The following is a 57,671-nucleotide window of genomic DNA, read 5'->3' as shown; positions in this document are numbered from 1 at the left end:
CCGCAGCGGAAAAAGATACCAAATACAAATCACAAATATAATAACCATTAAACCCAAATCTGTCATTAGACCGCATTTGTTTAGATTTGCCATTGCCGTTACGCTTCCCAAGTGCTTTATCCCGCTTGCTGCCATCTGCGCAGCCATTACATCCCGACGCAGCCCGCCACGCCTTCGATGAAACGGTTGCACATCCGCTCAACAATCGAACAAAATCGGTTGAGGGTTCTAATGACCGATTTGGGTTAAACGAATATTCGCATCTGCTGTTCTGTCCGTCGCCGAATCCATAATGTCGATGGGCAGAACAAGCAGATTAAAAACAGACTCACGAACACAACGAGCATCTCAACGACATTGTATATAAAAACTCCTTTTCGTGGCACGCATGACAATTCGGTGGTGAATTGCATGTTCCGTATTATGCGTTTGTTATAATTTCCAAGATTTCTTCGCCGTATGTCTCGGCAGATTTCTTTCCGAAAAAGGGAATCGAAATTAGTTGTCCGATTGTTTGCGGACGACTGTTGGCTATCCCGATGAGTGCTTTTTGCCGAATGATGGCGTAAGGCGGAAGTCCTTTCTCTACGCTCTTGTTCTGTCGCCATTCACGGAGTTGTTCAAACAGAGCCTTGTCCTGCACGTCTTCTGTGTTCACATTGCTCTTTGCCTTCTCTTTTTTGTTGCGCTTTGTGCGTTTTTTCGGTATTTCTTCTCTGTCGTCTGTCACGCCGAGTGTCACTCGTTGTTTAATGCGCATGAACGTTACGGGGTCGAATCCGTTCAATGCCACCTCTTTCAGTATGGCTGTCTTTATATCGTAAATCATGCCGGTGTCTGCAATGGCATCGAGAAATCGTTTTTGTACATGCCTGCTGTCACTTTCTGCCGAGGTGGCCGGCAGAAGGTCGCCGAGGATGTCGGTCACGGTGTCAAGGAAATAAGTTGCGCTGCGTTTGACACGTTCGGCGAATTGAGTATTGTTCAGTTCGCCACCGTTCATTGCCATGAAAATTGCCGTCCATTTGCGTGCCACCTCCACAACCTTGTCTTTTATGTCGCTGCGTGCTTGTCTGTGTGCTGCCGCGAGCCTTGGGTGTGTGCCGGCGAAATGCTCTTCAATTACTCGTGCAAGTTGATTTTCGCTGCGCTGCAAGTCGTTGAAATCGAACAGTTGTCGCAGTTGCTCGATGTGGTATTGCTCCTTCAGTGCGGGCAGCATGCTTATGCTGCGTTGCGCCGCCTCGCCCTGCATGGCGATATAGTTTCCCACGCCTCGGTCGTTCATTATGTTTGACTGTTGCACGGGTTTTGCCAAAACCAGTCCGTCAAGCGACTTACACCGGCTAAGTGCCACATACACTTGTCCGGCGGCGAACGAGAAAGCGGCATCTATGATGGCATGTTCGAAAGTAAGTCCCTGACTCTTGTGTATCGTTATTGCCCATGCGAGACGCAGCGGCAGTTGCCTGAATATGCCCTGCACTGTGGTCTCTATTTCTTTTGTCTGTGCGTTCAGTTCGTATTTCGCGTTCTCCCATTCCGTCGCTTCCACCTCAATTTCGCAGTCATCGCCGGGACATGTCACGCATACGTGCCCCTGGTCTATGCTTGTTATCCGTCCTATTCGCCCGTTGTAGAATTTTCCGGCAGGGTCGTTTTTAACGAACATTACTTGCGCCCCCTCTTTAAGAGTCAGTTCCCCGTCGGTGGGGTAGGAGTATTCGGGGAACGTCCCCTCTATGTCTGCTTTGAAACGGTATGCCTTGCCGCTAATGTTGGCGAGGCGATTTTCGTTGTACGAGTCGGCAATATGATTGTGTGTGGTAAGCCGTATGTATCCTTCATCGGCTTTCGGACAGAAATCCGGCAGGCAGCATCGGTTCAGTCGGTCGATGTCCTGCGGTGTTACGCGTCCCTCGCGTATATGATTGAGAATATCGATGAACACCGGATCTTGCTGCCGATACACATGTTGTAGTTCGAGTGTTACATACGGAGTTTGCTGCAAAACTTTCGAACCGAAGAAATATGGCGTGTCGTAATGTTCTTGAAGCAAGGCTTGGTCGGCTGCCGTCACCACCGGCGTTAGTTGTTGCAGGTCGCCTATCATCAGCAGTTGTGCACCTCCGAACGGTCGTCTCGGGTCTCTGAAACGTCGCATCACGTTGTCTATGGCATCGAGCAGATCGCTCCTTACCATTGATATTTCGTCTATTACGAGCAGGTCGAGAGTGCGCAGCAGTTTCTTCTTTTCTTTCGAGAAATCGAACCGTTCCTTGTAATGCGTTTGCGGGACGTATGGCGACAGCGGCAGTTGGAAGAAAGAATGTATTGTCTGTCCGCCGGCATTTATTGCGGCAACTCCCGTTGGTGCCACCACCACCATTCGTTTCGGCGAGCGACGTTTAATCTCGCGCAGGAATGTTGTCTTGCCCGTCCCCGCCTTTCCCGTTAGAAATATGCTCACACCGGTATTCTCGACAAACTCCCATGCCAGTTGCAATTCTCTGTTCTCTTTCATTGTTTCTTTTACTTGTAGCTTTGTCTCGCCTTGCGCGACGGTGGCAGTCAGAATGTCTGCAGATGTGTTAATGTTTGGCAAAGATAACGATTTATTTCCTTACGGCAAAGGGAATGTTCCATAAAAGAATGCCCGAATTACGGTACTCCGGTTTATTGTTGTCTGTCAAATACGGAAACAATGCGGGAGACCGCATGCAGTCTCCCGACATATATTGTCTGTTGTCAATGTGCACGGGGATACATCTCACCGCCCCGCACGTCATGTTCGTATCAGTTCTTCACCTTTTTCTTACCGTCAACCACATACACACCCTTCGGCAAATTCTCCCATTCGCCGTCCGTCTTCATTCCGTTTATGTTGTATATGCCTTTCCTTGCGACGGTCTTATCATCGGTTGTCACCGTCTCTATTCCCGTGGCAATACCTTTTATTATCCTGATGTTGTCAAGAAGAATGTAGTTGTTGTCTTTGCTGTTGCAGTGTCTGAACGCCACATGTTTTGTTCCGGCGGGCAACGGCAGCGTGCGCTCGTACCATATTGATTGGGTATCACTTCCTCCGATTTTAACCAATCCTTCCGGTTTCTCGTCTATAAGCACTTTCGTGAAATCGGCAACATCATTACCCGTTGTCGAGGCGAGTACCTGATAATGATCAGGATATTTTGTATTCATGGCAAACCGGTAATTTAACTCTGCTGCATCCGAAAGCAACGGAGAGATTAAATAGTTGTTCGGGTCTAATTCTTTGTTGTTCCATGACCAACTACCGATTACTTTGTCACCTGACAAAGGAAACAACCAATAAAGTTCTGTTCCATTTATTATTTTCCATGTCTCTCCGTCATTGTCCTCATCCTCCGTTGTCCATCCTTCGGGCATGGCATCTTCCTCGAAACTTTCGAAGAGAGAAATGAACTCGGGGTCGTACATTCCCGCCGGTGCCATCTTTGCCAATCCTCCCGCATTATTTATTGCATCGACAAAATCCTTTGCATCATACATCGTGGTCAACTTTTTCAATATACATGGTGCACTCTCCACAAAATCCTTGGCCTCTTTCAATCCTATGCCCAACTTTTCTCTTAACACCTTGATGACGGGCAGTTTGTTATCCTTGCAACTCTCCAGCACCACATCGTATGCAGGCTTGATGTTGCTCACCGTTACGTTGTCGATGAGCCAAGTGTATTCAAGTCCGGTTCCGTTACCGTCGTATGCACGCCATGATATGTTTACGTTTTTTCCTGCGTATGCACCGAGGTCTACCGTTATAGCATTCTCATACTTGTTTTCTTCGGTAACATTCCACAACTTTGTCCATGTCTCTCCGTTGTCAGTGGATATTTCCACATTGTAACGCGAACCTTTTTCCGCATCGTAATCGGGAATGAAATTCCAAAAGGTAAGAGTGGCGTTGCTTCCGAGTTTGATTGCAGGCGAAACGAGTCTTTCGTCTTGCTTGTTCCACGACCATCCCAGCCACATCTGCTTCTCTCCATCGTGGGGAACCACAGTTACATCATTAAATTTCTTTGTACCCCACTGCACCCATGTCTGTGAGTTATTTGTTGTCTCCACTCTCCATCCGTCTGCAATCACGTCTCCCTCGAAACTGTACTTGTACTCCGTCTGCGCGTTCGCATCGGTAGTCCATAATGCCGCCATTGCGGCCAGTCCTGCTAAAAGTAAATTTTTCTTTTTCATGTTGTTGTTGCCTCTCTCCTTTACCCCTTTCTGGGAATGCTTACAGAGGCTCGGGCATTTGTGTTAGTGTTAAAGTTTTGTCAAATCATGTCTTGGTTGCTTGTATCTGCCATTTGTTTTCTCTGTTTTGGCATTTGGTTTATACAAATATAATAATATTTTTCCAAAGGATTTTGTTTATGCGTTCTTTTTTTAACATAAATTGTAAAAACGAGACGCTTGATTAATAAAAAAGTTATTTTTAACTTTATCTTTTTCCGATATTCATGTGCTGTGTGTCAATCATTATTGGTGTATGCCATAAGTCTGTTTCGGCAATCGGTGTAAATTAAACCCAAATCGGTCATTAGACCGCATTTGCTTAGATTTGCCATTGCCGTTACGCTTCCCAACCGATTTAGCCCGCTTGCTGCCATCTGCGCAGCCATTACATCTCGACGCAGCCCGCTACGCCTTCGATGAAAACGGTTGACATCTGCTCGACAATCGAACAAAATCGGTTGAGGGTTCTAATGACCGATTTGGGTTAAAACGGCAGAGTTTTATCTCCCGTTCTTTCCTTCCGAATATGTAAAACAGGCGGAATTGCTTTTCAATTTGGGCGAAATTGCAAAGCAAAACAGTCGCTTTTGCGAGGGCAAAGCACAGTTGTCGCTTTTCGACACAATTATCTTCATAAAATCAAATAAATCTAACGGAATATTATAACTCGGATATTTCTGCAAGACTATTGTGCCAAGAGTTTTGCAGAGGTCTGAAAATATTAGTATCTTTGTACCGTTTTGAAACATAGAAATAACATAAACCTAACAACAGAATGAGAAAGTTTATCGCATTGTCGGCACTCGCGCTGACAGCAACAACAATGACTGCGCAAAACATTGTCTATCCGCAGGCACCGAAAGACGGCACCGTGGACACATATTTCGGCGTGAAAGTGCCTGACCCTTATCGTCCCTTGGAGGCAGACCGGAGCCAAGAAACCACGGCATGGGTAGAGGCTGAAAACAAAGTGACCAACGCTTACTTGGCGAAAATACCCTTCCGTGCCAAACTCTTGAAACGTTTGAAGGAAGTAGCGGACTTCGAAAAGGTTAGCACACCGTTCAAGAAGAACGACAAATGGTATGTATATAAAAACAACGGACTGCAGAACCAAAGCGTGCTATACCAAATGGACGAGTTGGGAGGAACGCTCCGCGAGTTTCTCGACCCTAACAAACTGAGCGACGACGGCACCGTGGCATTGCAAAATGCAACCTTTTCGAAGGACGGAAAATATATGGCTTACGTCATTTCGCGCAGTGGAAGCGATTGGCAGGAAATTTACGTGAAAGACGTGGCAACGGGCGAACTGCTGACCGACCACATAGAATGGGCGAAGTTTGGTGGCGCACAATGGTGCGGCAACGGCTTCTATTACAGTGCATACGATGCCCCCGAAAAGGGCAAGGAGTTCAGTTCCAAGAACGAGGTGCACAAGGTTTACTACCACAAAATAGGCACGAAACAGAGCGACGATGTGTTGTTCTACCGGAATCCTGTTCACCCGCTGCGCTTCTATTCGGTTTGGGTGAACAAGGACGAAACCATGATGTTCCTTTATGAAAGCGGTGCGGGTTCGGGTGTGAATCTATATGTACGCGACCTTCGTGTGCCAAACTCGCAGTTCATACAGATGACTTCCAACATGGACTTGCAGTACAGCCCCATCGAAACCATCGGCGATGACATCTATCTGCTCACCAACGATGGTGCGCCACGTGGCCGCGTAATGGTTGCCAACATACACAAGCCTGGCTTTAAAGATTGGAAAGAACTCATCGGCGAAAGCAAAAACGTGCTCGAGGACGTGCAGTTTGCCGATGACAAACTCGTGCTTACTTACAACCAAGATGCTTCTACCCACCTTTATGTTTACTCGACAGACGGCAGGAAACTCAACGAAATAAAACTCCCTACCGTGGGACGCGCTTACTTTAACGGCAAACGCGGACAGAAAGAATGTTTTTACGGCTTCTCTTCGTTCACCGTTCCTAATACCATCTACCGGTACGACATTGCAGAAAACAAGAGCACTTTATACGCCGCACCGAAGATTAAGTTCGACCGCGATAAATATATCACCCGGCAAGTTTTCGTCACAAGTAAGGACGGAACGCGCGTCCCGATGTTCCTAACCTGCAAAAAGGGGCTGAAACAAAACGGAAAGAACCCTGTACTCATATATGGATATGGTGGGTTCAACGTGTCGTTGCCTCCAAGTTTCTCGTCAATGCGCATACCGTTCCTCGAAAATGGAGGCATCTATGCACAGGTAAACCTGCGTGGTGGTAGCGAATATGGTGAAGAATGGCACGTGGCAGGCACAAAAATGCAGAAGCAAAACGTGTTCGATGACTTTATTTCGTCTGCCGAATGGCTCATTGCCAACAATTTCACGAGCAAAGACCACATCGCCATTATGGGCGGCAGCAACGGCGGACTCCTCGTTGGCGCATGTATGACGCAACGCCCCGACCTGTTCAAAGTCTGCATTCCGCAAGTGGGCGTAATGGATATGTTGCGCTACCACAAGTTCACCATCGGCTGGAACTGGGCGCCTGATTACGGCACAAGCGAAGACAGCAAGGAAATGTTCGAATATCTGTATGCCTATTCGCCCCTGCATAATTTGAAGAAAGGCGTCAGCTACCCTGCCACACTCGTAACAACAGCCGACCACGACGACCGCGTAGTGCCCGCACACTCGTTCAAATTTGCAGCAACCTTGCAAGATTGCCAAGCCGGCACGGCACCCGTACTCATTCGTATTGACAGCAAAGCGGGACACGGCAGCGGCAAACCATTGGCAAAACAATTGGAAGAACAAGCCGACATCTACGGCTTTATTATGAAACACTTGGGTATGAAGTTTAAATAGAATGGGATACGGACGGAAAACACATATAGGCGAAACATCGTAAACACAGACTCGAAGCGTTGGGGGGGAATTATAATCCCCCCGACACCGGACAAACGCCTCTCCCTTGGTTGTTATCGGCTTTTATGCCGGGTGTTAGGAGTGTGGTAAGCCCAAATCGGTCATTAGAGCCCTCAACTGATTTTGTTCGATTGTTGGGCAGATGTGCAGCCGTTTCATCGAAGGCGTAGCGGGCTGCGTCGAGATGAAACGGCTGCGCAGATGTCAGCAAGCGGGCTAAAGCGGTTGGGAAGCGTAACGGCAATGGCAAATCTGAGCAAATGCGGTCTAATGACCGATTTGGGATAAATCCGACCTTACGTTGCCGAACCGCATTTATGGTGTTTTTAACAGATATATAAAAAGAGGATGTGCCTGTGTTGACACATCCTCTTCGCATTTATGTTACATGTCAGAAGTTCACGCCGAAAGTGAGCATCACGGCACTGTTGTGGCACTCGTCGAAATCGTCATGCCCGATGTTGGCAAGTCCGAGATCGTAGGTAAGGTCGGCATAGAACAAGTCGATGCCTACGCCCACACCCATTCGCAATCCGGCATCAAGGCGTTCGAAAGAACTGTCCGAATCGCTGTCGAACGAACTATATGCCTTGCGATTCTTGAAATTCTTTATCTTTCCGGACACTCCGCATGCGAAATATCCGCCGAAGAACGGCTGTATGGAGAAAGTCTCGTCGATGTTGTAGGCATATTTAAGCACGAACGGCAATTCCACGTATCCAAGGTTGTAGGTAAAATCGAGTGGACCATTCTTGTTCTTGCCGCCTTTTTCCGTATAGTAAAGACCGGACTCGAAGTAGAGCGGTGCACGGTCTGTTAGTCCCATGCCGACTGCGAAGCCCACGTTTAGTCCCGTCATGGTTTTTCCGCCATCGAGCAACGGGTTGTCGGAGTTTACCGTTGTAAATGCCGGACCCACGCGGAAACCGTAATAAACATCGCGGTTGTCGTAACTGCCGTGCCTCCTGTTGTTGTAATCAAGGTGTCGCTTGTTGCGGTTATAATACTTACTTCGCTTGTAATTCTGTGCGAATGACGGCATTAAAACAAATGCTGCCAATGCGATTGTGGCGATAATCTTTTTCATGTCAAAAACGTTTTTCAGGTTAAAACTATGCCGCAAAGATACTCTTTTCCTTGCAAACGGCAAAGAGATTACCCCTATTTGTATTAGGTTTTTCCCTATTCTTGACATAATTTTGTCACTTTCGCTTGAACAACACCATTGCCACTATTGGTGCTCCGACGAGCGCAGTTACGGAGTTTATCGGCAATGCGCCCTCGAAGCCGGGCATGCGCGCGATGATGCAACACGCAAGGGCAAGGGCAGAACCGGTGAGCATGGCGGCAGGCATCAGTACGCGATGGTCTGCAGTGCGCCATATCGAGCGACAGAGATGAGGCACGGCAAGCCCGAGAAACATTATCGGACCGCAGTAGGCGGTGACGATTGCCACGAGAACGCCGCTGCAACCAATGACCGAAAGTCGCGCGCGGCGTATGTTAAGACCGAGGTTTCGCGCATAGTCTTCACCCAGCAAGAGCAGGTTCATGGTTTTGACAAGGAGCATGGAAAGCGGTATGAGTACAGCCATTAGCGCGACGAAGAGCCACACCTGACCTGCCGAGACGCGAGAGAAACTGCCCAATCCCCACACAACGTATGCCCTGATGTCTTCTTCGGCGGCAAAATATTTCAGCACGCCTATTATTGCCGTGGCGACGTAGCCTATCATCACGCCGATGATGAGCAGAGTGACATTGCCCTTTACCCGTTGTGCAACATATACTATTAGCGACATTACGGACAGCGAGCCGATTATGGCACCTATCGACAATGCCGCGTTACCCGCTATGCCGAGACTGCTCATGGCAACGCCGCCGATGCTGCCGGAGGCGAGAACCATGAATCCCACGCCGAGCGAGGCACCATTGCTGATGCCCAGTACGGACGGGCCTGCGAGCGGGTTGTGGAACACAGTCTGCATCTGTAGTCCGCCTATGGCAAGACCTGCGCCTGCAACCATGGCGGTGAGAGCCTGCGGCAGTCGCGATTTCAGTATGATGTTCTGCCATACCACGGGTTCTCCTTCATCGCCGGCAAGGATTCGCCATACATCGGAAACAGGTATGTGTACCGTGCCGAGCAGCAGGTTGAGGAAGAATAATGCGGCAATGACGAGTGTCATCAGCACGAAATATGGCAGGCTCTTGTTTTTCATTCCGTCAGTTTATAGTATTTTGGGGTATAGTCTTTCAGCACTTCCGGGTGGAAAGCCTTTATGAAATCCTTGAGCAGTATGTCCGGTTCCATGGCAGATAATTCGTTCAGAGGCGTGCGGTTCATGTCGCAGCACACCACCTTTTTGTTTCTGCATGCACTGAAATCGGCATATCGCGGGTCGTCGGCAACGAGCATCGTATATGAAAAACTATCCTTTTCTTTGTTCTGTATTATCCAGAAATCGGCATTGCCCGCATCGGAATACACCTTTTCGAAATCGATATTCACTCCTCCCGTATTGTTGTCTGCACACATGAAATACTGCCCTGCGGCATCGTTCACTATCGTTGCCACGAAACTCTTGCCGCCCATGGCATACCAATTGTCGCCGTGCATTTTTCCGTATAGCACCGACGGCATTGTCTCATATTTGGGAAGCATCGCCTTGGCATCGTTGTAGTTGCGTTCCACCTTGCTGAAAATGTCATTTGCTTTGGCGGTGTTTCCCGTGAGCAGTCCTACGAACTTTATCCATTCTGCCTGTGCCAGAGGCGACACTTCCTCGTATCCCATGTACGGTATCAGCGGTACGCCGGCATCTTGCAGTTTGTCGAATCCTCCTCGTTTCGATAGCGATATGAGTATCACGTCCGGCTGCGAGGCGAGTATCATTTCCTCGTTGAAGTTTCCCTCCTTGCCTATTTTCACCATGCGCCGGTCTTGTATGCGCTGTTTCAGTTCCTTGTCGAAAAGTCGTTTTGCGCTCGCTATTCCTGTAACGAAATCGAGTGCTCCGAGTTTTATGAACCCTCCGAGTTGCTGTGTGGTCATGCAGATAACGCTCTTTACCGGTGTCTCTATCACGGTGCAGCCCTCCGGAATGTTGTCGGGCGTTGTCCCCCGTGGCACGAGTGCGAATCGGTATGCCGCATTGCCGTCGGTTTCTTGCGGATTTCTTATCTCGAGCAGGCGGTATCCTTGTTCTTCTTTCACGCTGAAGCCCCGGGCATATTTCGTCGTCACTGTTGCCGTGTCGTTGCCCTCGCCGCTGTTTCCGCGGCTGTTGCCTGCCGTTTGCCGGCATGCCGTGAGCAATGCCGCGAGGCATGCAAATATGATAAATTTCTTCATTTCGTTATGTTTTCGGATATTAATGTTATGTCAATCTTGCCATCGGGCAGCAGCGGGTCGCAGTGTTCGTGGCAGTGTTCTATTATTGTTTTTTCCAAACGTTGCATCTCTTCCGGGGTAAGTATCGACCACAGTTGGCGTGCCATGTTTATGCCGCCTATGTCTTTCTTCACTCCCGATTCGTTCAGCATCTCCTGCACGAAAGCGATGTTCATCGTCGTTTTGTGACTATGGGTGTCGAGTCTTCCCTCCGCAAGTTTCACCGCCTTTCCTATCATTACGCCCATTGCCAGTTTCGTAACACCCAGTTCTTTGGCTATCGTTATCGTTTCGCCGATGAAGTTGCCGTAGTGTATGAATGCCTGTTCGGGCAGTTTCGGGTACAGTTTGCGCATGAAATGTTCGCTCTTTGCGCCGCTGTTTATCACTATTTGAATTTCTTGTTTTGAACTTTCTGCTTTCGAAGCCTGCAATCCTACCGACATTTCTTTGCGTATCGAGTTTATCCAAGCCTCCGAAGAGAAAGGTTTCACGATGCCGCTTGTGCCTATGATGCTTATTCCGCCCACCACCCCTATGCGCGGGTTGAATGTCCGTGTGCCCGTTTCCCGTCCTTGTGGAACGCTTATCGTTACCGTTGCCGACATTCCTTTCGGCAACAGCGGCAGCACGTTTCGGCGTATCATTTGCTGCGGAGTCTCGTTTATTGCGGCACTCCCAATGGGCAACCCGAGTCCCGGCAGAGTCACGGTTCCGACACCTTCGCCGCCTTCTATGTCGATATATGATTGTCGAGTGCCGTTCTGTCTTTCTCCTTTTTGTTCATTGTCAGCCGGGTATGTTTCCACTTTTGCCACTATGTCGAGTCCGTCGGTAATGTCCGGATCGTCGCCTGCCGTCTTTGTTACCGTTGCAGAGTTTTTGCCGAGTGCGGATATGCGTACCTCGATGTCCTCTCCGTCCGGAATGCGCACGCTTACCACATTCTGCCTTGTCAGTGCTGCCACGGCTGCCGCCGTGGCGCATGTGCCTGTGGTTATTCCGGTTTTCAGTTCGTAGAAGTCGGGTAGTATCTCTTGCGTTTTCAGTCGCATGCCGTGCGGTCCGTTCACTTTTACGAGATTCACTTGTTCGGCATCGATTGTCGGTCGCTGTACCACGAAGACGGATATGCCTGCTTTTCGTGCCGCTTCCACTTTCTCCGTGAATCCTCCGCTCGTTCCGCTTTCTTTTGTTATTATGGCATCGGGTTGCAGCTTTTTTATCATCTCGGCTGTGGGTTCGTCATCGTAGAAAGTCAGGTTCTCTTTCGGGAAACCGTGTCTTTGTGCCATTTCCACCGACGAGTCGCGGTGAAGAATGCGGAACCAAGTGTGGTGTCGAAGCCAGAAAGACTTAAGACTGCCTATTGTCTGCACCCCCGTGAGTGCGAGAAGTCGTTCCACACCGTGCATTTCCATCTGTTCTGCCGCATCGGCATAGTCTTTGCACCACACCAAGTCGTTGTCATGCGGAGGATACTGCCTTTCGTATCTTATCACGGGCAGTGCAATTCTGCGTGCCGCCTCCACAATATTCTTATGCAGGTTTTTGGCAAAAGGGTGCGCCGCATCAATTATCAGTGCCACACCTTTCTTGTTGCAGAAATCGACAATGGCGTCGGCATCCATTTCCCCCGTGGTGCGAATACCGTGCACGAGGTCTATTTCCTGCCCGTTTCCGCGGGTGGAATAGTAGAAAGTTTTGCCTGCCTCTTCGAGTGCCGCGGCTGCTTTCCGTCCTTCTGTGGTGCCTCCGAATATAAGAATCATTCCTTTTTCTTTCTCTCTTGTAGTTAAGAGTGTGAGGATTAAGAGTTCCGGAGTTAAAACAATACCTTAATTATCGGTGTCGCCGGTCAACCGTGAAGAACTGTTTTATTCGCTCCTCAACTTTTTAACTCTTGAAATGTCTCTTTTCAACTCCTGAACAAATGACTGAAACCCTTGTCGTATAGTAGCGATTTGTTAGAGCGGTTGTCTATTGCTTCGCCCACAACTATCATGGTGGTGAGCGTGAGATCGTGTCCCTTTACGATTGCTGCGAGATCTTTCAATTTGCCTCGATATATCGCCTGATCTTTCCAAGTGAGGTGATAGCAGGCTGCCACCGGCGTGTCTTCGGGATATTCGGTGAGCAGTTGCTCCTGCACGTCATCAACTATCGATGCGCTAAGGAAGATGCACATCGTACTCTGCGAACGAGCCAGAAGGTGCAGTTTCTCGCGTTCCGGCATGGGTGTGCGCCCCTCGCCGCGGGTAAGTATTATTGTCTGACATCGTTCGGGAATCGTGAATTGCGAGCGCAGTTCTGCCGCGGCGGCAAGGAACGACGATATTCCCGGTGTGATGTGATAGTTCATTCCATGCTCGTCGAAAAACGCCATCTGCTCTTGTATTGCCCCGAATATGCACGGGTCGCCGGTATGAAGGCGCACTATGAATGCTCCGCGGTCGTAGAAATGTTTCATCAGCGAGCACTGTTCGTCGAGGTTCATGTCGGCCGACGAGCGCACCGTGGCACCCTCTTTGGCACACAAAGTAAGTTCCTTTGGCACAAGTGAGCCTGCATATAATATGAGGTCGGCACGTTCGAGCATTCTCTTTCCGCGCACCGAGACGAGATCCGGGTCGCCGGGACCGGCTCCCACTATCTCTATGTGTCCGCGTCGCAGCCACTTTCTTTCAATTGCAGCGGCAACGGTAAAATTGTCTCCTTTCTGTTTCTTCATAAGTATTTCACCACCATCGGCAGCCAGCAGTGCGGCAGCCTCGCTCACGCTTGGTGTGCCGACATGCCTTGCCACCACATCGCTCGGTGTCGGGACGTTGACTTCCGCGAGTTGCGATGCAGTGAAAAACGTAAAATCGTCGCCGTCTGCAATCATCTGTTTTACCACCGGTTCGTTGCTCTTTATGTCTATCGTGGCAAAGCGGCACGCCTCTCTCATAATGCCGTTGTCGGCAATTAACGTGTCGATGGCGGAAATAATCCCGGCTGCCGGCTCTGCCTCGTGTGCAAGACCGATTCCCACTACCACTGCACGAGGAACGAAACGCAGGCACATCATTCCTTCCGGTATCTCGTGGCGGAACGGTGATACGATGATGCACAGTGAGAAATCTCTCTGTAACAGTTCCTCCATGTTTCTCACGATTATGGCATGCGGAGGCAGTGTTTCCTGCAAGTGGTCGGTTCCGCGGTCGTGTGTCTCGAGCCATAGTGCCGTGGGGCGTTTCGCAACGAAAGCCGCAATGATGTCGTTCATGTCGTTTTCGGCAACGGCTGTCCACCCGAAATCGTCCGCAATGGTGTCGAGTGCCCACAGTCCTTGGTTGTCGCTCTGCGTGGTGATTACCGGCATTGCCCCTATTGTCGCTGCCACCTCTCTCGTAAGTTGGTTTGCCCCGCCGACGTGTCCCGAGAGCACCGATATGACATTGCGCCCCGTGCTGTCGATGCATATTACCGCAGGGTCGGTGTGTTTGTCTTCTATCAGCGGTGCTATTGTTCGCACGCAAATGCCCATTGCGCCGATAAATATAAATGCGTCACGGTCTGCAAAGAGTCCGGGAACATCGTTGCGGTCTGCCGTATCGATGTCTCCTGCAAGCGTATTTTTCAGTATCTCGGCGATGTTCGCGCCCTCCCTTGTTACGGTTATGATTGATATTTTCATTTCTTCCTTGCTTTAAGAATGTTTATCGGGTGATAAGAGTTGATGGCGACCCGCAACGGCTGTTCCACTGTCATTCCCGCTTCGACTGCCGACCGGTGGAAAATCTCCATGCTGTCGGTGGGAATGCGCGGGTCGGAAGTTGTCTCGACAGCCACGCAGTTGTACGTCATTACGCCGCCGCCGGTCATTGCCTGTGCCGCTTTCGACACAATCTCGCGCAAATGTCCGCCGTGTCCGCCAATGAATACGGCATCGGGCGGGCGGCATGCAGATGTGTCGGCGGCGAGGAAATCGCCCATTGCCACTTCAATGCCGGGAGTTCCCAAACGGTGTGCGTTAGCCTTTATTATTTCCTCGCACTCGCTCCTTGTCTCGAATGCCGTGACGTGCAGGTGCGGGAATTGCTGCCGTGCCTCGATGGATACCGAACCGGTGCAGAAACCGATGTCCCACATCGACTGTCTCTGTTGCAGTTCGAGAGAGGCAAGTGTGATGTGGCGTATGGCAGCCTTTGTTATCATCAGCGGTCTTCCGGGGAGTGTGAGAAAAGCCTCGTCGGGGACAGGTATCGTTATCTTGCGTTTTTCCCTTGCCGTTACGATTACGCAGTTAGGCATTGCAGCCTCGTAACCGGCGGCATCGTCGAGTGTCATAGTGACAACCCTCTCGCCATTGTCATTGCCGAGCAGTTGACCTATGTGCATGTCATAATTGTCGTATCCGTATTCCAGCATTCGTTGTGCAATGGTTGCCGGAGTGTGGTTGCGGTCGGTCAGAATGCCGATTTTCGATGCCCTCCTTATCAGTGCCGCATCCAGTTCGTGCCACGGTCTTCCCGTGAGTGTTACCGTCTGCATGTCGTGGTAAGGCATAAGCAGTCGGTGGGCGAGTGTTTGCAGGGAGTTGAGTGCAGGCATCGTTTTTATTCTTGCCGTAGGAATGCGTTTTAGTATTGTTGCAGCAAACCCGAAGAAGAGCGGGTCGCCCGATGCAAATATCACTATTGTGTCGTCTGTATCGGCATATTCTGCGAACACGTTGTCGAGCGGCACCGTTATGTCTATCCACCGCGAGTCTTTCGGGAGCATGCCGGCAACGATGTCGTGATGACGTTTTCCTCCCGAGAAAACTCGTCCGGAGGCAATCGCTTTCCGTGCTTCATTTGTCAGCGATGGTTCGCGACTGTCGTCTATGCCTATTATGATATAGTCTGTACGGTTTTCTTTCATACGTCTCTTCCGGGCATTAACTGTTGTGCGTCGTCCCATGCCAATATGCTGTTGACGAGCGTTGCAGCGAGGTTGCTTCCCCCTTTTCTGCCTTCTATTATTATTTTCGGTATGTTGCGAAACACTTTTACGGCATGTTTCGACTCGCACACATGTACGAAACCCACCGGTGCGGCAATTATGCCTGCAGGTTTTGCCTTGCCGTGTAGCATAAGTTCGCACAGTTCCATGAGTGCCGTCGGTGCATTGCCGAACACGAACAGTGCGTCGGGGTGTTCTTCCGCGGCAAGACGTATGCCTGCCTGCGAACGTGTGATTCCTTTCTCCTTTGCCATTTCTGTGGCACGTTGGTCGGCGAGATAGCATTTCACTTCTATTCCCATGCGCATGCAAGCCGCTTTCCGTATGCCTGCCGATGCCATAGTAACATCGGTAATTATGGTTTTCAGTCGTCCCTCTTTCATCTCGCCGAATATCTTTGGCACTGCTTCGTCGGTGGTGTATAGAATTTCTTCCATTGAGAAATCGGCAGTGGTGTGTATTGCATGCAGCAACGGCCACAGGCGGAAGAGCGGTATGTCGGGGTCGCTTATCTCCGAGCGAATGGTGCGGAAACTCTTCATCATTATTTCCTGTCCGATGCCCTTTGCTCCGCTCTCGCTCCCTTTTTCGTCATTCTCTTCGCGATAATATCCGCGTGGCGTTATTATCGAACCTTCCCACTCGTAACTCTGACTGTTGCCTATTATGATAACCGTGAACATATCTGTCTGTTCCGGGTCGAACTCTGCGAGAGTTGTTTGGTGCACATCTTGTTCGGGGCGGCCGGCTTGTCGCACATAACCCACCGGTGTATCGGGCGACCGGTGCATTAGAAATATTTCTTTCAAGCGGTGTAGTTGCCAGTATCGACCGTTGCTTTTGGGGTTATATACGGCGGTAACGAAATCGGCAGTGGCTGCCGCCGCGATGCGTTTCTCTATCGTTGCCCACGGTGTCATCAGGTCGCTGAGCGATATTACGCAGAAATCGTGTCCCATGGGAGCACCAAGCAGCGATGCCGCTTTCTGGAATGCCGAGATGCCGGGCAGTGATGCCACCTCCATGTCGGCATCGGCATACTGCCGTTTCATCTCGTATATCAGCGGTGTCATACCGTAGACGGCAGCATCTCCGCTGCTTATAACCACCACGTTATGCCCTTGCACGGCCATGTCGAATGCCTGTTTTGCGCGTTCGCGTTCGCGTTTCATTCCCGTGTCTATGCACTTGCAGCCTTCTTTTACATATTTTTCTATGAACCGGAAGTAGTATTTGTATCCCACCACCACGTCTGCCTCGCCGATTGCTTTTATCACAGCCGGCGTTATGTCTGCCTCGCTGCCCGGACCTATACCTGCCACCGTAATCTTTGCCTTGCCCATTTTTTCTTTTTGTTTTATATGAATGCAAATGTACTAAAAAAAGTCAAAGCTTTTCATAACAAATGAAAGGTTTACACCATTTTAACAATTTAAAACTGCTGCAATCAGTGCCATGACAATTATTGCAACCGCCTCGACACGTCGATTGATGCGTATTGCCCGGTGCATGTCGGCAGATGTCAGCCGGCGTTCGTGTTCGCCGATATACGGTTTTTCAATTGTCTCTCCGAAATATGTGTGTGTGCCGCCGAAACGACAGTTCAAAATGCCTGCCAATGCGGCTTCGGGCCAGCCGCTGTTGGGACTGGCATGCCGCGAACCGTAACGCCATACGAAGCGTAAAAGGCTTGGTCTGCCGGCAACAAATATCATCAACAGTGCGGTAATTCGTGCCGGGAGGTAGTTTGCCACATCGTCGATTACCGCCGCCGCGGTTCCGAACAGTCGGTAGCGTTCGGTGCGGTAGCCTATCATGGAGTCGAGAGTGTTTATCATCTTATAGGTCATCATACCCGGCAAACCGAGTATGCCGAGCCAAAACAGCGGTGCTATGACTCCGTCGCTGAGGTTCTCGGCGAGAGTTTCGAGCGATGCCTTGCGCACTTCTTGGTCGGTAAGGCACGAGGTGTCGCGCCCCACGATGCGTCCCACCTGACGTCGCCCGGCGTCGAGCGAGCGGTCGGCGGCTCGGAACACCATCTCCACTTCGCGTGCCAATGTTGTTCCAGCGAGACAGAAGAAGATTATAATCACCGAGAAACCCACAACCGGAAGCGGTCTTGCAACGGGTATGGGCAACAGCAGATGGATAATGCCGTATGTGGCGGCGAATGTTGTCGCGATGAGTGTTACCGCCAGTGCGACACCTTTGGCACGGCGGTGTCTGCCCTTGTTCAGCCGCCTTTCTCCAATGGAAATTGCCTTCCCGAAAAGCACTATGGGGTGAGGCAGCCATGTCGGGTCGCCCAACAATTTGTCGGCAAGCCACCCGAGGAGAAGTGCTATTGCAGAATACATTTCTTTATGGCTTTTAAAAGTTGTTCGTTAGAGCGGTGTTCCTGTGTCGCAATGCGCAGGTAGTGTTCATCGAGAAAGTGGAAATTGCAGGCGTTGCGCACGAGTATTCCCTCGCCGGCAAGCCGTTCTTTCATAAGAGTAGAGCAGGGATTGTCCAATCGTGCGAGGAAGAATGTGGTGTCGGAGGGCAGTGCTTCGATGCCTTCGATGTCGTTTATCCTGTCTTGCAGCCACCGACATTCCTCTATAAACGGAGTTATGTCTGTCGGTAGGGCATTCCGGCACAGCCACACACCGGCTTCAACTGCAAGTGCGTTTACAGACCACGGCTGTTTCCATTTCTGCAAATGTCTTACGATATGCTCTGCCGCGGTAACGAATCCGAGTCTTAATCCGGGAATGGCAAACCGCTTTGTCATGGAGTGAATAAGTATTATGTTTCCCGCTTCGACGGCTTCGGCGGCAGATATGCAGTATCCCTTTGTCGAGTGTTCATACGACTGGTCTATCACGAGCAACTTATTTTTGTGAGTGTAGGCATGATCGAGCAATCTTTCTTTGTCGATAAGTCTGCCCGTGGGGTTGTTGGGATTGCACAGCCACACCATGTCGGCATCGTTTCCGGCATCTGTCAGACTGCGTATCCGTTGCAGCGAATGACCGCAGATACGACACGCATCGGCATATTCACTGAAAGTCGGCTCCACAATTGCCGATGTAGTTCCGCCGTATGCAGCCGCCACGAGATATATAGCCTCTGTCGCTCCGTTGGTTGGCAACACCTCGTCATCGAGAATGCTCTTTCTCTGTGCAAGTTCCGCAGCAAGCTGCTCGGCGGCAGGTTGCGGGTAATGTCCCACGAGAGCGATGCTCTTTTGCAGGTGTTCGAGCAGTCCTTCCGGCTGCATTGCCGCAATTACGTTCGAACTGAAATCGTGAATTATCGTCCCGCCGTATGCGAAACCGTCATCACCGTGTCCTTTTATCATGCTGCAAAATTACTTTTTTTTCCTCAATGTCAAAACATTTGCATCGCAAAATAAACATCTTGCCCTGTCGGATTTATTTAAAATGTTTGACATAAAGTGCAATTTTGTTAGGAGTTAAAGTAGTGTTAGGTACATTTGTTGACAGAAAATAATTTGAAGAGGTACATTATAGCCATGGAACTCCATAATTGGTATTTATTTCTTCTGAAACAAAAGAGTTGTCGGGCGGTAGAATAATTTTAGTTTTGGCAAGTCGTTCTATATATTCATTATATTTATTACGATTCTCTATCTCCTCACGTCTCGCTTTACTCATTGTCAGGAAATCATCATTCATTTCCAACCCGAGATAACGACTACCTACTACCAAAAGAGAAAGAAACACAAACTATTTTGTAAACGAGCAGGCATAGAACCAACGATTGGACATCTTAAAAGTGATTACAGACTATCTCGCAACTTTTATAAAGGTGTGAAAGGAGATGCTGTCAATGTCTTATTAGCTGCTGCGGCAAATAACTTCAAAAGAGCAATGAGAGTTCTTTTGTGGTTTATAAAAAAATCAGCGTGAACTTCGCTTTTACAAACTTCACGCTGAAATATAGTTTTTAAGGAACGACTAGTATAGTCACGAGATCCCAGTAAGGCAATATAGCATATCTGCGGATAATTATTCTGTTTCAGAATGTAACGCAACAATAATCAACGAGGTTCGAAAAACACTTTTGTTTTTACGACAAATATTCTATCGCTTTCTTAACCAATTTTTCAATGGTGGTTTTACAGGAAACAGTCGCACCCCATGTTAACGCCTTGAATGATTTCTTCAAGAAAGAACTGTTAGGCTGAGGTTTTGATAGTTCCGTCCGAATATCGATCAACTCTCTAACAATGTCGTCAAATTCTTCGTCTGCATCTTTAGCCACCCTTTCTATTTCATCAGTTAACGAAGTCAGTCTTGCAATCACATCAGCTGAAGGCGATTGCTCAATAATGGCCGCTATCGTAGCATTGCTTGCCTCTATTGTGCCAGATCCTGTATGAACAATACCTGCGGTGATATTATGGGTAATTACCTGATGTATCTCTTCTTTTGCAGAGTTTGACTTTAAATCCAACTCTCCATAGAAGACCCGCTCGTTCAAATCCATAAACATATCTATGATACGGCCTTGTACATTATCAATGATAGTCTGGAAGGTAGAAGGCGAAAGTACTTTATGGACATTCTGGATATGGGCTTCGCCCAATACTTTCTGAACAAGTGCCTGCTCATAAGGGCTTAGCGACATTACCACTTTTTTAGGGTGCTTCGAATACTCAATGATGGCTGATATGGTATCACAGAAGCGAACTGTCATAATCTCTTTGTACTTCTCAAGCCCCAAGTTAGCAATCGGTACACTCTGACCGCTCAACTTCCATGCGCCGAACCCTTGTGGCATTATATAGTCTGCCTTTATTTCTACGGCACGCGATATACGATAATCTGGAAGTTCCTGATCCTTGTAACCAGTTACGAACTCACAGGTATACCAAGATTTCAACTTCTCGTCTCCTAATAACCTAACAATAATCTGTATTTTACTGGAAACATCTGTCAGACTCTTATTATCGCCAAGGTCTAATAGTACCTCTTCAATGAGTTTTTTTGTATCCATATCTTAAATGTATTCGTGTCAATTAGTAAGATTCGTGCTCCCTATAGCCAACAATAGCCACTTCCACACTGGCACCACGGTTATACCCTCTTCCGCTCTCTCCTCATCATACGTAATCAGCAGGCACTCCCAGTCCTCGTGCGCCTTGGCATACTTCACCAGTGGTGGCACCTCCCTATTGTAAGTGGTCTCATTCTTGATGCTGTATGATACCTGTATGGCCAGCTTCTCGTCAGGGACAATGAAGTCTATCTCCTTCTCCGCGTTCAGGAAATACACATTCTTCTTGCCAAACCGCCTGCACAGTTCCACCGCCACCATGTTCTCCAGTAGCGATGTCTCTGAGTTCAGCAAGAACAGGTTCAGCAGCCCATTGTCAACGAAATAGTATTTCTTCTGCATCTCCTTCTCAGTCAGTTTCCCCACCTCATTTTCCATGGGTAGTATAAGCCAACTGTCAGAGGCATAATCCGCATAGTCTATCGTAGTAGGCACACTGATGGGTGCCCCTGTTGCCACTATCACGTTCCTCAGTCTGTTATATGACAACGGCTGTTTCACGCTCTCCGCCATCTTCTTGATTAGGATGTTCAACACCCTGTCATTCTTAATGTTATTTCGGGCGCAGATGTCCCCTAGATATATCTTCTGATACAGACTCGACAACATCGCCCGCTTGTTCTTAAACGACAGAATCTCTGGCAGACCGCCGTAATAGAAGTACTCATTCAGATGTCGCTTCACCTCGCTTCTCTGAATCGTGTCATACTCCCAATGCTCCTTCAGTTCCACCTGCTGCGCTGCCAGATACTCTTTGAACGAATATGGGTACGCATCATGGATAAAGAACCGTCCACCCAACGTAGTTGCCACCTCCTTGCTCAGCATCTTCGCATTGCTGCCAGTCACATACACCTTGTATTTAGCATCAGTCAGCCTCCGCACAAACTTATCCCAGTGCGGAATGTTCTGCACCTCGTCCAAAAACACCACCGGCTTCTTACCATACAGTTCCAAATGGGCCTCCAGCAGACTGTTGAAGTCTTCTGTCTGGAATTCCGCCAAACGCTCATCCTCAAAGTCCACAAACAGAATCTCGTCCCATCCCATTCCTGCTGCCTGTAGCTGACGCACGCGCTGATACAGCAGGTACGACTTACCTGCATGTCTCACACCAACTATCACATAATTGCCATTCTCTTCAAAGTCTATGGGACGGTTCACAATCACCGCCTCATCCACCTCGCGCTGCTTACTAATCAGGCACTGCTTTATGACGTCTTTACTAATACTCATATAAATTACATTTAATAAGAATCAAGTGATTTTATTAAGTCCGGTTTGCAAATTTAGGTATTTTCTATAAAACAGAATTAATAAACTCCGATTTTTTGCAATATTTTCGCACTTTTTTATCGCAAATTCATGAATTTTACCTCCAAAGTTAATTATCTCCATATTATCCTTGTCAAAAAATAGCTGCATTATTCTTTTTTCTCTGAAAATATCTGCCAGTCCCGTATTCTCTAAATATTCCATTACTCCATCCACACTTTGGAAAAGTTGATCCAACGTTATACATTTTCCTTCGGAATTGAGAATCATTTTCTTTCCTTCACTACGTACTGCAATAAGTATATCCATAACGCGAAATGCCGACTTGTCACGATTCCAAATAGTTTCTACACTTTTTATGTAAATCAGTACTACCTATCATACTGTTAAGCATACATAGGCTAAGTTTTATATTTTCAACGTTTTTATATATCTTGTCAAAGTTACAAAAGAAATCCAAAGTTTGATTAGTCTCTTGAAGTTGAGACATAAACTTGTTAAAGTCTTTATTCATAATTTTCTCTACTGAAATAAAACTGTTTGCGTTTATATAATATATTAATATTTTAATTGTGCCTAAATAATTTACCTGACATATTTTCCAATTATTTATTTCCAATCATGACCAATTCTTTTGTTGCTTCATTACGATTTTTCCGATAGAGGAAAAATGAGCCGATTAGTATTCTTTGTTTCGTGATAATTGTGTACAAGTATTTCGGTCAACTTACCCCGTTTATCTGGATTTGAATTAATACTGCGTGATGCCCATACACGTTTTATTTGATAATTTTCATAAAGTATATCGAAGAAATTGTCATCATTGTTTTTACCTTTGCAGTCAGAGTTACTTAGCATAAACATATAGCCTGCATCATGGATTTTGTCACAGTATTTTTTTAATCGAATCTGCTCATCATCATTAAAGATTTCTTTGGCATAATCGTTAAAACAGGAAGTCTCACTGAGTGGTCGATAAGGAGGATCAAAATAAAAGAGAGTATTATCATGTGCATACTCGAATGTCTTTTCAAAGTCTCCATTAAGAATTTCTACACGTTGTAATAACTCGCTATCTTTCCTTATTGTCTCCGTATCACAAATTGTCGGATTCGAGTATTTCCCAAAAGGCACGTTGAAAAGCCCTTTCTTATTTACTCGATATAAGCCATTAAAACATGTTCTGTTGAGAAAGAAAAAAAGTGTCGTATTCTCAATCGGGTCGAGATTTTTTCATTGTATCGTTTGCGTGCCGTCATAAAGAATTCTTTTCTTTCTTCTTCGGTTTGAAGAGCTAAATAAGTATTCTCTATATATTGTAAGGACTCAATAAGTAGTTCTGGGAAATCTCTGATTGTGTGATAACAAATGGTCAAATCCGGGTTAATATCATTGATTATGGCATGATGGATATTTGGATAACGTTGAAGCATATAAAAGAGCATTGCCCCACCACCCACAAAAGGTTCTATGTACGTTGCATTATCCCAGTTATCAAAGTCGGCAGGAAGCAGGGCATCCAATTGTTCTATGAGTTGGCTTTTACCGCCAACCCACTTGATAAAAGGTTTTGCTTTTGTCATAGTAATGTTTTTTTATAATTATCTTAAAGAGTAAACCAACAAATGCAATATTACGAATAATATTTGTAAAACTCCTTTTTTGGTGTGGAAATTTTAAAAATTATCTTGATTTTTTGTTTATTTTGTTTATATGCTCTTAATCATCTTGTCGGTTACGGTTTTTAATGTCAGTTGTTTTTGTAATGTATTTCTTTACGAGCTTATTGTTATTCTTCAAAGTTCGTTTTGACGGTATTTCACACCATGCAGAACGGCGAAACACTTTTCTTTTGTCTGCCGAAACGTTAAGAAGTCTCGGCAGTTTGCATCGCAAATCGGGTATTGTCAGAATGTTATTCCTGCCGAGGCATGCAGTACATGGCCATGATTGTTTCCTCCGACATCGTTTTTTCTGTATCCGGCACGTATTCCGGCAAAGAGTCCCATGTTTCCCATGAATTGCGGATGCCATTCCGCATGCACTCCCAACAATAGTTGGGTGTATGATGCCATTGCGGATGCGGTATATCTCTCTGTCATCTTGCGCTTTGCCTCGGCGACATCTTCCTTTGTCGGCACGGTGTATGAGTCGCTGCTTGTTGTTGTGAACTCACCGGAAACATTATTGTCGTAACGGAATGTCATGTCTGCCGTTAAAAGCCATCGTCTGCCCAATGTCTGCCATTGCAGTGTTCCGCCCACATAATTCTTGCAGAAATCGAGACGGCTGTGAGGAAAAGCATACGAAGAGGAATACTTATGTCTGCCCGCCAAAATCTTTAACGTGGTTGTGTTGCCTCTGCCCAACCGCACGCTTGCCATTGTCCCGGCATGAATGTCGATGGTACGACTGTCGTACATCGTCAGATAACCGCGCACCGCAAACTCGTCGGCGGTAGATTCTCCGCCTATAATCTCGTCTCCCCGGCGTTTTTCTCCGTTCATGCTTATCCATGCCATGAAACTGCCATTACCTTTGGCATTTGTTACCGTTTTGCTCCTCCATCCCAACAGCGTTTGCCATCGGGTCACATACAGTCGGTTTATCGGCAGTGCGTTGAGGTTCGACAATATCCGTTTGTACGGCACATACTCGTAACTCGCCGTGAGAATCACTCCTCTGCCGTCTGCGTGTGGTTGAATGCCGAGGTCTATTCCGCCTCCTGCCGCCTTATAGTATGCGTTGTTGTTGGTACCTGAGAAACGCTCATACCAATTTCCGAGACCCGACATCTGGTACTCCGGAACTTTGCCTTCCTCGCGGTAGAACTCAACAGAGTTGGTTTGCTTGTACAATTTCAGCGTTCCACCGAGTGCCGTTCGGTGTTTCAGAATGCTGCAACCGATGGCGGTGCGAATTTTCAGATCGGTTACAATTCCGCGCATTCGCGGGTCTCGGGTAGACCATTCGTGCTCGGCGCGGAAAGTAAGTTCTTCGCCAACGGTCAATCCTCCGAAGCGTGTTGCGCAACCGCCTTGGAAAGTATATCTCTCGGTGTTGCGGTTGCCTCCTATCGTATCGGCGAGAACGTAAGGGTATATTGTCTTCCAATCCGACGAGGCATTCCATTCCACATTCTTGCGTTTCCCGTTCCGGTACGATGCCTCTCCCCAAACCACCGTCATTGACCGGTGCTCCGAATTTTTCGCTTTGCCGTTACTGCCGAGTCTTCTGTAAGTCGTTGCTTTTATGCCCGTGTTGTGTAGCCCGTTTCCTTCCTGCATTACGAAAGCCTCCTTCTCGCGGCGTGTGTCGGCATATATCCCAAGTTGTCCGTATGTGCCGGCATACGCATCGAAGAAGAGTGCAGGATTTTGCATCCATGAGTTCAGCGTGTTAAGGAACAGGTTGTGGTGCCCGGCGGCATTCGCGATACGGCAGGCAACGCTGTCTGCCGCTTCGTGTTCACGTTCGGTTGCCGTGGCGTTGTTTGTTACCGGCATGGTTGTGGCGAGCAACGCGATGCAGATATGTCGTATTGTCATTTCACTAATTGTATGTCGAGTTTTATTTCCGGCGGGTGTTTCATCACTTCCACATAACTGTTTGCGGCACGAAAGCGATACACCTTGCGCCGTCCTCCGTTTATGCTTACCGCCACTTTGCCGTCGGCCGTTATGTTGTATGGTCCGCGCATTACCTCGGGGAATGCCACTCTTACGCTGTCCCACTCCGATGCCGTCCATGTTATTTTGTTCGTAAGACATTGCATCGTTACCGTACCTTTGGCCCGAAACAGTGCTATGCTGTCGGGTGCGGTCAGTGTGACACGTGCAGATGTCGTTATGTCATCGTTATGCCCCGGCTCACAGGCACATGACAGAACCGTGAGCCAGAGGCATATCTTTGCTTTATATATAAAATTTAAGTGCTTCATGCGGTTTATTTCACTACAACCTTGCGACCATCGATTATATACAATCCCGGCTTGCTTGTGTCTTTAACGCTTACGCCGTCTATGCGGTAAACTCTCGTTGTCTTGCGAGTGTCGCGGTTTACGTTGTTTATGCCGCTGGTAACGTTGAGCATTGATGCCGGAGCGTCAGAGAGGAAGTCCTCCGTTGAGTTGTTGGTGTCTTTCCATTTTCCGTCATCGTTCTTTTTGCGTATTACCGAAAGGTTATACCTTGTCTTGTCATGATCCACGCTTCCGCAGTGCGCCCATCCTGCGTCGAGTGTCGGGGCAAACACGTTCCATTCCCATTCCGATGCCACGCTGAGTCCCACTGCGTCTGTAACCCATGTGTTTGGGAGTTTGTATCCCTCGCCGTCCATGTCGTATGAGTTTCCTCCGAATGTGAATACATACGTGTACTTATATTTGAAATCCTTTATGAAATCCTCCATGCCCACTTCGGGTTTTGCGAGTACATACGACTTAAAGCCGCGGTTGTGCATAGCCCAGTACGACTTGCTGTAGTCATACCAGTTTACCATGTTTGTTACGTCAGGGTTGTCGCTGTCTTGGAAATTGGGGTTATCCGACTCGTCGTAGAACTCGAAATTGGCCTTTGAGAGGTCAAACGATTTAGGGTTTATCTCCTTGTGGTTTATGGCATTTAGTGCAATCAACACCTCCTCGCCCGGTGCGATGGGATATTCATTTCCGTTTCCGGGGAACAAGTATATTGCGTCGATTGTCGTTGTGTCTGCCATGATGTTCGGTTTGTAGTCCTGCTTATCCACCGACATGAATGCCGTTTCTGCAAAAGCATATCCGTCGAGGTACAATGTCTCGCTGCTGTTGTTACCTATTTTCACATATTGGTCATCGCTGTACTGTTTTCCTTCGGGCGTGGTGGTGCCGGTAAAGAAAATCTCGGTAATGACGAGAGTTTTCGAACCGATAGGCTCGTCGAACTCGTCAGTCTCGATTATAGCCTTGAAGCGATGATAGAAATCTTCGTTAATGAAACTTTCTTTCATCAACTCGGGAACGTAGAGCGTAACGTTGGCAAACTCGAACGAGTTCTCCTCCAGTTCTGCCGGCTCTGCCATGTATGCGGAGGTAAGGTTTTCGCACTGTTTGAAAGCCTCCTCCTTGATGAATTTAACGGACGACGGTATGCGCACGTTGTTCACGCTCTTCGAACCGAAGAACGCCTTATTGCCGATTGAGGCAACGTTGTATGTTTTCCCGTCTTTTGTCACTTTTGCAGGCAGTGTAACGTTTCCTGCATACGAGTTGTAATTTTTGGTGGCATAAGTCACCTCCACAGTATTTGAGCCGGTAATGTTATAGTACACGTTTCCGGCTTGGAAATCGAAAGCCTGTGCGCCGGTTGCGGCAAAGGCAGTAATCGCACATAGTGCGAACCGAGTAAATGTTTTGTTCATGGAATTAATTGTTAAATTATAAATTGAAGTTTATTTCAAGTCCGAAGTACGGCGTTACATATCTCCGTGTGGTGTAGTTGTTACGCGTATAGTCGGGGTGAAGGTCGAAAATCTTGTTCACGAAGAGTGCCACCATTAGGTGTTCGCCCAGCAGTCGTTTTGTAGCCTTGAAGTTGAGGTTCATGTAGAAAGGCACGGTCATTCTCTTCTCGATGCTGTTGTTGTATGTACGCACGAGGAACTGGCGTTCCATGTCGGCGGCATCGGCATCGGTAAAGGGGCGCAGAATGCCGTCGGCTGCCATGTAAATCACCGGGCGCACCTCCTTGTGCATGTTCTGCCGGGCGGTGTACCACATGCACTGCGCCGACATCGAGAACCCGAGTGCAAGGCGTGGTACGTCTGTGTCGAAAGTAAAATTAGTGTTCCACATTTCGCGGATATATCCGTCATCGTCGTCGTACAGTCCCACCAATTCTATGTTTCTTCCTCCCAAGGTGCGCGATACATGCTCCTGTACCAGCATCGAGTTGTTATATTGCGATTTAAGCCATGCTCCGGTTATGGTAAGACGAGTTGCGAGCATACGCCATCTTGGCGACGAGTAGGTGTATTCCACTCCTCGTTTCATGGTGCGGCTGCCGTTGCCGGTTTGTCCGGTGCTGCGCAGCACCCGTCTCGTCTCGTATGGCAGGTCGGCAGGGTCGGGAGCCGTGGTGATTGTTTTGTGGTCTATGCCCGATGTGTCGTACCATTTGTAGGCATACGGGTGGAAATCGGTCATGCGTCGGAATCCCGATTTCATGTCTTCCTCGAAGTATGTAACGATAAGCCTGTGACCGTTCCACGATGCGTCGATGCTCACCTCCCACTTGTTGTTCCGTGCCGCGTGCAGAGAATAGTTGGTAGGGTCTTTTATATATGTCTGCAACCACACCGAGCGCAGTTCGCGTTTCTCGTGCCAGTAGTTCATCTCAACCATGTCTATGTACAATCTTTCGGGGTAGAGTTGGTCTATGGTGGGCATCTTTGTATGTTTGCCCCATCCGTACCTAAGTTGCAGATTCAGCGGCGACCCACCGACAGATATTGGAGGCAGGTTCCACCCTGCGTTTATCCTTGGGTCTGTATAAATCTTGCCCCGGAGTTCGTAGCGACTGTCGAGATGCATCATCGACGAGTTGCGTACTCCTGCCACAATCCGTATTTGATGTCGGGCAACGGGAATGGTAATGTCTGCCTCGGCGAATGTTGACAACTGCACTTCTGCCGGCACATAGCTGTATTTCCTCTGTCGTGTTGACAGTCCCACATATAGCGGGAACATCGGGTCGAACACCTGTCCCATGCCGAGGTTCTTGTCGTATTGCCAGTCTGCACCCACCTTCAGTCGGTTTCCCATCCATGATGAAGGCAGTACGAAATCGGCTTGCGTCTTTGCGAATATGCCGAGCGGCCGCCCGTCAACCTTGTGATGCCCCGTATATTTGTAAGGATAGATGATGACGGCACGGCTCTCGCCCTCCTCGTGTGTCACGGCGGCAGGCTGTCCGTGGTCTATCTGCACCAATCGCCGGCGGTCGAGAATGTTCTTCTCGAAATTGGCAGACACCAATAGTTCCGCCGATCTCCACCAATCGTCGTCGCTCCTGCTGTCCTGTCGCAGAGTGAAGTTTGCCGCCCAACGGTTGCGTTTGCTCTTATACGAGTCAACTCCGCCGTAGTTCAGTTCGGGGTCTATTTTGTCATCGTCGAACGAGCCGGAGTAGTCGAGGTTGAGTCCCAACGCCCATTGCCGTCTCGCCGTTTGTCGCAGATGTCCTCCGCGTACCGAGAACGACAATCGCCGGTATGTTTCAAGCACGTTTCGCGGGTCGCCGTTGGCACTCAGCCAGTCTGCACTCATGTTGAGAGTCCATCGTTTTTCGCCCCATTCCAATCCTTTCGACACATGCAGAAGTTTGCTCTCCATGTCGGCCTTGAAACGTGCCTGCAAGTCGTGCCCTCCCTTGCGGCGTTGCACTTTTACGAGACCGCTGGTAAGGTCGCCGTACTCCACTCCGGGGATTCCCCGCACCACCTCCACCTGCTCCACATCGTCGGTAGATATGGAGCGCATATCAACACCCGCATTGGTAAAATTACGTTGTGTGGTTTTGTTGTCCCATGCCCCGTTTACGAACTGCATGTCGGCGTTGGTTGACAACGGTGCGCCGTCTATTACGAAACTTGTTCCCAGCGACGAAGTGTTGTAATTGCTGCCCGGTCGTCCCGTCTCCCTCAGTTTTATTATGTTCGGAGTTGTCAGGTTCGGGTCTTTCGCCATACCCCCCGGCAACAATTCCATTATGTCGCTTATGCTCGACGGCTGCAGATGTTTCATGGCATGCTTCCCGATTACCGACGACGAGGTAAGTCCTCTCCGCTCGGTTGCCGTCACCACCACCTCTTTCAGCATTGTTGTCGATGGTGCGAGACGGTATGTGGCATTGTTCTTCAGCACCTCTTTCAGTTCGTTGTACCCCATGAAAGATATGCTTATTACTGCCGTCGCGCTGTCGGTGTGCAGCGTGAAAAAACCATCGGCATCGGTTACAACGATTTTTCGCGAGGCATCTGCAAGCCGGACAATGGCACCGGGCAACGGTTCGCCCGTCTGACGGTCAATAACCTTTGCACGCGCCGTTACCTGTGCTGCCGCCGGTACGGCTGCCGACAATAGTGCTACGTATATTAATATTAATAATGAATATAATCTTGGCATAAATTTTGGCATAACACAGCCGTTTTCGCATGCTTTGTTTGTTATTATCATAATGCGGCGCAAAGGTATGAATTTAGTACGGGTGCCGCAATACCCAAAAATTGGTATTTTTCATCATAGTGTATCGGTGTGTTGCAATGTCATAAAAAATGTGATTTTGTTTGCAGGTTGCAATGGAAATAACTACATTTGCAACATATTGACTAAAAAAATGGCATGTTATGTTCAAGAAAAGTGTTAAAATGTTTGTGTGCCTTTGCATTGCGGCAATTACACTCAACTCGTGTATAGGGTCGTTCAGTTTGTTCAACAAGGTGCTGGCGTGGAACAAAACCGCAACAGACAACAAGTTTATTAACGAACTGATATTCATTATAATATCGCCGGCATACGCCATTTGCGGCACTGCCGACCTGCTTGTTCTCAACACCATAGAGTTCTGGTCGGACGAAAACCCGATTGCATCGAATGCGGGAAAGACGCAGAACGTGATGGGAAGCGACGGCAGAATGTATGCGGTGACAACCCTGAAAGACGGATACGAAATCAAAGATGCCGACGGAAAGCAGGTAAACTTTACTTTCGATGAACGGCAGAAGACATGGAGCGTGGAGGCAGAGGGAGAAAAGCAGGTGTTGTTGAAGATGAAAGACAACGACACGGCAGAGATAATGCTTCCCGGAGGCGAAACGAAAGAGGTCTCGCTAAACGAGCAAGGAATGTTCGAGGCACGCATGGCATTGGGCGAAGGATATTATTTCGCAACACGATGAATTGCGACGTAAACACAATTATGTAACATATCAATAACCAAAACAGGCGAAATTGCTAACCAATTTCGCCTGTTTTGCTCTGCAAATTCGCCCAAATTACTCCGCAATTCTGCCCAAATCGAATTTCAATGCATAAGCGAGTTGGGTATAAGGAATAATGTTTGGTTTTATTTTACAAGTACTTATATCATTTGATAATCGTGAACTTTTGGCTGACATTTTATTATTTTGATGCCCAAAACTTAAACCCAAATCGGTCATTAGACCGCATTTGCTCAGATTTGCCATTGCCGTTACGCTTCCCGACTGCTTTTGCCCGCTTGCTGCCATCTGCGCAGCCATTACATCTCGATGCAGCCCGCTACGCCTTCGGTGAAACGGCTGCACATCCGCTCAACAATCGAACAAAATCGGCTGAGGATTCTAATGACCGATTGGGGTTAAAAAATGGATGTCGAACAGCAATTTTGTCGGAGAAAGATAAATATGAAATAAAGTAGTAAAGAGTAATATATTTAATCAGAATTTCAAGGATAATTAAACCATTCTTTTTATACCTAACTCACGTTACTGATGATTTATGCCAATTCCTTTCCAAACCGATTGGCAGATAATTTACGCCCGGGTAAAACAATTAATCATGTTTTCCGGTGTGTTGACGTATGCAAAAATCTTAATGTGCGATTGGGGCTTATTCGCTTTTTATTTGTATCTTTGCAGCCGAAAGAGGATTAATTTTGACAGCGAATAAAAAAACACCACGATTGTTTTGATATAAACAATGAGCCTTACAAGAATAATAAGAAACGCATTCATACCCCGACAGAGGAAATTACTGTTGCACAACAGCGCGCCGTTGCAGTTGCAACAAGAGGCAATGAAGCGTCTCATTGAGCGTGCGAGACATACCGAATACGGACAGAAGCACTCTTTCAACTCGATAAAAAACTACGAAGATTTCGGTCGAGTGGTGCCTCTGAACACTTACGAGGAATTGAAATCCGACATAGACCGCATGCGCCACGGCGAACACGACATTCTGTGGCCGGGGCAGGTGAAATGGTTTGCAAAATCGTCCGGCACGACAAACGACAAGTCTAAGTTCATACCGGTGAGTGCCGAGGGACTTCAAGCAATGCACTACAAAGGAGGTCGCGACGCAGTGGCAATGTATCTGGGCAACAACTCGGCAAGCAAAATTTTCGACGGACGTTCGTTGATACTCGGCGGAAGTCACTCGCCGAACTACAACCTGCCCGGGTCGTTGGTGGGAGACCTCAGCGCAATTCTCATAGAAAACATCAATCCGCTTGTAAACTTGGTGCGGGTACCCGGAAAAAAGACGGCACTGCTAAGCGATTTCGAACTGAAACGCGACCGCATTGCACACGAGACGATATACAAGAACGTTACAAGCCTGAGCGGCGTTCCATCGTGGATGCTTTCGGTGCTGACGCGTGTCATGGAATTGTCTGACAAGAAAACCCTCGACGAAGTGTGGCCGAACCTTGAGGTTTTCTTCCACGGCGGCGTGGCATTTACACCCTACCGCAAGCAGTACGAGCAACTCATAGCCTCTCCCGACATGCACTACATGGAGACATATAATGCCAGCGAGGGTTTCTTCGGACTGCAAAACGATCCGACAGACACGTCGATGCTGCTGATGCTCGACTACGGTGTGCTGTACGAGTTCATACCGATGGACAAGTTCGACGAGGCAATACAAACCGCAGGAATGGCCCAACAACAGGTGGAAGCCGGGAAACAAGCGTGCATAGTGCCGCTCGAGGGAGTGAAAACGGGAGTAAACTACGCCATGATTATCAGCACCACATGCGGATTGTGGCGATATGTCATAGGCGACACGGTACGTTTCACGAGCGTTAAGCCGTACAAGTTCGTCATCACCGGACGCACAAAGCATTTCATAAATGCCTTCGGTGAGGAACTGATAATAGACAACGCCGAGCAAGGACTGGCATACGCATGCCGCGAGACGGGTGCCGAGGTGATGGAATACACAGCCGCACCGGTGTTCATGAACGGCAACGCGAAATGTCGTCACCAATGGCTGATAGAGTTTGCGCGACGTCCCGACTCGCCGGAACGCTTCGCCGCCCTGCTCGACAGCAAACTGCAGGAAATAAACAGCGACTACGAGGCAAAACGATATAAGGACATAACCCTGCAACATCTTGAAATAACAGATGCACGGAAAGGGTTGTTCGAGGACTGGATGAAGTCGCGCGGGAAATTAGGAGGGCAGAACAAAGTGCCGCGACTGAGCAACAGCCGCGAAAACATAGACCGGTTGCTGTTGATGAATGACAAGTAACTGAAACACGACAAGAGGGGAAACAACATGGTAAAGGACACGAAGAAAACAAAAAATGGCGTGAAAGCAATGTGGGCATTGCCGCTTTGCCTGATTACGGCTCTGCTCTTCTCGTGCGCAAAAATGGGACAACCCGACGGCGGATGGTACGACGAAACGCCGCCGCGAATAATACGCACCTCGCCGACAGACAAATCGACGGGCATCAACTCGCACAAAATAAACATATACTTCGACGAGTTCATAAAACTCGACAACCCGCAGGAAAAAATCGTTATATGCCCGCCGCAACTCGAAACACCGGAGATAAAAGGGGCGGGGAAACAAATAAAGATTGAACTGAAAGACTCGCTGCGCCCGAACACCACGTACACCATCGATTTCAGCGACGCCATATCGGACAACAACGAAGGAAACCCGATGAGCAACTACACCTACAGTTTCTCCACGGGAGGCGAAATAGACACTCTCGAAGTGTCAGGACATGTGCTTGAGGCAGAGAACCTAGAACCGATAAAAGGAATACTCGTGGGGCTTTACAGCAACCTTTCAGACTCGGCTTTCAGAACCGAACCGATGTTGCGGGTGGGGCGAACCGACAGTCGCGGACACTTCGTGATACGAGGCATAGCACCGGGAGAATACCGCATATATGCCTTGCAAGATGCCGATGCGGATTTCAGACTGACACAGAAGAGCGAGAAACTGGCTTTCAACCACGACATCGTAACACCGTGGTCGAAACCCGACGTGCGGCAAGACACACTGTGGCTCGACTCGCTGCGCATAAAGGACATCGCACGCATTGACTACACACACTTCATGCCGGACAACATTGTGCTGAGAGCATTCACTGAAATACAGACAGACCGCTATCTGATAAAGACCGAAAGGAAAGAGGCAGACCATTTCTCGGTGTTTTTCAGCAACGGAAGCGACCAACTGCCGCGGCTGCGAGGACTGAATTTCGACGAACGAAACGCATTCGTAACGGAGAGCAGCAGGAACAAGGATTCGCTGACATATTGGATAAAAGACTCCTTACTCATCAACCAAGACACGCTGAACGTGGAGATGCAATACATGGCAACAGACACGCTCGGGGTGTTGAGGCTGCAAACAGACACGCTCGAAATATTGTCGCGCGACACCCACGAGAAACGTATGAAGCGCCAACAGAAGATTTATGACGAGTGGAAAAAGAAACAAGATAAGGCCAAGAAACGAGGGGAACCGTTCCTTACGGAAATGCCCGCCGAAGCACTGAAACCGACATATAACATAAGTTCGATGCTTGATCCCGACCGCAACCCCTCGATAGAGTTCGACAAACCGCTCTTGCTCGCAGACACCGGCATGGTTCATCTGTACTCTAAGATAGACACCGTGTGGTATCGGGCACCATTGGTGGTGAAAAGGCGCGAAGGAACGCAGCGCATAATTGACATTCTCGGCGAGTGGAGACCCGGCACCGAGTATAGTCTCGAGATTGACTCGGCTGCCTTTACCGACATATACAACCGCGTATCCGCACCTTTCAAACAAGGATTCAAAGTCAGGTCGAACGATGAATACAGCACCGTAATAATGAACATTGGCAAAATGGAGGATACCACCTTGGTGGTACAACTGCTCGATGGCAGCGACAATGTCGTAAAACAAGTATCGACCAACAGCGGTACGGCAGAGTTCTTCTATGTGAAACCGGGAACTTACTACATGCGAATGTTCGTCGACACCAACCGCAACGGCATCTGGGATACCGGCAACTATTCCGAGAACAGACAGGCAGAGACGGTGTTCTACTATCCGGAAAAAATAAACTGCAAGGCGAAGTGGGACTTGCCGCTGTCATGGCAGCCGACGGCAACGCCTACGGAGAAACAGAAACCGGCAGAGATAGTGAAACAAAAGCCCGACAAGGACAGGAAAATAAAGAACAGAAACATGGAGAGGGCACGCAAAATGGGAATTGAATACATACCAAAAATATGAACAGACGGTTAATGACAGGCAAGACCTTAAAAAACAAATATATGAAAAAAATACTCTTTGCAATGATTATGCTGGCAGCCATTGCGGCCGACGCTTCTGCGCAATGCAAGTTCCGGAACACGGCATTCCAATCGGGCGAGTCGCTGACATACAACCTTTACTACAACTGGCAGTTTGTGTGGGTAAAGGCAGGCACCGCATCAATGTCGGTATATAAGTCATATTTCAAAGGAAAGGAAGCATTTCGCGGTTCGTTAATAACACGGGGCAACAGCAAGGCCGACAAGTTTTTCATCATGAGAGACACGTTGCTGTGCTACTGCTCTACCGACATGACACCACTGTATTACCGAAAAGGGGCACGCGAGGGGAAACGATATACGGTTGATGAGGTGTGGTACACATACAGTGGTGAAAACACACACCTAAGACAGCACCGCCAAAAGAAAGACGGTACGCACAAATGGCAAAACACCACTAACGCCAACTGTGTGTTCGACATGATGAACATATTCCTGCGCGCACGCAGTTTCGACCCCACCAACTGGAAGAAAGGATTTGAAGTGAAATTCCCTATTGCAGACGGCAACAGTGTGGAGACGGCTTTGCTGCGCTACCGCGGGAAATCTACAATCAAAGCCGACAACGGAAGAAAATACCGCTGTCTCGAACTGTCGTACATGGAACCGGAGAAAGGGAAATATAAAGAGGTGGTGCGCTTTTATGTCACAGACGACAGCAACCATGTTCCGGTGCGCCTCGACATGTTTCTGCGCTTCGGCTCGGCAAAGGCGTTCCTGACAAGCATGTACGGCGTGAAGAACCCCGTGACAAGCGTCGTGAAATAGCATTCCGAAAATTGTGAACAAAGGAAAGACGGGAACGGAAGAGAAACATTTTCTGTAATAACATAACGCACCTTGCCGATGAGCAACATATTTAAAAGGATAAAAGAGTCGCTATCGCTCTCAAACAAAAGAGTGAGACGGGTGGCGATGTCTCCCTTCTATGTTCTCTCGCTGTTGCCATATCGCGCATTGTACGTTCTTTCCGATTGCTTATACATTATTTTATATCGTATAATAGGATACCGGAAAAAGGTGGTAAGGTACAACCTTGACATGGTATTTCCCGAGAAAGGAGAGAAAGAACGTAAGGAGATTGAGCGCAGATTTTACAGATGGCTGGGTGATTATTTCGTAGAGACGTTGAAACTGCTCAGCGTTGGCAAAGAGACTTTCCTGAAACATGCGCGTTTCGAGGGTGTTGAAGAGATGGAACGGTGCTTCGACGAAGGGCAGCACTGCGCGGCAATGCTCGGGCATTACGGTAATTGGGAGTTGCTCTCCGCCACCGACCTCGCCTTAAAAAGATGGGGAACACATACCGTGAAGCAAGACGGCGGAACTGCGACAAAACCCGTTACATGCGGACTTATATACCACCCGCTGCACAACAAATACTTCGATCTGCTGTTCATGGAGATACGTCAGGCATTGCACGGGGTGTGTATTCCCAAGAAAAATATTCTGAGAAAACTCGTGGAATATCGACGTGAGAACCGTTTGACACTGTTCGGGTATATCGCCGACCAGTCGCCTAAGTGGGAGAACATACATCTGTGGCTGAATTTCCTCGGTCGGGAGACCCCGGTTTTTACCGGTGCCGAGCGGATAATGAGGAAGATGGAGAATGCCGTGTTCTACGTGGATGCCGAACGACCGAGACGCGGACAGTATGTATTCACTTTCAAACTTATTACGCGCGAACCGTCGAATATGGATAAGAATGAGATTACACGGAGATATTTCGAGATGCTGGAAGAGAGCATAAGGCGCGATCCGGCTATATATCTGTGGAGTCATAACCGGTGGAAACGTACTCACGAAGAATTTGAATGCAGAAACAGAGAGCGTTGATTTAACAACTGCCTGTCGGAAAACAACAAGGGAGAAAGGACAATATATTTTATGGTAACGACATTACAAAACAAAGATAACATGAATATTGCATCTCGCAGAAATGTAGAGGGAAGCGACGCATTGACTCTGTACATAGTGGTTCCGTGCTATAACGAGCAGGAAGTACTGCCCGAGACGATTGACAGACTGCAGATTCTTTGCTCGCAACTTGCCGCAGAGACCGGCACTAATACAAGAATATTGTTTGTTGACGATGGTAGTCGCGATGCCACTTGGTCAATGATTGTCAGTGCTTGTGACGAGAACGAGAACATCTCGGGACTGAAACTGGCTCACAACGCAGGGCATCAAAACGCACTGTGGGCGGGAATGGAGGCGGTGGTGGATAAATGTGATGCCGTAGTAACGATAGATGCCGACCTTCAAGACGATGAAAAGACCATCATCGACATGGTAAAAATGGTGAAAGAGGGCAAAGACATTATTTACGGGATACGCAAGGAACGCAAAACCGACACGCCGTTCAAACGTCTCACGGCACAATATTTCTATCAACTGATGCGCATGGCAGGCAGCGACATAGTTTATAATCATGCCGATTTCAGAATGATGACACAGCGCGCAGTGAAGGCTCTGTTGTCAATGCCGGAACGCAACATGTTCCTGCGAGGCATGGTTCGCACACTCGGATTTAACGAGGGGCGCGTGTATTACGACCGCACCGCACGCTTTGCCGGAGAGTCAAAATATCCGTTGAGAAAAATGATCGGTTTTGCAATAGACGGCATAACGTCGTTCTCCATCGTTCCGTTGCGTCTCATAACGTTATCCGGTTTCATCTTTACCATAGTGGCAGTACTGATAATAATATACTCTGTCGAAGAGCATGTACGCGGCAACACACTGCCGGGTTGGACTTCACTCGCCGTTAGTATATGGTTCGTTGGGGGCGCACTACTCATTGCCATCGGTGTTCTCGGTACTTACATGGGCAAGATTTACCAAGAAACAAAACGCCGTCCGAGATACTTTACCGACGAGACTGTCAATCTTTAACCCGAATCGGTCATTATAACCCTCAACCGATTTTGTTCGATTGTTGAGCAGATGTGCAGCCGTTTCATCGAAGGCGTAGCGGGCTGCGTTGAGATGTAATGGCCGCGCAGATGTCAGCAAGCGGGCTAAAGCAGTAGGGAAGCGTAATGACAATGGCAAATCTGAGCAAATGCGGTCTGATGACAGATTTGGGTTTAAGTGCGAATGTCTCGAAAAGACTCTTTGCAGAAAAGCGAAATAGTATCTTGCAGAAATGTATTGTAAGACAGGCGACAAACGGCAAGAGAGTGTCGTGTAGCCTATTTCTTTACGGCAAACCCTATGGTGGCAATGCTTATCTTTACGTTTCCGGCACCACAAAGTTCTTGCGAACATGAAAGAATCGTGGCTCCCGTGGTGAGTATGTCATCGACCACGAGCAGGTGTTTGCCTCTTGCCCAATCGCCGTTTCCGAGCGTAAAGACATTCTCCACATTGTCATGACGTTCCCACCAGTTCTTCTGTGTCTGGCTCTCACGGAACTCCTTTCTAAACACAAGGTCTGTGCGCACCGGCAGTCCTGTTGTCTCGGAGATACCCTTTGCCATATATTCGCTTTGGTTATATCCACGCCTGTGCAGTCTGTTTTTTGCTATCGGCACCGGCACGACAGCGTCAATGCCTTCGAAAAAGCCGTCCGTGTCAAAGTCTTCCGCCAAATACTGTCCCAGCAAATAGCCATATTCCGGATGTCCGCCATATTTCAGTCTGTAAATCATTGCAGACACCTCGGCATGAGGTTCGAAATAAAACCATGCCGAAGCACGCTCTATCGGAAATTGTCCCCAGAACAAGCGTGCCATAGGGTTGTCATAGGGGCGGGCAGAAAAGAAAGTGCGTGGCAAATGCAGATTGCACGCCGCGCACATCATTTCTTCGTCTATTGCAAGCCGTCTGTTGCATACACAGCATTGCCGTGGTGCCACAACATCGAGTATTCTGCGTAACAATCTCATAATTTTCTCCCGAAATCAGCAGGAATCTCTCCCCACTTGGATGTCTCCCATTTGATTACCGGGTTACGAAAGTCGTGTGTGGCGAGCCATTTCTCGGCTCGTTGTATTATGTCGTACAACTTTTCCGTCTCGGGCGTATTCTCAATTTTTGTCTTGCATTTGCGTTTCTTAACCCACAATATGGCATTATAAGAATCGCTGTATATTGTTTTGTAGTGAAGTCCTTTTTGCCAACAAAGAGCCAGGGCATGCACTATTGCGAGGAATTCGCCCACGTTGTTGGTTCCTTTAAGCGGTCCGAAATGAAACAGTCGCGCCCCGGTGGTCAAGTCGATTCCCTGATATTCCATCGGTCCGGGATTTCCCGAGCAGGCAGCATCGACCGCCCATGCGTCTGCCGTTATCTCCATCGGCAGCGGTAATACCGTGTCATTTCTGTAGTCAGGCGGGTTTTGCACAGTCTGTTTCATTTCTTGTTTAAAAATCGGCATGTGTCTTTCTTTATCGGGATATGTCGCAGATGCCTTCTGCCGGCAAAGGAAAAAATTAACGATACGAACTATCCCAACGTAACGTTATCCACTATTACGGGTTCGTTCAGAAATATTTGTGCGCACTCCGTGAAGCGGTCGGGGTTCTCGGTGGTAAGGTAACGGCATGTGCCTCCATGCGTTATGCGTGCCTCCATGTCAGGATGACGTTCGAGATATTTTGCAAGACTGTCTGCGACATATTCTCCCTGCGAAACCACCTTTATTCCCTCCGGAACATGTTTCCTTATCGTTTTCATCAATAAGGGATAGTGCGTGCATGCCAACACCATGGTATCTATTTCCGGATCGCGTTTGAGCAACTCGTCTATGCATCGTTTAACAAAATAGTCTGCGCCGTCGCTGTCGGCTTCGTTTGCCTCCACGATGGCAGCCCACAGCGGGCATGCCTGTCCCGTTACGGTAATATCCGGAGCCTGATGTGCAATCTCGATGTCGTAACTTTTGCTTCGTATCGTTCCCTCGGTGGCAAGAATGCCTACATGTCGCGATGCCGTCAACGGCGGTATTGCTTCCGCCGTGGGTCGTATCACGCCGAGTACACGGCGGTCGGGATCGATCTTCGGCAAGTCGTTCTGCTGCAATGTTCGCAGCGCTTTTGCCGATGCGGTGTTGCATGCGAGGATTACCAAGTGGCATCCCATTGAGAACAAACGCATTACCGCCTCGCGAGTGAAGCGGTAAACCACGTCGAACGAACGCGGACCATAAGGTGCACGGGCATTGTCTCCGAGATAAAGATAGTCGTATTGCGGCAATACGCGACGCATCTGATTAAGTATCGTCAGACCGCCGTAACCACTGTCGAAGACCCCGATTTGTCCGGGAGATGATGGTAACTGATTATTCACTTTATTGCAGTGCGGCTTTTACTATTGTCGTAATGTCATCTGCCATTGCGGCATCGATATACGGACATGCGTTGCTGTCAGTGTTCACGATGAAAGCATATCCGCGTTCCTTGGCAATTTTTTGCAACACTTCCTTCATTTTTTGGTGTACCGGTGTCATCGCTTCTTTCTCTGCCTGTGCGAACAAACGTTCCGCCTTGGCTTTGAAAGCGATGTTTTTCTGCATCAGTTCTTGTAATTCCGCCTGTCGTTTCTGCAATATCAACGGTGCGAAATCGCGCTGCCCGTCGAGGAACTCCTCATACTTGTTGTTGAACTCGTCCTCTGCCCGTTTCATCTCCGCATCGTATTTCGTGCGCAGCAAACCAAGGTTTTTTCGTGCAGCGACATATTCCGGCATTACGTGCATTGCCTCGTCATAACTGAAGAAGGCAACACGGTTCTGTGCATCTGCCTTTGACGGCGACATGAGCAGCAAGCCGATTATTGCAAAAATGATTGAAATCCTTTTCATGGGAAAAATCTTTTCTTCGGGTTTCATCGGTGTATAAATGATTGGGGAGACAGGGAGTAAAGTGTGTGTCTTGGAGAACATCGTTCCCGGTTGTCCGTTAACAACATGCCGACACCTTTACTCCATGTCTCCTTTCTTTTCCAAATCTCGTACTATTCGTACGTTTACTTGAGTTTATTCAGTTCGGCTTTTACCTCGGTGGTCACGTCCTTGCTAAGAGTCTGACTGATGTAAGGTATTCCGGCAGCCGTGTCCATTATATAAACATATCCTCCTGCCGTGCCGACATTCTTGATAGCGTTAATCAGTTTCGTTGTTATCGGCTGCATTTTTTCCTGCTGCATTTTTGCCAAAGCCTGTTGGTTGTCTTGATATGCCTGCTGCATCTTCTGGTACATCTTCTGCAGTTCTGCCTCTGTTTCCTGACGTTTGGTGTCGTTCATCGTGCTTGAGTTCTTCTCGTACTCCTCACTCTTGCGCTGCAATTCCTGCTGCATACCTTGCAATTCGTCCTCGTACTTCTTCGTCTGTGCTTCCACTTCTCCGCGTGCCTGTATGAACTCCGGCATACCCTGCATGATTGCCTGCGAATCAACATGCCCGAACTTTTGTGCGAATAGCGACATCGGAGCGAACACCATCAACATAACGATAATCTTTTTCATTTTCTTTCTACTAATTTTTTATTGTTATTATTTTTTGTTACAGTCTCTTTTCCATTTACTTTTACGGTCTCTGCATGCCGTCCTTTCAGTTGGCGTAGCCTAATTTTTGCAACACTTCGTTGCTTATGTCTATCTTCGGCGAGCCGAAAATTATTCCCGCATCCGAGGCTCTGTCGAGTACGAGAGAGTATCCTCGCAGGTCGGATATATCCTTTACTGCATTGTAGATTTCTTCCTGTATCGGTGTCATAAGTGCCGTTCGTTTCTTGAACAGTTCGCCCTCGGGACCGAAATACTTGCGTTTCAGGTCGCTCGACTCCTTCTCCTTTTGCATTATGGCGTCCTGCTTTGCTTTCTTCTGCTCTTGCGATAGGAACACCACCTCGTTCTGATAGTTTTTATACATAGTTTGCGCCTCGGTGTTCAATGCCTCCACCTCTGCCTGCCATCTCTTTGAAACTTGGTTCAGTTGCTCGTTTGCCCGTTCGTATGCCGGTACGTTTTTGAGTATGTATTCCATGTCAATCAATGCAAACTTCTGTGCATTAGCCGCCATTGCGACTATTGCCAATACTGTGGTAACAATTATCTTCCTCATATTAATCAGTCTTTATATATTGTCAGAATTCTTGTCCGAGAATGAAGTGGAACTGTCCTCCGCCTTTATTCCCGAATACTTTGTCAAAACCGTAAGCCCAGTCTATACCCATCATTCCCACCATAGGCAGGAATATGCGCACTCCGAGACCTGCCGAGCGTTTCATTTCGAATGGGTTGAACTTGCTTGTGTTCGTCCAAGCGTTTCCTGCCTCGGCAAATGCGAGTCCGTAGATGGTGGTGTTGCCGAGCAGGAACGGGTATCTCAGTTCGAGCGTGAAGCGGTCGTAAGCATATCCTTCTTGATAATATGGTGTAAGCGCACCGTTGTCATATCCGCGCAGTCCGATTGTTTCCTGTGCATATCCGTTGCTGTATCCGCTCATTCCGTCTCCTCCCATGTAGAATGTTTCGAACGGAGATTTCTTGTATTTGTTATATGCTCCGAGTATTCCGAGTTCCACTCGTGCCATCAGCACAAGACATTTCTGCCCCTCGGTAAGTGCGGTGAAAGTGCGGGCTTTGAATTTCCATTTGTGATATTCTATCCATCTGTATTTCTCCTGCTGTTCTTTTGCGTATGTTGCCGACTTCGGGTCTCTTGCGAGATTCTTGTAATCTTTTTTCTCGAACTTGCTCCACGGCGGTGTTATCGACAGCGATGCGGTAAACTCCGAGCCGCGACGCGGGAAGAGTTGGTTGTCGGTAGATATGCGCGACAACGTTATGCCCACATTCAGGTTGTTGCAGTTTCCGGTGGAAACGAGGAAATATCGCCAGTTCTTCAGCATATACCTCGTGTATCCAAGTTCCACGTTTAGCATGAAATAATCGTCCGGCCAGCGTAGTCGCGTACCCCATCCGATACTCGCTCCTATCATTCTTATATACTTGTCGGGGTCGTAATAGTTCTCGTAACTATTGTAGTAATTGCTCCCAACGCCGTACAGATAGTTGTAGTAATTGTTCATGTAGGCATTGTTATAGAAATTACTCGACACGCCTGTCTGCTTACTATAATATGCTCCCACGGTAAACTGTATGGGACGTTTGCCCCCGAACCAGTTGGTTGAGTAACTCGCGTTGTACGACTGGTAATATCTTCCGTTCGTCTGTGCCCCTATCGAGAGAATCTCTCCGTCTCCCACAGGCAGAATACCTCTGCGTTCGTTGTTTTTGCGGAACAGATTTGCCATCGAGAAATTGTTCAGTTTCAGTCCCACTCGTCCTATTACGCCCGTCTGTCCCCATCCGAGTGAGAATTCTATCTGGTCGTTCGATTTCTGCATCAAATTCCAATCAATATCCACCGTACCGTCTTCGTAGTTCGGTTTCACGTCTGGCAGCACATGCTCCGGGTCGAAATGTCCCATCGAAGCCAGTTCTCGTTGCGAACGTTGCAGAGCCTCTTTCGAGAAGAGGTCTCCCGGTTTCGTTCTCAGTTCGCGCCTTATGACATTCTCGTACAAGCGGTCGTTTCCGTTTATTCGCACCCTGTTGACGTGTGCCTGCGGTCCTTCCTGAATACGCATCTCAAGGTCTATCGAGTCTCCCACGATATTTATTTCCGTGGGTTGCAGGCTGTAGAACAAGTATCCGTTGTTCCAATACAGGTTTCCCACGGCATCCTCGTCTTCCGACAGACGTTTGTTCATAAACTTTTGGTTATACACGTCTCCGGATTGCATTCCCAGTTGTGCCGCGAGGAAATCGGTGTTGTATACCGTGTTTCCCACCCATGTGATGTTGCGCAGGTAGTACTTCCTTCCTTCCTCCACCTTTATATATATGTTTACGTGCTTGTCGTCGTAGTTCCACACCGAATCTTCCACGATTACGGCATCTCGGTATCCCAACTCGTTGTATTTGGCAATGAGTTTCTTTTTATCCTCGGCATATCTCTCCGGCGTGTATTTTTTCGATTTAAGGAAACTCGACAGTTTCCCCGCCTCGTGCATTTTTGACAACGCTCCTTTCCTGAACAGTCCTCCTTTAATCTTTCTGTCAGTAAGTTTCTCGTTGCCATCGATTATTATCTCATGCACCTTCATCTTCTGCTTCTTATCCACCACCACGTCGAGTATAACCATATTCTTTCCCGTTACGTCGTCGCGTTGCGTTATTTCGATTTCGGCGTTCTTGTAACCCTTGTCGTCATAATATCTCTTTGCAAGAATCTTTGCCCTGTCAATCATGTTAGGCGTAATCTGCGAGCCTTTCAGCAGTCCGAGTTTCTTCTCCATATCCTCGCGCTCGCCCTTCTTAAGTCCGATGTAGTTTATTGTGCTGACGCGCGGTCTCAGTGCGAGATGGAAATGCAGATACACCTTGTCTCCCACGATGGAGTCGGCGGTTATCGCCACCTTCGAGAACAGTCCGTGCTTCCAGTATCGTTTCACCGCCTCCGTAATCTCCGTTCCCGGCAGTGTTACATACTGTCCCTTTACCAGTCCCGATATGCCCGTTAGTACATAGTCTTCATATCCTTCCACGCCCGACACGGCTATACCCCCAATCACGCAGTTGCGTGGGTTTCCCGCATACGTTATCTCCGGATTTATTATTTTCTCTTGTGCTCCTGCGGCGATGCTTATCATCGCCATAGTCGCCAGCAAAACTTTCCTTATCGAAATATTCATTATCAACGTCTGTTGTATTTGTTCTTTTTGAAGTTTCAGTCTCCGGTTTTCTTCCGGTTACTCTTTCTCTTCCACCTGTTCGCCCGTTTTCCCGAAACGTCTCTGTCTGCCCTGATAGTCGAGTATGGCTGCATGCAAGTCTTGTTCGTCGAAATCCGGCCAGTATGTTTCCGTGAAATACAGTTCCGAATATGCAATCTGCCACAGCAGGTAGTTGCTCACGCGCAGTTCTCCTCCCGTTCGTATTAGCAGTTCGGGGTCGGGCATGAAATATGTCTCGAGGTGCTTTGCCACCGTTTCCTCGGTAATCTCGTCGGGGTCTATGGTGGCAGGCACGAGGTTGTTTTTCTTTATCTCCCACACTATGTCTCGCACAGCCTGTGTTATTTCCCATCGTGCGGAGTAACTTAGAGCCACCACGAGTGTCATGCTGTCGTTGTCGGCGGTGCGTTCCATGGTGTTCCATAGTTTCTCTGCCACCTCTTTCGGCAGTCTGTCTATGTCTCCGATAACCCGCAGTCTGACATTGTTCTTCATGAATATCTCGTCCTCGAGCGATGTCAGTACAAGTCCCATGAGAGCCGCCACTTCTGCTGCCGGTCGTCCCCAGTTCTCTGTCGAGAAAGTGTAAAGCGTGAGATATTTCACTCCCAGCTTGACACACTCTGACGTTATACGGCGCACCGTTTCCACACCTGCCTGATGTCCGTATGTGCGTTCGCATCCGCGTTCTTTTGCCCAGCGTCCGTTGCCGTCCATTATGACGGCGATGTGCTGCGGAATTCTGTTCAAATCCAGTTGTTCCATAATCAGTATATATCGTTGTGGCATGTCCTGCACTTCGGCATGAAACTGTATGTCAGCGTAACCTGAAGTGTGTGATAGCAGTCCGTATTCTTGAATGCACCGCTGCTCTTCACCATGTACGGGTCTTTTGCCCCATCGAGTTCGTCGCTCAGCGAGAAGTGCATTGCCCATTCTATTCCGAGGTTCAGCCTCGGTGCTATTTTGTATTTCACGCCTACTCCCAGTGGTAAGTTTGCGGTAAAGTTGTTTTTTTCCTTTCCTTTTACGAATGTTCCTCCCAGTCCGAGTGCGATGAACGGTGTCAGCGGTCTTGCTCCGCGGTATTCTCTTCCCGTGCCGTATGGCCAGAAATTGTATTCGTATGTTATGTCGAAGTTTACGAGCGTGTTGTCAAACTCATACCCCGAGCCGTCGAATTCGGGGTAGTATGTTCCGGCGTCTGCCGCTTTCCCCTTAATCTTTCCGTAGCCCGCCTGCGCTTTCAGTCCCATGTACGGGTTGAAATATCTGCGCATCACGGCAGTTGCCGATGGTTGAATGTTTTTCGCGAGACTCGAATTGAAGTCGCCGAGATACCCCGTCACCCCTGCTCCCGCACCTATTTCCATGCGGTATTCCTCGTCTTCCTGCGCCCATGTCGTGAGCGAGAAGAGCAAGACTGCCGCAGTAATGGCAAAGCGCATAGTGTTTTTGGCAACGTGATTCATCTTCCTTCTTTTCTTTCCTTTTATATATATGTGTGGTGTGGAAGTCGGTTTCTTGCCGACCGCAGTGTTTATTTCCAGCCCAGTTTGTTCAGTCTGCCGCGCCACACCTGTCCCGTTCCTGCACATATAATCCAGAGATGCCGGTCGGTGTCTGTTGCGAGAGCCATCGCCGCGGCATTCTTGTCTATGCCTCCGGGCAGTTGGTAACTTATGTCATTTTTCCATGTTATACCGCCGTCGGCACTGGTATATATCTTGTCGTATGCAGCCGTCTTGCACGGTGGTATGCCCTTGCCTCCCACTGCCAACAACCTTTCGCCGTATTTTGTCATGCTTAGTCCGGCAAGTCGCGGCATCACATATTTGTTTTTGCCGTCAACCACATAATATGCCCACGGCATGTTCACCGCATTGTTGCCGTTGTCGTCTATTTTTCCCCACACCACTGCGGTTGTGTCGGCAGTATATGTTGCCGCGCCGCGATTACCAATCAGCACCACACGTTCTATGTCGTTGTTGGTACGCAGCGGCATGCAGGCATAACATATATCTGTCGCAGGCAACAAGTCGGTGCCTCCGTCCATGCCGTCTGTCGTCCATTCCGCACCGTCGGTACTGCTTGCCAGTCTGCCTTCGGCATTGATTGCAAACAATTTGGTGCCCGATGCCGCCACCAATTTCTTGACGTTCGGCGTGGCCACAACCTCCCAATTCCCGCCATTGGCAGAAGATAGCAGTTTGCCGTCGTGCATGACATAAAGTCTGTCGCCTTTCTTCACGATACCCTGAAAGGCATTGGCATCGAGCGTGCCGTCCAAGTTTAGTGGCAATGGCTGCCACGTCTTGCCGTCGCCGATACCGGTTTGCAGTGCGGTGGTTTTTACTCCGTCGCTGCCGTAAACCACTATTTGCCCGCCTATTTCGAATGCCCTCAACATCTTGAATGCCGCAATATCGGTATTGTTGGCGAGCATTGTCCATTTGAAATCGTATGCCTTCTGCTTGTGAACGTTTACTTTCACGGTGTATTCCCGCGTGTTTTTGCCGTCGTTGCTTAGAATTACCAACGTGCGCGGTGTCGTAAAATCGAGCGAGTCTGTGTTAGTGATGCTCCTTATTTCTTTACCGTCGGGCATTTTCAGTCCCACTCGTCCGTTGTTCACCGTACCCACCGTAACGAGCAGTTTGGCAGCGTCCGTACCGTAAGGCAGCGAGTCGGGGTTGTATATCTCGTTTTTTTTCTGGTCTATCCGGAAATTGAACGATGCTCCACTCTGCCTTACAAAGTAAGTACTGTCTTCGCCTTTGGACGATTTCGTGGTTACATATACTTTCATGTTGCTTATGACAAACGAGTTTATTCCGGTGTCGCCGAAACGCGCCACGTCCTCGTTCTCGTCACTGAAACACGACACCAATGTCGTTGCCGCAAACAATATTATTATGAAAGGTGCAATAATCCTTCTCATTTTACCAATCGTTTAAATTTTTATGTGCAAAAGTAATTAGTTTTCTGCAATTACCGCCTTGTTTGTCATTATTATTATTTAAAATAATGATTTTGGAAGCATTTTTTAAGTTTTATTTTGACATTATTTGTGCTTTTGCAAGAGAATGGCATACGGTTTGCCGCGGTACGCAACCCGTTTGGTGTCAAAACGCAGAGCAAAACCGCCGAAATTGTCGGGTAAAACCGCCGAAATTGCAAAACAATTCAGGCTGTTTTGCCGGACGGCGGGTACCATGCAAAAAACACAATCGGACATGACGGCGATTATTTTGAGTATTTTTGAAATTATCCCAAAATATTTTTAGTGGCAATAAATATAAATTCGTACCTTTGTCGCCGAATTTTTCATCAGGCTGTTTACATAAATTAGAGTGTATATTATGGAGATTGTGAAGAGAAATGGCGCGGTGGAGCAATATGACAAAGAGAAGATTGCCGTTGCCATAAGAAAGAGTTTCGCAAGTACGGGACAAATTCCCGACGAGACGAAACTATACGAAATGGTTGACTCGGTTGAGAAAACAATAACGGAAAATCCGCTTAAACGAACTGTCGAGAATATACAAGACCTTGTGGAACAATGCCTTATGAGCAACGGTTTCTACAACGAGGCAAAGAGTTATATTCTTTTCAGATGGCAGCGAACGGAGCAAAGAAAATCGCTCAACAGAATTGCCGAAGAATTGGGAAACGAGGCGATTGCCGAAGTCCTGAAAGGTATAGCCGGAGATTTCAAAGGAAACGAATACGGCATTTCGCTGCTTGCCGACAAGTTCGGAAGTTTTGTCAAACACGGCATGAAGCCCGGAGAAAAACTTTCCGCACTCGTAAAGGCAGCCGTGGAGATGACCACGCAGGAGGCACCCGACTGGGAGTTTGTCGCCGCACGAATTTTGTCTTTCAAACGAGAAGAGGAGATTAAGAATGTGGAAGAGACGGAGGGGATACGGTGTTTCCACGACAAACTGCGATACCTGACAGACGAAGGTCTGTACGGTGCATACATCATTGATGCCTATTCGAAAGAAGAGATAGAGAAAGCCGCGACATACATGCAGCCCGCACGAAACAATTTGCTGAATTATTCGGGACTCGATTTGCTCGACAAGCGGTATCTTATACGCACTTACTCGCAGAAACCTATTGAGAGGGTGCAGGAAATGTATCTCGGCATCGCGCTGCATCTTGCCATGAACGAGAAAACAGACAGAATGGAGTGGGTGCGTAAATTCTACGACATGCTGAGCCGCTTGGAGGTGACGATGGCCACGCCTACGCTCTCAAATGCCCGCAAACCGTTCCACCAATTATCGAGTTGTTTCATAGACACGGTGCCCGACAGTCTTGAAGGGATATACCGCAGCATCGACAATTTTGCGATGGTAAGCAAGTTCGGCGGAGGAATGGGAATGTATTTCGGCAAGGTGCGCGCCACCGGAGGCAAGATAAGAGGATTCAAAGGCGCGGCGGGAGGCGTGGTGAGATGGATGAAATTGGTTAACGACACGGCAGTGGCGGTAGATCAGTTGGGCATGCGCCAGGGAGCCGTGGCGGTGTATCTGGACGTATGGCACAAGGATTTGCCGGAATTTCTGCAGTTGAGGACAAACAACGGAGACGACAGAATGAAGGCGCACGACATATTCCCTGCCGTGTGCTATCCCGACTTGTTCTGGCGCATGGCAAAGGAAAATCTCGATCTGCAATGGTGCATGTTCTGCCCCAACGAGATTTTGTCGGTAAAAGGTTATTCTCTTGAAGATTACCACGGCGAGGAATGGGAACGCAGATACAAGGATTGCGTAAACGACATGCGCCTGTCGCGGCGAGTAATGACCATAAAGGACATTGTGCGACTTGTACTCCGGTCGGCGGTGGAGACGGGAACACCGTTCACATTCAACCGCGACATAGTGAACCGCGCCAACCCCAACGGTCACAAGGGCATTATATATTGCTCGAACCTTTGCACGGAGATTGCACAGAACATGTCGCCCATAGAGACTGTTTCAAGCGAGATAAAGACCGACGGCGGCGACACGGTGGTGGTGAAGACCACACGCCCGGGCGATTTCGTGGTGTGCAACCTTGCCAGTCTTTCGCTCGGTCATCTGCCGTTGGAAGACGAGAAAGAGATGAAAGAAAAGGTGGCAACCGTGGTGCGTGCGCTCGACAACGTGATAGACCTGAACTTCTACCCGTTGCATTATGCGCGGATAACCAACCAGCGCTATCGCAGCATCGGACTCGGTGTGAGTGGTTATCATCATGCTTTGGCCGTGCGCGGGATAAAATGGGAGAGCGAAAAACATCTTGCTTTCATGGACGAGGTGTTCGAAAGGATAAACCGTGCCGCAATAGAGGCAAGTTCGGACATAGCGCGAGAGAAAGGTTCGTATCTTTATTTTGACGGCAGCGACTGGCAGAGTGGAGCCTACTTTGAAAAGCGTGGCTACGCATCGGACGAATGGAAACGCATTGCCGACAAAGTGAACGTGCAAGGCATGCGCAACGCCTATCTGCTGGCCGTGGCACCGACAAGCAGCACGAGCATAATTGCAGGAACCACGGCGGGGACAGACCCCGTGATGAAAAGATTCTTCCTCGAGGAGAAACGGGGGGCAATGCTTCCACGGGTGGCGCCGAGATTGTCGGACAAAACCTATTGGATTTACAAAGGAGCGTATCTCACAGACCAAACATGGAGCGTGCGAGCGGCAGGTGTACGACAAAGACATATTGACCAAGCACAGAGTCTCAACCTGTATATTACCAACGATTTTACAATGCGCAGAGTGTTGAACTTATATCTGCTGGCATGGGAATGCGGCGTTAAGACGATATATTATGTGCGCAGCAAATCGCTTGAGGTGGAGGAGTGCGAGAGTTGTGCTTCGTAACACATCGGCGGCATACGGAAAAAACGCGGCATGCTGCCATACCACAAACTGAAAAAACAACATTACAATGGATAACAACAAACTGAAAAGAAACGCACTCTTCAATCCCGAAGGCGACATCGACCTGCGACTGAGAAGAATGATAGGCGGGAATACGACAAATCTCAACGACTTCAACAACATGCGGTATCAGTGGGCAAGCGACTGGTATCGGCAGGCAATGAACAATTTCTGGATACCGGAGGAAATAAACCTTACGCAAGATGCCAAAGACTATCCGCATCTGGACAATGCAGAACGCACGGCATACGACAAAATATTGAGTTTCCTCGTGTTTCTCGACTCGCTGCAAAGCAACAACCTGCCATCGTTGTGCGAATATATCACGGCCAACGAGGTAAACCTGTGTCTGCACATTCAAGCATTCCAAGAGTGCGTACACAGCCAGAGTTACAGTTACATGCTCGATTCTATTTGCAGTCCCGAGGAACGCAACACCATTCTATACCAGTGGAAAACCGACGAACATCTGCTGCGACGCAACAAATTCATTGGCGACTGCTACAACGAGTTTCAAAACAATCGGGACAAGTACTCGCTGATTAAAACATGTATAGCCAACTTTATACTCGAGGGAATATATTTCTACAGCGGTTTCATGTTCTTCTACAACCTGAGCCGAAACGGGAAAATGTCGGGTTCGGCACAGGAAATACGTTATATCAACCGCGACGAGAATACGCACCTGTGGCTGTTCCGCAACATCATACAAGAACTGAAAAAGGAAGACCCGGACATGTTCACGGAAGAAAAAGTGGCAGTGTACGAGGAGATGATGCGCGAGGGAGTGCGGCAGGAAATTGAGTGGGGACAATATGTCATAGGCGACGACGTGCAAGGACTGAACAGCCGGATGGTATATGACTATATACGCTATCTCGGCAACCTGCGCTGGCACAGCCTCGGTTTCGGATACCTCTATGAGGATAATCACACGGAACCCGAAAACATGAAATGGGTGTCGCAGTACTCGAATGCGAACATGGTGAAAACAGATTTCTTCGAAGCCAAAAGTACGGCATACGCCAAGAGCACGGCCTTGGAGGACGACTTGTAATAATGCAGGAAAAATAGAAGGTGTAAATGGGATGTGAGAAGACATTAAAAATTAATTACAGACAGGTATCCATGATACTCTTTATTTTGAATGAATAAATCTACATAAATACGAAATAAACAGACATAAATAGGCTTTCAGTTTTGTCCGACATTTCAATTTGGTTACAATTTGATTTGTCGGACAACAATATTTTTATTTTATTAAAAAAACTTTGATCATAAATGTTTTTTTAATATCTTTGCAGAAAACGTTCATAAAAAGAAAAACAAAAGAACATGAAAAGATTTTGGGCGGCCTTGTTGGTCTTGTCACTAGCCATTGCATTATCTGCAAAAGACATTAAACGACCGGATTCCTACAACTATCTGCGTGCAGAGGAAGCAATTGAGAATGGCGAATTCAACGAAGCACTACAATATCTGCAAAAAGAACTTGCAGTGAACCCGAAAAACGGATACGCATATTTCCGCACGGCTTGGATAAACCTGCAAAGGGAAGAGAACGGACTGGCTCTGTCAAACATTGAGAAAGCTCTGAGGTATCTGCCGAAAAAAGACAAGGAGTACATCGGATTCTCGCACAATCTGAAAGCCAACGTATTCTCGAACCTCGGGCAGAACGACAAGGCCGTCGAAGAACTCGGACTGGCGATAAAGGCACAACCCGAGGACATTGACTACCTTAACTACCGCGGACAGAAATATTATGAGATGAAGAAATACGACTTGTCGAACGCAGACTATCTGCGAGTGACCAAGATAGAGCCGGGATCAATAATTGGTTTTCTGGGACTCGGACGCAATGCCTACGACCAAAAAAACTTTGCAGAGGCGGAAAAGAACTACGACTATGCACTGAAACTTGCTCCCGAGGAATCGCAATGCTACTGCTTCAGAGCCGAATGCTACATCGAACAGAAGAAATGGAACAGGGCGATAGAAGATCTTGTGAAAGCGGTTTCGATAGACGAAAGCGCGCGGGCAGTGGAACTGATGGAGAAAATAAACGAAGAACCGCAGTTCTCGAAATTAATGTCGCGACTGAATACGGAGATAAAGAAAACACCTGCGGAGTTTACATGGCTTTACATAGCAGGCTTGTTGAACAAGTTTAACGGCAAGCCACAAGATGCCATCCCTTTCTTTAAAAAGATTATAGAGTTCGATGAGAACGAGAATATTTACTACCTTATGGCAGACACTTATAGCGAACTCGGAATGTATGAGAAAGCGACGGAATCTATCGGTCGTGCACTCGAGGAGGATAGTACGAACAACAACTACCACTGGGAAAAAGCCGTAATTGCACACAGAATGGGCGACATGAAAGGTTCTATAGCGGCAGCAACGAAGATGGTGAAGAATGCCGAAAACGAATATTTTCCATATAAGGCACGCGGAATGGTAATGATGTGGGCCGAACTGTACGACGAGGCGATAGACGATTTCAATACTGCGGTAAGTATTGAACCGAACCAAATTCACACATATTTGTTACGGGGGTATTGTCACACAAAACAGAATAACCATGAGGCGGCACGCGACGACTATGAGAAAGTAATAGAGACAGACACCGTAGCGAAAACAGCCACAGAGGCAATGTTCGCATACGCCATGCTCGGAGACCGCGACAAGGCAGTGGAGATGTGCGACAGCGTTTTGGCAAACGAAAATACGCAGGGGGCATTATACAATGCGGCGTGCCTTTACTCGCGACTGAACGCCCCCGCGACGGCATGCAGATACCTGCAAAAAGTGTTCGACAAGGGTATCTTCGAACTGGCTCATATTGAAAAAGATTTCGATATGGAGAACATACGAAACAACGAGGAGTTCGAACGGATAATGAATGAGCAGCGCAGGAAACAAGTGGAAACGGTGGCAAAAATGACAGAAACGACAGACAACACGGAATATGAAGAGGAAGAGGTGGAAGTGCCGTTCACGAAAGAAGGTTCGCTGTGCAGAGTGAAATGTTATATCAACGATCTTCCGTTGAGTTTTATTTTCGACACCGGTGCAAGCGAAGTAAGCATGTCGATGGTTGAGGCAACGTTTATGATGAAGAACGGCTATCTTGGGAAGAACGACGTGGCAGGCTCTGCCAATTTCTTAGATGCCAACGGGAACGTAAACGAAGGAACGATAATAAACCTGCGTAACGTGAACTTCGGCGGATTGTCATTAAACAATGTCAGGGCAAGCGTGGTGCGCAATCAAAAGGCACCGTTGCTGCTCGGACAAACTGTTCTTAACAGGGTTGGGAAGATTGAGATTGACAACATTAACAAAGTGCTGAAAATTACCCACAAGATAAAGAAATAAAGAGAAAGGAGGAGATATGCTTGGAGCGATAATAGGCGATATAGTTGGTTCACGATTCGAATTCGGACCGCCACCGCAGGCCGGTTTCGAACTATTCACACCCGAATGTGGTTTCACCGACGACACGGTTTGCACCGTTGCCATTGCCGATGCCGTGCTTAACAACCGTGGATATGCGGAATCTCTGCTCGACTGGTGTAGGCGCTACCCGAAACCGATGGGAGGCTATGGCGGCATGTTCTCGGCATGGGTGGCGGGCGACGACCATCGCCCTTACGGGTCTTACGGAAACGGGTCGGCAATGCGTGTAAGTCCGATAGGCTGGTTGTTCCACGACATCGATGCCGTCATGGAAGAGGCGAAACGCTCGGCAGAAGTCAGTCACAACCACGAGGAAGGCATAAAGGGAGCTCAATGCACAGCCACGGTAATATATTGGCTGCGCACAGTGCGCGTGACTAAAGAACGGCTTGTGTTTTCTGTGGGGCGGAAATTCGGTTACGAGATACCCACATTGAAAGACATCATGCGCATCGGGGCATTGGGACACTTCGATGTCACATGCCAAGAGACAGTACCCGCGGCAATAAGGTGTTTCATAGAAAGCGACGGCTTTGAGGACGCAATACGCAAAGCGGTACTCGCCGACGGAGACACTGACACCAAGGCGGCAATAACCGGTTCAATAGCCGAGGCATACTACGAGGTGCCCGACGAAATAGTGAAACGTGCCCTGGAATACCTGCCGGAGGATATGCTCAACGTAGTTACCCGGTTCTGTGACAACATAATCGGAGAAATGGGGAGATAGAAACTCATGATAACATTAAAATATGAAAATACTTATCCTTAACGGACCGAACCTGAACTTGCTGGGGAAACGCGAGCCGGAAGTGTATGGAAACGAGGACATGGAAACATGCCTGCAAACCCTGCGTGCAAGATTTCCACAAATACAGATAGACTATTACCAAAGCAACGTGGAGGGAAAATTGATTGACAAGATGCAGGAAGCGGGTTTCACATACGATGGAATAGTGCTGAATGCCGGCGGATACACACACACCAGCGTGGCACTGCACGACTGCATACGCGCCGTAAAGTCACCGGTGGTGGAGGTACATGTGTCAAACATATATGCACGCGAGGAGTTTCGCCAACGTTCCATCATATCGCCGGCATGCAAAGGAGTGATATGCGGGTTTGGAATGGCCGGATACCGACTGGCATTGGAGGCTCTCGCAGACAAACAGACACGACTGGTATTAAAATCGTGAGAATGACACTCGAAGAGTATATAACATCGCATATCGATCCGGAAGGCGAATATCTGTACCGCCTTTGGCGTGCCACCAATGTGCATTTGCTGCACGGACGCATGGCAAGCGGTCACCTGCAAGGACGACTGCTGAAGATGATTGTGGAGATGATACGCCCTAAGAATATTCTCGAAGTTGGCACATTCAGCGGTTACAGCGCGATATGTATGGCCGAAGGTCTCGGAGACGATGGTCGAATATATACTTTCGAGATAAACGACGAGATGGAAGATTTCGCACGGAAATGGATAGAAGGCTCGTCGGTTGCAGACAAGATAGTGTTCGCCATCGGCGATGCCAACGTCGAGGCACCACGCTTAGGCATCAATTTCGACATGGCATTCATAGACGGTGACAAGCGAACGTATTTGGAGACATACGAAACGGTATTGCAGATTTTACGACCGGGCGGCTTCATTCTTGCCGACAACACCCTGTGGGACGGTCATGTACTCGAACAACCGAAACCTGCCGACCGTCAGACACAAGGGATAGAGGCTTTCAACTACTACATCGCTCACGACAACCGGGTGGAAAGAGTAATACTGCCTTTGCGAGACGGACTGACAATAATACGCAAACTGTGACACATACGATATATGTAATAACGGTTTTAAAAAAACAAGAAACAATACGACGGCAATTTATTTTAAGTTTCTCGCAAATTAATATCACATGTGGAAAACCAATGATAATCATGCGATTAGTCATTGATATAGACATACTCTATCGTTATATAGAATTTTTCTGTTGTGGAGAAAGGAACAAAAAACTAACTTTGCAACGAAAAAGAAATAAATAATAATTTTAAAATAATAAAAGGTATGAGAACATTGGATTATTTAAGTTTAGACGAAAAGAAGGTTAAAAACGTTGTAAACGGTCTTTCCCAACTACTGGCCGACCTTCAAGTTTATTACACCAATCTGCGCGGTTTCCACTGGAATGTAAGCGGTCACAGTTTCTACATCATGCACGAGAAGTACGAAGAGTTCTACAATGACGCGGCAGAGAAAATCGATGAAGTGGCAGAGCGTATGCTGCAACTGGGCGGAATGCCGGAAAGTCGTTTCAGCGAGTATCTGAAGATTGCCAACATAAAAGAGGTTGCCAACACATGTTGCGATAAAGAGGCACGCAAGATGCTTCTCGGTTGGCTCAAATCTCTCATCGCAAAAGAAAGAGAACTGTTGGCAATTGCCACCGAAGCCGGCGATGATGTTACGGTATCGCTGATGAGCGACTATCTGAGGGGACAGGAAAAAGCCCTCTGGATGCTTGTTGCATCCGGCTGTTGTGAACACGACGAAGATGCAAGTTGCGGTTGCGGCAACAAGTAATTATACAAAAACATTCAGTCCCCGGAAGTTCCCAATACTGCTTCCGGGGACTTTTTATTTTTCAATACTTATGCACAACAGATTATTTTTGCGAAAATAATTATTTTGCCTGTATAATTCATGAAGATAGAACAAATACCACAGGCATCATTCAGACAATAAAATTTGAGTAAGACATATACTTTATTATAAGAAAAGAGGAAAACAATTCTTTTTGAAGAAAAAGTCTCTGAAAAAATTGGTGGATTGAAATAATTTACGTAATTATACACTAATATACGCATAACAAACATTCTGTTTTTTGAATTAAACGTTATGAAATTATGGAACGTCAGACAGATGAAGAATCAAAAGAGATATTATCCTAAGTGAGTCGTTCAGGCTATTTCAGAAAAAAAGATATGCCGTAGTATCATTTTCGGATTTAGTCTAAGAGAGCAATGAATCTATTGGCAATATGTTCTATCATTTCAAAAACAAAGAAAGCATATTCCATAATGCCGTTGATAGATTTGTCTTTGAATTCCTAAGTAATAATGAGCGAATGGTGATGATGCTTGCTTTATTGAAACGCTCAATCTGTCATTAGCAGAATACCTGATGTTCTTGTACAAGAACGAAATGATAGGAAAAAATATTT

General features: G+C 48.0%; 47 protein-coding genes and 3 pseudogenes (1 of these 50 running past the window's edge). 19 read left to right on the top strand and 31 right to left on the bottom strand.

Annotated features, from left to right (window positions below; genetic code table 11):
* Both EII32_RS07245 and EII32_RS07240 read left to right on the top strand, forming a co-directional pair.
* On the top strand, window positions 1-41 hold the 3' portion of the coding sequence (locus tag EII32_RS07245) for a DUF805 domain-containing protein (RefSeq protein WP_125234767.1). Its footprint begins 982 nt before the window's first position; the window shows 41 of its 1,023 coding nt (coding positions 983-1,023); the start codon falls outside the window, past its left edge; the stop codon is at window positions 39-41.
* 45 nt (window positions 42-86) lie between these two features.
* On the top strand, window positions 87-293 hold the full coding sequence (locus EII32_RS07240) for a hypothetical protein (RefSeq protein WP_125234766.1): 207 nt from the start codon (window positions 87-89) through the stop codon (window positions 291-293).
* A 128-nt stretch (window positions 294-421) separates the two neighbouring features.
* On the opposite strand, the gene EII32_RS12770 is transcribed toward EII32_RS07240, so the two are convergent.
* Together EII32_RS12770 and EII32_RS07230 are read right to left on the bottom strand one after the other, a co-directional pair.
* On the bottom strand, window positions 422-2,524 hold the full coding sequence (locus EII32_RS12770) for an HRDC domain-containing protein (protein ID WP_410524574.1): 2,103 nt from the start codon (window positions 2,522-2,524) through the stop codon (window positions 422-424).
* Between the two features lie 272 nt (window positions 2,525-2,796).
* A complete protein-coding gene (locus EII32_RS07230; protein WP_125234764.1) occupies window positions 2,797-4,233 on the bottom strand; it encodes a L7/L12-related protein in 1,437 nt (478 codons plus the stop codon).
* An 817-nt stretch (window positions 4,234-5,050) separates the two neighbouring features.
* Between EII32_RS07230 and EII32_RS07225 the strand changes: the two genes are divergently transcribed.
* The gene (locus tag EII32_RS07225; RefSeq protein ID WP_125234763.1) at window positions 5,051-7,156 is read left to right on the top strand and encodes a prolyl oligopeptidase family serine peptidase; all 2,106 of its coding nucleotides are present in this window, start codon (window positions 5,051-5,053) and stop codon (window positions 7,154-7,156) included.
* Between the two features lie 70 nt (window positions 7,157-7,226).
* Here the strand turns inward: EII32_RS07225 and EII32_RS07220 are convergent, their stop codons facing one another.
* The 10 genes from EII32_RS07220 to EII32_RS07175 form a co-directional block, all read right to left on the bottom strand.
* Window positions 7,227-7,466 (bottom strand): hypothetical protein, encoded by a 240-nt coding sequence (locus EII32_RS07220; protein WP_125234762.1) that lies wholly within the window; start codon window positions 7,464-7,466, stop codon window positions 7,227-7,229.
* Window positions 7,467-7,607: 141 nt separating this feature from the next.
* The gene (locus EII32_RS07215) at window positions 7,608-8,303 is read right to left on the bottom strand and encodes an outer membrane beta-barrel protein (RefSeq protein ID WP_125234761.1); all 696 of its coding nucleotides are present in this window, start codon (window positions 8,301-8,303) and stop codon (window positions 7,608-7,610) included.
* Between the two features lie 115 nt (window positions 8,304-8,418).
* On the bottom strand, window positions 8,419-9,438 hold the full coding sequence (locus EII32_RS07210; RefSeq protein ID WP_125234760.1) for an iron ABC transporter permease: 1,020 nt from the start codon (window positions 9,436-9,438) through the stop codon (window positions 8,419-8,421).
* Complete coding sequence (locus EII32_RS07205; protein ID WP_125234759.1) at window positions 9,435-10,571, bottom strand: ABC transporter substrate-binding protein; 1,137 nt, start codon at window positions 10,569-10,571, stop codon at window positions 9,435-9,437. Before EII32_RS07205 ends, EII32_RS07210 begins: the two co-directional genes overlap by 4 nt.
* On the bottom strand, window positions 10,568-12,382 hold the full coding sequence (gene cbiD, locus EII32_RS07200; RefSeq protein ID WP_125234758.1) for a cobalt-precorrin-5B (C(1))-methyltransferase CbiD: 1,815 nt from the start codon (window positions 12,380-12,382) through the stop codon (window positions 10,568-10,570). Before cbiD ends, EII32_RS07205 begins: the two co-directional genes overlap by 4 nt.
* Before the next feature lie 146 nt (window positions 12,383-12,528).
* The gene (cobM, locus tag EII32_RS07195; RefSeq protein ID WP_125234757.1) at window positions 12,529-14,289 is read right to left on the bottom strand and encodes a precorrin-4 C(11)-methyltransferase; all 1,761 of its coding nucleotides are present in this window, start codon (window positions 14,287-14,289) and stop codon (window positions 12,529-12,531) included.
* A complete protein-coding gene (gene cbiE, locus EII32_RS07190; protein WP_125234756.1) occupies window positions 14,286-15,518 on the bottom strand; it encodes a precorrin-6y C5,15-methyltransferase (decarboxylating) subunit CbiE in 1,233 nt (410 codons plus the stop codon). The genes cobM and cbiE overlap by 4 nt, the downstream gene beginning before the upstream one ends.
* Window positions 15,515-16,942 carry a precorrin-3B C(17)-methyltransferase gene (cobJ, locus tag EII32_RS07185; protein ID WP_125234755.1) on the bottom strand — a complete coding sequence of 476 codons (1,428 nt, stop codon included), beginning with the start codon at window positions 16,940-16,942 and terminating at the stop codon, window positions 15,515-15,517. The genes cbiE and cobJ overlap by 4 nt, the downstream gene beginning before the upstream one ends.
* A gap of 81 nt (window positions 16,943-17,023) precedes the next feature.
* On the bottom strand, window positions 17,024-17,959 hold the full coding sequence (gene cbiB / locus EII32_RS07180; RefSeq protein ID WP_125234754.1) for an adenosylcobinamide-phosphate synthase CbiB: 936 nt from the start codon (window positions 17,957-17,959) through the stop codon (window positions 17,024-17,026).
* Window positions 17,944-18,948 (bottom strand): aminotransferase class I/II-fold pyridoxal phosphate-dependent enzyme, encoded by a 1,005-nt coding sequence (locus EII32_RS07175; RefSeq protein ID WP_125234753.1) that lies wholly within the window; start codon window positions 18,946-18,948, stop codon window positions 17,944-17,946. Before EII32_RS07175 ends, cbiB begins: the two co-directional genes overlap by 16 nt.
* Before the next feature lie 361 nt (window positions 18,949-19,309).
* Between EII32_RS07175 and EII32_RS07170 the strand changes: the two are divergent.
* Window positions 19,310-19,519: pseudogene (locus tag EII32_RS07170) on the top strand (transposase); the annotation flags it as partial.
* Window positions 19,520-19,679: 160 nt separating this feature from the next.
* Here EII32_RS07170 and EII32_RS07165 read toward each other — a convergent pair.
* The 8 genes and pseudogenes from EII32_RS07165 to EII32_RS07130 all read right to left on the bottom strand — a co-directional run bounded on the left by EII32_RS07165 (window position 19,680) and on the right by EII32_RS07130 (window position 30,108).
* A complete protein-coding gene (locus EII32_RS07165; protein ID WP_125234752.1) occupies window positions 19,680-20,609 on the bottom strand; it encodes a hypothetical protein in 930 nt (309 codons plus the stop codon).
* Between the two features lie 18 nt (window positions 20,610-20,627).
* Window positions 20,628-21,905 carry an ATP-binding protein gene (locus tag EII32_RS07160; RefSeq protein WP_125234751.1) on the bottom strand — a complete coding sequence of 426 codons (1,278 nt, stop codon included), beginning with the start codon at window positions 21,903-21,905 and terminating at the stop codon, window positions 20,628-20,630.
* Between the two features lie 180 nt (window positions 21,906-22,085).
* Window positions 22,086-22,458: pseudogene (locus tag EII32_RS07155) on the bottom strand (DpnII family type II restriction endonuclease); the annotation flags it as partial.
* Window positions 22,459-22,589: 131 nt separating this feature from the next.
* Window positions 22,590-23,527: pseudogene (locus tag EII32_RS07150) on the bottom strand (DNA adenine methylase).
* 324 nt (window positions 23,528-23,851) lie between these two features.
* Window positions 23,852-25,492, bottom strand: a complete 1,641-nt coding sequence (locus EII32_RS07145; RefSeq protein ID WP_125234750.1) for a DUF6850 family outer membrane beta-barrel protein — start codon at window positions 25,490-25,492, stop codon at window positions 23,852-23,854.
* Complete coding sequence (locus EII32_RS07140) at window positions 25,489-25,884, bottom strand: hypothetical protein (protein WP_125234749.1); 396 nt, start codon at window positions 25,882-25,884, stop codon at window positions 25,489-25,491. Before EII32_RS07140 ends, EII32_RS07145 begins: the two co-directional genes overlap by 4 nt.
* Window positions 25,885-25,889: 5 nt before the next feature.
* Window positions 25,890-27,344 carry a DUF4876 domain-containing protein gene (locus EII32_RS07135; RefSeq protein ID WP_125234748.1) on the bottom strand — a complete coding sequence of 485 codons (1,455 nt, stop codon included), beginning with the start codon at window positions 27,342-27,344 and terminating at the stop codon, window positions 25,890-25,892.
* Window positions 27,345-27,360: 16 nt separating this feature from the next.
* Entirely contained in the window at window positions 27,361-30,108 is a 2,748-nt protein-coding gene (locus EII32_RS07130) for a carboxypeptidase-like regulatory domain-containing protein (RefSeq protein ID WP_125234747.1), read from the bottom strand.
* Between the two features lie 221 nt (window positions 30,109-30,329).
* On the opposite strand from EII32_RS07130, the gene EII32_RS07125 reads away from it, so the two are divergent.
* The 7 genes from EII32_RS07125 (at window position 30,330) to EII32_RS07095 (ending at window position 38,192) form a co-directional block, all read left to right on the top strand.
* Entirely contained in the window at window positions 30,330-30,881 is a 552-nt protein-coding gene (locus EII32_RS07125; RefSeq protein ID WP_125234746.1) for a DUF3332 domain-containing protein, read from the top strand.
* Between the two features lie 281 nt (window positions 30,882-31,162).
* Window positions 31,163-31,381, top strand: coding sequence for a hypothetical protein (locus EII32_RS07120; RefSeq protein ID WP_125234745.1), 219 nt, complete (start codon window positions 31,163-31,165; stop codon window positions 31,379-31,381).
* A gap of 281 nt (window positions 31,382-31,662) precedes the next feature.
* Window positions 31,663-33,219, top strand: a complete 1,557-nt coding sequence (locus EII32_RS07115) for a GH3 auxin-responsive promoter family protein (RefSeq protein ID WP_125234744.1) — start codon at window positions 31,663-31,665, stop codon at window positions 33,217-33,219.
* A 27-nt stretch (window positions 33,220-33,246) separates the two neighbouring features.
* On the top strand, window positions 33,247-35,214 hold the full coding sequence (locus tag EII32_RS07110) for an Ig-like domain-containing protein (protein WP_410524573.1): 1,968 nt from the start codon (window positions 33,247-33,249) through the stop codon (window positions 35,212-35,214).
* A gap of 41 nt (window positions 35,215-35,255) precedes the next feature.
* Window positions 35,256-36,062: a DUF3108 domain-containing protein gene (locus tag EII32_RS07105; protein ID WP_233582340.1), complete on the top strand. Its 807-nt coding sequence runs from the start codon at window positions 35,256-35,258 to the stop codon at window positions 36,060-36,062.
* Window positions 36,063-36,140: 78 nt separating this feature from the next.
* Window positions 36,141-37,133 carry a lysophospholipid acyltransferase family protein gene (locus tag EII32_RS07100; RefSeq protein ID WP_233582339.1) on the top strand — a complete coding sequence of 331 codons (993 nt, stop codon included), beginning with the start codon at window positions 36,141-36,143 and terminating at the stop codon, window positions 37,131-37,133.
* A gap of 51 nt (window positions 37,134-37,184) precedes the next feature.
* Entirely contained in the window at window positions 37,185-38,192 is a 1,008-nt protein-coding gene (locus EII32_RS07095) for a glycosyltransferase family 2 protein (protein WP_317125329.1), read from the top strand.
* On the opposite strand, the gene EII32_RS07090 is transcribed toward EII32_RS07095, so the two are convergent.
* From EII32_RS07090 to EII32_RS07040, 11 genes are all read right to left on the bottom strand, one after another.
* Complete coding sequence (locus tag EII32_RS07090; protein WP_125234741.1) at window positions 38,091-38,351, bottom strand: hypothetical protein; 261 nt, start codon at window positions 38,349-38,351, stop codon at window positions 38,091-38,093. The genes EII32_RS07095 and EII32_RS07090 overlap by 102 nt on opposite strands.
* A gap of 140 nt (window positions 38,352-38,491) precedes the next feature.
* Entirely contained in the window at window positions 38,492-39,187 is a 696-nt protein-coding gene (locus tag EII32_RS07085; RefSeq protein WP_125234740.1) for a ComF family protein, read from the bottom strand.
* The gene (locus tag EII32_RS07080; protein WP_125234739.1) at window positions 39,184-39,657 is read right to left on the bottom strand and encodes an RNase H family protein; all 474 of its coding nucleotides are present in this window, start codon (window positions 39,655-39,657) and stop codon (window positions 39,184-39,186) included. Before EII32_RS07080 ends, EII32_RS07085 begins: the two co-directional genes overlap by 4 nt.
* Window positions 39,658-39,746: 89 nt before the next feature.
* Window positions 39,747-40,589, bottom strand: a complete 843-nt coding sequence (murI, locus tag EII32_RS07075; RefSeq protein WP_125234738.1) for a glutamate racemase — start codon at window positions 40,587-40,589, stop codon at window positions 39,747-39,749.
* A gap of 1 nt (window position 40,590) precedes the next feature.
* On the bottom strand, window positions 40,591-41,103 hold the full coding sequence (locus EII32_RS07070) for an OmpH family outer membrane protein (protein ID WP_125234737.1): 513 nt from the start codon (window positions 41,101-41,103) through the stop codon (window positions 40,591-40,593).
* 164 nt (window positions 41,104-41,267) lie between these two features.
* Window positions 41,268-41,768, bottom strand: coding sequence for an OmpH family outer membrane protein (locus tag EII32_RS07065; RefSeq protein WP_125234736.1), 501 nt, complete (start codon window positions 41,766-41,768; stop codon window positions 41,268-41,270).
* A gap of 85 nt (window positions 41,769-41,853) precedes the next feature.
* Window positions 41,854-42,366, bottom strand: coding sequence for an OmpH family outer membrane protein (locus EII32_RS07060; RefSeq protein ID WP_125234735.1), 513 nt, complete (start codon window positions 42,364-42,366; stop codon window positions 41,854-41,856).
* 22 nt (window positions 42,367-42,388) lie between these two features.
* Window positions 42,389-45,004 carry an outer membrane protein assembly factor gene (locus EII32_RS07055; protein ID WP_125234734.1) on the bottom strand — a complete coding sequence of 872 codons (2,616 nt, stop codon included), beginning with the start codon at window positions 45,002-45,004 and terminating at the stop codon, window positions 42,389-42,391.
* Window positions 45,005-45,061: 57 nt separating this feature from the next.
* On the bottom strand, window positions 45,062-45,814 hold the full coding sequence (locus EII32_RS07050) for an isoprenyl transferase (RefSeq protein ID WP_125234769.1): 753 nt from the start codon (window positions 45,812-45,814) through the stop codon (window positions 45,062-45,064).
* Entirely contained in the window at window positions 45,814-46,494 is a 681-nt protein-coding gene (locus tag EII32_RS07045) for a DUF6089 family protein (RefSeq protein WP_125234768.1), read from the bottom strand. The genes EII32_RS07050 and EII32_RS07045 overlap by 1 nt, the downstream gene beginning before the upstream one ends.
* Window positions 46,495-46,586: 92 nt before the next feature.
* On the bottom strand, window positions 46,587-47,987 hold the full coding sequence (locus EII32_RS07040) for a DUF6242 domain-containing protein (protein WP_125234733.1): 1,401 nt from the start codon (window positions 47,985-47,987) through the stop codon (window positions 46,587-46,589).
* Window positions 47,988-48,132: 145 nt separating this feature from the next.
* On the opposite strand from EII32_RS07040, the gene EII32_RS07035 reads away from it, so the two are divergent.
* The 8 genes from EII32_RS07035 (at window position 48,133) to EII32_RS07000 (ending at window position 57,031) form a co-directional block, all read left to right on the top strand.
* Window positions 48,133-48,333 (top strand): hypothetical protein, encoded by a 201-nt coding sequence (locus tag EII32_RS07035; protein ID WP_125234732.1) that lies wholly within the window; start codon window positions 48,133-48,135, stop codon window positions 48,331-48,333.
* A gap of 75 nt (window positions 48,334-48,408) precedes the next feature.
* Complete coding sequence (locus tag EII32_RS07030) at window positions 48,409-50,928, top strand: ribonucleoside-diphosphate reductase subunit alpha (RefSeq protein ID WP_125234731.1); 2,520 nt, start codon at window positions 48,409-48,411, stop codon at window positions 50,926-50,928.
* Window positions 50,929-50,995: 67 nt separating this feature from the next.
* Window positions 50,996-52,045: a ribonucleotide-diphosphate reductase subunit beta gene (locus EII32_RS07025; protein WP_125234730.1), complete on the top strand. Its 1,050-nt coding sequence runs from the start codon at window positions 50,996-50,998 to the stop codon at window positions 52,043-52,045.
* 278 nt (window positions 52,046-52,323) lie between these two features.
* Complete coding sequence (locus EII32_RS07020; protein ID WP_125234729.1) at window positions 52,324-54,372, top strand: tetratricopeptide repeat protein; 2,049 nt, start codon at window positions 52,324-52,326, stop codon at window positions 54,370-54,372.
* A 16-nt stretch (window positions 54,373-54,388) separates the two neighbouring features.
* Entirely contained in the window at window positions 54,389-55,183 is a 795-nt protein-coding gene (locus EII32_RS07015) for an ADP-ribosylglycohydrolase family protein (RefSeq protein WP_125234728.1), read from the top strand.
* 22 nt (window positions 55,184-55,205) lie between these two features.
* Entirely contained in the window at window positions 55,206-55,649 is a 444-nt protein-coding gene (gene aroQ / locus EII32_RS07010) for a type II 3-dehydroquinate dehydratase (RefSeq protein WP_125234727.1), read from the top strand.
* A 2-nt stretch (window positions 55,650-55,651) separates the two neighbouring features.
* Window positions 55,652-56,278: an O-methyltransferase gene (locus EII32_RS07005; protein ID WP_125234726.1), complete on the top strand. Its 627-nt coding sequence runs from the start codon at window positions 55,652-55,654 to the stop codon at window positions 56,276-56,278.
* Window positions 56,279-56,515: 237 nt separating this feature from the next.
* Window positions 56,516-57,031 (top strand): Dps family protein, encoded by a 516-nt coding sequence (locus tag EII32_RS07000; RefSeq protein ID WP_125234725.1) that lies wholly within the window; start codon window positions 56,516-56,518, stop codon window positions 57,029-57,031.
* Window positions 57,032-57,671 lie beyond the last annotated feature (640 nt).

This window comes from Prevotella sp. OH937_COT-195, assembly GCF_003932845.1.
Classification (GTDB): domain Bacteria; phylum Bacteroidota; class Bacteroidia; order Bacteroidales; family Bacteroidaceae; genus Prevotella.
The sequence above is the reverse complement of the archived record's forward strand: the minus strand, read 5'-3'. Positions and strand labels throughout refer to the sequence as shown.

Coding starts and splice junctions, on each gene's coding strand:
- EII32_RS12770 (WP_410524574.1), bottom strand. CDS start 2,524: ATGAAAGAGAACAGAGAATTGCAACTGGCATGGGAGTTTGTCGAGAAT.
- EII32_RS07230 (WP_125234764.1), bottom strand. CDS start 4,233: ATGAAAAAGAAAAATTTACTTTTAGCAGGACTGGCCGCAATGGCGGCA.
- EII32_RS07225 (WP_125234763.1), top strand. CDS start 5,051: ATGAGAAAGTTTATCGCATTGTCGGCACTCGCGCTGACAGCAACAACA.
- EII32_RS07215 (WP_125234761.1), bottom strand. CDS start 8,303: ATGAAAAAGATTATCGCCACAATCGCATTGGCAGCATTTGTTTTAATG.
- EII32_RS07210 (WP_125234760.1), bottom strand. CDS start 9,438: ATGAAAAACAAGAGCCTGCCATATTTCGTGCTGATGACACTCGTCATT.
- EII32_RS07205 (WP_125234759.1), bottom strand. CDS start 10,571: ATGAAGAAATTTATCATATTTGCATGCCTCGCGGCATTGCTCACGGCA.
- cbiD (WP_125234758.1), bottom strand. CDS start 12,382: ATGATTCTTATATTCGGAGGCACCACAGAAGGACGGAAAGCAGCCGCG.
- cobM (WP_125234757.1), bottom strand. CDS start 14,289: ATGAAAATATCAATCATAACCGTAACAAGGGAGGGCGCGAACATCGCC.
- cbiE (WP_125234756.1), bottom strand. CDS start 15,518: ATGAAAGAAAACCGTACAGACTATATCATAATAGGCATAGACGACAGT.
- cobJ (WP_125234755.1), bottom strand. CDS start 16,942: ATGGGCAAGGCAAAGATTACGGTGGCAGGTATAGGTCCGGGCAGCGAG.
- cbiB (WP_125234754.1), bottom strand. CDS start 17,959: ATGTATTCTGCAATAGCACTTCTCCTCGGGTGGCTTGCCGACAAATTG.
- EII32_RS07175 (WP_125234753.1), bottom strand. CDS start 18,948: ATGATAAAAGGACACGGTGATGACGGTTTCGCATACGGCGGGACGATA.
- EII32_RS07165 (WP_125234752.1), bottom strand. CDS start 20,609: ATGGATACAAAAAAACTCATTGAAGAGGTACTATTAGACCTTGGCGAT.
- EII32_RS07160 (WP_125234751.1), bottom strand. CDS start 21,905: ATGAGTATTAGTAAAGACGTCATAAAGCAGTGCCTGATTAGTAAGCAG.
- EII32_RS07145 (WP_125234750.1), bottom strand. CDS start 25,492: ATGACAATACGACATATCTGCATCGCGTTGCTCGCCACAACCATGCCG.
- EII32_RS07140 (WP_125234749.1), bottom strand. CDS start 25,884: ATGAAGCACTTAAATTTTATATATAAAGCAAAGATATGCCTCTGGCTC.
- EII32_RS07135 (WP_125234748.1), bottom strand. CDS start 27,344: ATGAACAAAACATTTACTCGGTTCGCACTATGTGCGATTACTGCCTTT.
- EII32_RS07130 (WP_125234747.1), bottom strand. CDS start 30,108: ATGCCAAGATTATATTCATTATTAATATTAATATACGTAGCACTATTG.
- EII32_RS07125 (WP_125234746.1), top strand. CDS start 30,330: ATGTTCAAGAAAAGTGTTAAAATGTTTGTGTGCCTTTGCATTGCGGCA.
- EII32_RS07115 (WP_125234744.1), top strand. CDS start 31,663: ATGAGCCTTACAAGAATAATAAGAAACGCATTCATACCCCGACAGAGG.
- EII32_RS07110 (WP_410524573.1), top strand. CDS start 33,247: ATGGTAAAGGACACGAAGAAAACAAAAAATGGCGTGAAAGCAATGTGG.
- EII32_RS07105 (WP_233582340.1), top strand. CDS start 35,256: ATGAAAAAAATACTCTTTGCAATGATTATGCTGGCAGCCATTGCGGCC.
- EII32_RS07100 (WP_233582339.1), top strand. CDS start 36,141: ATGAGCAACATATTTAAAAGGATAAAAGAGTCGCTATCGCTCTCAAAC.
- EII32_RS07095 (WP_317125329.1), top strand. CDS start 37,185: ATGGTAACGACATTACAAAACAAAGATAACATGAATATTGCATCTCGC.
- EII32_RS07085 (WP_125234740.1), bottom strand. CDS start 39,187: ATGAGATTGTTACGCAGAATACTCGATGTTGTGGCACCACGGCAATGC.
- EII32_RS07080 (WP_125234739.1), bottom strand. CDS start 39,657: ATGAAACAGACTGTGCAAAACCCGCCTGACTACAGAAATGACACGGTA.
- EII32_RS07070 (WP_125234737.1), bottom strand. CDS start 41,103: ATGAAAAGGATTTCAATCATTTTTGCAATAATCGGCTTGCTGCTCATG.
- EII32_RS07065 (WP_125234736.1), bottom strand. CDS start 41,768: ATGAAAAAGATTATCGTTATGTTGATGGTGTTCGCTCCGATGTCGCTA.
- EII32_RS07060 (WP_125234735.1), bottom strand. CDS start 42,366: ATGAGGAAGATAATTGTTACCACAGTATTGGCAATAGTCGCAATGGCG.
- EII32_RS07055 (WP_125234734.1), bottom strand. CDS start 45,004: ATGAATATTTCGATAAGGAAAGTTTTGCTGGCGACTATGGCGATGATA.
- EII32_RS07045 (WP_125234768.1), bottom strand. CDS start 46,494: ATGCGCTTTGCCATTACTGCGGCAGTCTTGCTCTTCTCGCTCACGACA.
- EII32_RS07040 (WP_125234733.1), bottom strand. CDS start 47,987: ATGAGAAGGATTATTGCACCTTTCATAATAATATTGTTTGCGGCAACG.
- EII32_RS07035 (WP_125234732.1), top strand. CDS start 48,133: ATGGCATACGGTTTGCCGCGGTACGCAACCCGTTTGGTGTCAAAACGC.
- EII32_RS07030 (WP_125234731.1), top strand. CDS start 48,409: ATGGAGATTGTGAAGAGAAATGGCGCGGTGGAGCAATATGACAAAGAG.
- EII32_RS07025 (WP_125234730.1), top strand. CDS start 50,996: ATGGATAACAACAAACTGAAAAGAAACGCACTCTTCAATCCCGAAGGC.
- EII32_RS07020 (WP_125234729.1), top strand. CDS start 52,324: ATGAAAAGATTTTGGGCGGCCTTGTTGGTCTTGTCACTAGCCATTGCA.
- EII32_RS07015 (WP_125234728.1), top strand. CDS start 54,389: ATGCTTGGAGCGATAATAGGCGATATAGTTGGTTCACGATTCGAATTC.
- aroQ (WP_125234727.1), top strand. CDS start 55,206: ATGAAAATACTTATCCTTAACGGACCGAACCTGAACTTGCTGGGGAAA.
- EII32_RS07005 (WP_125234726.1), top strand. CDS start 55,652: ATGACACTCGAAGAGTATATAACATCGCATATCGATCCGGAAGGCGAA.
- EII32_RS07000 (WP_125234725.1), top strand. CDS start 56,516: ATGAGAACATTGGATTATTTAAGTTTAGACGAAAAGAAGGTTAAAAAC.